Annotated in this window: 53 protein-coding genes (2 of these 53 running past the window's edge); 33 read left to right on the forward strand and 20 right to left on the reverse strand. The window is 62.9% G+C overall.

Annotated elements, in window-relative coordinates; genetic code table 11:
- The 3 genes in view from ACR0FC_RS08235 to ACR0FC_RS08245 are tightly spaced (at most 10 nt apart) and all read left to right on the forward strand, a layout consistent with a single transcriptional unit that may run on beyond the window.
- Nucleotides 1-510, forward strand: the 3' portion of a protein-coding gene (locus ACR0FC_RS08235; RefSeq protein ID WP_170339759.1) for a mandelate racemase/muconate lactonizing enzyme family protein. Its footprint begins 597 nt before the window's first position; only the last 510 of its 1,107 coding nucleotides appear in the window; the start codon falls outside the window, past its left edge; the stop codon is at nt 508-510.
- The gene (locus ACR0FC_RS08240) at nt 507-1,613 is read left to right on the forward strand and encodes a mandelate racemase/muconate lactonizing enzyme family protein (RefSeq protein ID WP_170339761.1); all 1,107 of its coding nucleotides are present in this window, start codon (nt 507-509) and stop codon (nt 1,611-1,613) included. Before ACR0FC_RS08235 ends, ACR0FC_RS08240 begins: the two co-directional genes overlap by 4 nt.
- Nucleotides 1,614-1,623: 10 nt before the next feature.
- Entirely contained in the window at nt 1,624-2,922 is a 1,299-nt protein-coding gene (locus ACR0FC_RS08245) for an aspartate aminotransferase family protein (protein ID WP_170339763.1), read from the forward strand.
- Here the strand turns inward: ACR0FC_RS08245 and ACR0FC_RS08250 are convergent.
- From ACR0FC_RS08250 to ACR0FC_RS08260, 3 genes are all read right to left on the reverse strand, one after another.
- Nucleotides 2,919-3,137, reverse strand: a complete 219-nt coding sequence (locus ACR0FC_RS08250) for a hypothetical protein (RefSeq protein WP_093964526.1) — start codon at nt 3,135-3,137, stop codon at nt 2,919-2,921. The two genes, ACR0FC_RS08245 and ACR0FC_RS08250, sit on opposite strands and share 4 nt — an antisense overlap.
- Nucleotides 3,138-3,254: 117 nt before the next feature.
- Entirely contained in the window at nt 3,255-3,656 is a 402-nt protein-coding gene (locus ACR0FC_RS08255; RefSeq protein ID WP_170339765.1) for a carboxymuconolactone decarboxylase family protein, read from the reverse strand.
- Nucleotides 3,657-3,658: 2 nt separating this feature from the next.
- Nucleotides 3,659-4,477, reverse strand: a complete 819-nt coding sequence (locus ACR0FC_RS08260) for a cyclase family protein (protein WP_149775580.1) — start codon at nt 4,475-4,477, stop codon at nt 3,659-3,661.
- A 251-nt stretch (nt 4,478-4,728) separates the two neighbouring features.
- Between ACR0FC_RS08260 and ACR0FC_RS08265 the strand changes: the two genes are divergently transcribed.
- From ACR0FC_RS08265 to ACR0FC_RS08290, 6 genes are all read left to right on the forward strand, one after another.
- Nucleotides 4,729-6,825, forward strand: coding sequence for a 3-hydroxyacyl-CoA dehydrogenase NAD-binding domain-containing protein (locus ACR0FC_RS08265; protein WP_170339768.1), 2,097 nt, complete (start codon nt 4,729-4,731; stop codon nt 6,823-6,825).
- Entirely contained in the window at nt 6,825-8,000 is a 1,176-nt protein-coding gene (locus tag ACR0FC_RS08270) for an acetyl-CoA C-acyltransferase (protein ID WP_170339770.1), read from the forward strand. The genes ACR0FC_RS08265 and ACR0FC_RS08270 overlap by 1 nt, the downstream gene beginning before the upstream one ends.
- A 102-nt stretch (nt 8,001-8,102) precedes the next feature.
- Complete coding sequence (locus tag ACR0FC_RS08275) at nt 8,103-9,293, forward strand: acyl-CoA dehydrogenase family protein (protein ID WP_170339772.1); 1,191 nt, start codon at nt 8,103-8,105, stop codon at nt 9,291-9,293.
- A 1-nt stretch (nt 9,294) separates the two neighbouring features.
- On the forward strand, nt 9,295-10,422 hold the full coding sequence (locus ACR0FC_RS08280) for an acyl-CoA dehydrogenase family protein (protein WP_170339774.1): 1,128 nt from the start codon (nt 9,295-9,297) through the stop codon (nt 10,420-10,422).
- Nucleotides 10,403-10,822: a PaaI family thioesterase gene (locus ACR0FC_RS08285; RefSeq protein ID WP_170339776.1), complete on the forward strand. Its 420-nt coding sequence runs from the start codon at nt 10,403-10,405 to the stop codon at nt 10,820-10,822. Before ACR0FC_RS08280 ends, ACR0FC_RS08285 begins: the two co-directional genes overlap by 20 nt.
- Nucleotides 10,823-10,861: 39 nt before the next feature.
- Nucleotides 10,862-12,352 carry a class I adenylate-forming enzyme family protein gene (locus ACR0FC_RS08290; protein WP_170339778.1) on the forward strand — a complete coding sequence of 497 codons (1,491 nt, stop codon included), beginning with the start codon at nt 10,862-10,864 and terminating at the stop codon, nt 12,350-12,352.
- Nucleotides 12,353-12,504: 152 nt separating this feature from the next.
- Here ACR0FC_RS08290 and rpe read toward each other — a convergent pair whose 3' ends face one another.
- The gene (rpe, locus tag ACR0FC_RS08295) at nt 12,505-13,194 is read right to left on the reverse strand and encodes a ribulose-phosphate 3-epimerase (RefSeq protein WP_170339779.1); all 690 of its coding nucleotides are present in this window, start codon (nt 13,192-13,194) and stop codon (nt 12,505-12,507) included.
- Between the two features lie 184 nt (nt 13,195-13,378).
- Here rpe and phnC point away from each other — a divergent pair, with 184 nt between their 5' ends.
- The 5 genes from phnC (at nt 13,379) to ACR0FC_RS08320 (ending at nt 18,125) form a co-directional block, all read left to right on the forward strand.
- On the forward strand, nt 13,379-14,200 hold the full coding sequence (gene phnC / locus ACR0FC_RS08300; protein ID WP_170339781.1) for a phosphonate ABC transporter ATP-binding protein: 822 nt from the start codon (nt 13,379-13,381) through the stop codon (nt 14,198-14,200).
- A gap of 68 nt (nt 14,201-14,268) precedes the next feature.
- Entirely contained in the window at nt 14,269-15,171 is a 903-nt protein-coding gene (gene phnD / locus ACR0FC_RS08305) for a phosphonate ABC transporter substrate-binding protein (protein WP_170339782.1), read from the forward strand.
- 66 nt (nt 15,172-15,237) lie between these two features.
- A complete protein-coding gene (gene phnE / locus ACR0FC_RS08310; RefSeq protein ID WP_170339784.1) occupies nt 15,238-16,119 on the forward strand; it encodes a phosphonate ABC transporter, permease protein PhnE in 882 nt (293 codons plus the stop codon).
- Nucleotides 16,116-17,483 carry a phosphonate ABC transporter, permease protein PhnE gene (gene phnE / locus ACR0FC_RS08315; RefSeq protein ID WP_170339785.1) on the forward strand — a complete coding sequence of 456 codons (1,368 nt, stop codon included), beginning with the start codon at nt 16,116-16,118 and terminating at the stop codon, nt 17,481-17,483. Before phnE (ACR0FC_RS08310) ends, phnE (ACR0FC_RS08315) begins: the two co-directional genes overlap by 4 nt.
- Nucleotides 17,484-17,507: 24 nt before the next feature.
- Nucleotides 17,508-18,125 (forward strand): LbetaH domain-containing protein, encoded by a 618-nt coding sequence (locus ACR0FC_RS08320; RefSeq protein ID WP_170339787.1) that lies wholly within the window; start codon nt 17,508-17,510, stop codon nt 18,123-18,125.
- 6 nt (nt 18,126-18,131) lie between these two features.
- Here the strand turns inward: ACR0FC_RS08320 and phnF are convergent, their stop codons facing one another.
- Nucleotides 18,132-18,848, reverse strand: a complete 717-nt coding sequence (phnF, locus tag ACR0FC_RS08325; protein WP_170339789.1) for a phosphonate metabolism transcriptional regulator PhnF — start codon at nt 18,846-18,848, stop codon at nt 18,132-18,134.
- A 102-nt stretch (nt 18,849-18,950) separates the two neighbouring features.
- Between phnF and phnG the strand changes: the two genes are divergently transcribed.
- The 8 genes from phnG to phnN are packed head-to-tail and all read left to right on the forward strand — an operon-like array spanning nt 18,951 to nt 24,204.
- Entirely contained in the window at nt 18,951-19,412 is a 462-nt protein-coding gene (gene phnG / locus ACR0FC_RS08330; protein WP_170339791.1) for a phosphonate C-P lyase system protein PhnG, read from the forward strand.
- Nucleotides 19,409-19,984, forward strand: coding sequence for a phosphonate C-P lyase system protein PhnH (phnH, locus tag ACR0FC_RS08335; RefSeq protein ID WP_170339794.1), 576 nt, complete (start codon nt 19,409-19,411; stop codon nt 19,982-19,984). Before phnG ends, phnH begins: the two co-directional genes overlap by 4 nt.
- Before the next feature lie 3 nt (nt 19,985-19,987).
- Nucleotides 19,988-21,079, forward strand: a complete 1,092-nt coding sequence (locus ACR0FC_RS08340; RefSeq protein WP_170339796.1) for a carbon-phosphorus lyase complex subunit — start codon at nt 19,988-19,990, stop codon at nt 21,077-21,079.
- Nucleotides 21,076-21,309 carry a hypothetical protein gene (locus tag ACR0FC_RS08345; RefSeq protein ID WP_170339798.1) on the forward strand — a complete coding sequence of 78 codons (234 nt, stop codon included), beginning with the start codon at nt 21,076-21,078 and terminating at the stop codon, nt 21,307-21,309. Before ACR0FC_RS08340 ends, ACR0FC_RS08345 begins: the two co-directional genes overlap by 4 nt.
- Nucleotides 21,310-21,317: 8 nt before the next feature.
- Nucleotides 21,318-22,178 (forward strand): alpha-D-ribose 1-methylphosphonate 5-phosphate C-P-lyase PhnJ, encoded by an 861-nt coding sequence (locus tag ACR0FC_RS08350; protein ID WP_217358608.1) that lies wholly within the window; start codon nt 21,318-21,320, stop codon nt 22,176-22,178.
- The gene (phnK, locus tag ACR0FC_RS08355) at nt 22,175-22,945 is read left to right on the forward strand and encodes a phosphonate C-P lyase system protein PhnK (protein WP_170339800.1); all 771 of its coding nucleotides are present in this window, start codon (nt 22,175-22,177) and stop codon (nt 22,943-22,945) included. Before ACR0FC_RS08350 ends, phnK begins: the two co-directional genes overlap by 4 nt.
- 24 nt (nt 22,946-22,969) lie before the next feature.
- On the forward strand, nt 22,970-23,653 hold the full coding sequence (gene phnL / locus ACR0FC_RS08360) for a phosphonate C-P lyase system protein PhnL (protein WP_170339802.1): 684 nt from the start codon (nt 22,970-22,972) through the stop codon (nt 23,651-23,653).
- On the forward strand, nt 23,650-24,204 hold the full coding sequence (gene phnN / locus ACR0FC_RS08365) for a phosphonate metabolism protein/1,5-bisphosphokinase (PRPP-forming) PhnN (RefSeq protein ID WP_170339804.1): 555 nt from the start codon (nt 23,650-23,652) through the stop codon (nt 24,202-24,204). Before phnL ends, phnN begins: the two co-directional genes overlap by 4 nt.
- Here the strand turns inward: phnN and ACR0FC_RS08370 are convergent.
- A complete protein-coding gene (locus ACR0FC_RS08370; RefSeq protein WP_170339807.1) occupies nt 24,180-24,863 on the reverse strand; it encodes a DUF1045 domain-containing protein in 684 nt (227 codons plus the stop codon). The two genes, phnN and ACR0FC_RS08370, sit on opposite strands and share 25 nt — an antisense overlap.
- Before the next feature lie 52 nt (nt 24,864-24,915).
- Here ACR0FC_RS08370 and ACR0FC_RS08375 point away from each other — a divergent pair, with 52 nt between their 5' ends.
- Nucleotides 24,916-26,058 (forward strand): alpha-D-ribose 1-methylphosphonate 5-triphosphate diphosphatase, encoded by a 1,143-nt coding sequence (locus ACR0FC_RS08375; protein WP_170339809.1) that lies wholly within the window; start codon nt 24,916-24,918, stop codon nt 26,056-26,058.
- Here ACR0FC_RS08375 and ACR0FC_RS08380 read toward each other — a convergent pair whose 3' ends face one another.
- From ACR0FC_RS08380 to ACR0FC_RS08410, 7 genes are read right to left on the reverse strand one after another with little or no spacing between them, the layout of a single operon-like run.
- Nucleotides 26,059-26,535, reverse strand: coding sequence for a class I SAM-dependent methyltransferase (locus ACR0FC_RS08380; RefSeq protein WP_093964551.1), 477 nt, complete (start codon nt 26,533-26,535; stop codon nt 26,059-26,061). It abuts the gene before it with no gap.
- 18 nt (nt 26,536-26,553) lie between these two features.
- On the reverse strand, nt 26,554-27,306 hold the full coding sequence (locus ACR0FC_RS08385; protein WP_170339811.1) for a polysaccharide deacetylase family protein: 753 nt from the start codon (nt 27,304-27,306) through the stop codon (nt 26,554-26,556).
- Nucleotides 27,303-28,445: a glycosyltransferase family protein gene (locus tag ACR0FC_RS08390; protein ID WP_170339813.1), complete on the reverse strand. Its 1,143-nt coding sequence runs from the start codon at nt 28,443-28,445 to the stop codon at nt 27,303-27,305. The genes ACR0FC_RS08385 and ACR0FC_RS08390 overlap by 4 nt, the downstream gene beginning before the upstream one ends.
- Complete coding sequence (locus ACR0FC_RS08395) at nt 28,442-29,026, reverse strand: histidine phosphatase family protein (protein WP_170339815.1); 585 nt, start codon at nt 29,024-29,026, stop codon at nt 28,442-28,444. The genes ACR0FC_RS08390 and ACR0FC_RS08395 overlap by 4 nt, the downstream gene beginning before the upstream one ends.
- Nucleotides 29,023-30,099 carry a glycosyltransferase family 4 protein gene (locus ACR0FC_RS08400; protein WP_170339817.1) on the reverse strand — a complete coding sequence of 359 codons (1,077 nt, stop codon included), beginning with the start codon at nt 30,097-30,099 and terminating at the stop codon, nt 29,023-29,025. Before ACR0FC_RS08400 ends, ACR0FC_RS08395 begins: the two co-directional genes overlap by 4 nt.
- Entirely contained in the window at nt 30,099-31,346 is a 1,248-nt protein-coding gene (locus ACR0FC_RS08405) for a glycosyltransferase family 4 protein (protein ID WP_170339819.1), read from the reverse strand. Before ACR0FC_RS08405 ends, ACR0FC_RS08400 begins: the two co-directional genes overlap by 1 nt.
- Nucleotides 31,343-32,557: a glycosyltransferase family protein gene (locus ACR0FC_RS08410; protein WP_170339821.1), complete on the reverse strand. Its 1,215-nt coding sequence runs from the start codon at nt 32,555-32,557 to the stop codon at nt 31,343-31,345. Before ACR0FC_RS08410 ends, ACR0FC_RS08405 begins: the two co-directional genes overlap by 4 nt.
- Nucleotides 32,558-32,930: 373 nt before the next feature.
- Between ACR0FC_RS08410 and ACR0FC_RS08415 the strand changes: the two genes are divergently transcribed.
- Nucleotides 32,931-35,303, forward strand: coding sequence for a mechanosensitive ion channel family protein (locus ACR0FC_RS08415; RefSeq protein WP_170340528.1), 2,373 nt, complete (start codon nt 32,931-32,933; stop codon nt 35,301-35,303).
- Nucleotides 35,304-35,387: 84 nt separating this feature from the next.
- On the opposite strand, the gene ACR0FC_RS08420 is transcribed toward ACR0FC_RS08415, so the two are convergent.
- From ACR0FC_RS08420 to ACR0FC_RS08440, 5 genes are read right to left on the reverse strand one after another with little or no spacing between them, the layout of a single operon-like run.
- On the reverse strand, nt 35,388-36,737 hold the full coding sequence (locus ACR0FC_RS08420) for a CoA transferase (RefSeq protein ID WP_170339822.1): 1,350 nt from the start codon (nt 36,735-36,737) through the stop codon (nt 35,388-35,390).
- The gene (locus ACR0FC_RS08425; RefSeq protein WP_170339824.1) at nt 36,734-37,888 is read right to left on the reverse strand and encodes an ABC transporter permease; all 1,155 of its coding nucleotides are present in this window, start codon (nt 37,886-37,888) and stop codon (nt 36,734-36,736) included. The genes ACR0FC_RS08420 and ACR0FC_RS08425 overlap by 4 nt, the downstream gene beginning before the upstream one ends.
- Nucleotides 37,885-38,913: an ABC transporter permease gene (locus tag ACR0FC_RS08430; protein WP_093964561.1), complete on the reverse strand. Its 1,029-nt coding sequence runs from the start codon at nt 38,911-38,913 to the stop codon at nt 37,885-37,887. The genes ACR0FC_RS08425 and ACR0FC_RS08430 overlap by 4 nt, the downstream gene beginning before the upstream one ends.
- Nucleotides 38,914-38,926: 13 nt before the next feature.
- Complete coding sequence (locus tag ACR0FC_RS08435) at nt 38,927-40,840, reverse strand: ABC transporter substrate-binding protein (protein ID WP_170339825.1); 1,914 nt, start codon at nt 40,838-40,840, stop codon at nt 38,927-38,929.
- Nucleotides 40,833-42,605, reverse strand: a complete 1,773-nt coding sequence (locus ACR0FC_RS08440) for an ABC transporter ATP-binding protein (protein WP_170339827.1) — start codon at nt 42,603-42,605, stop codon at nt 40,833-40,835. The genes ACR0FC_RS08435 and ACR0FC_RS08440 overlap by 8 nt, the downstream gene beginning before the upstream one ends.
- Nucleotides 42,606-42,835: 230 nt before the next feature.
- Here ACR0FC_RS08440 and ACR0FC_RS08445 point away from each other — a divergent pair, with 230 nt between their 5' ends.
- From ACR0FC_RS08445 to ACR0FC_RS08475, 7 genes are all read left to right on the forward strand, one after another.
- A complete protein-coding gene (locus ACR0FC_RS08445; RefSeq protein ID WP_170339829.1) occupies nt 42,836-43,333 on the forward strand; it encodes a class I SAM-dependent methyltransferase in 498 nt (165 codons plus the stop codon).
- A 92-nt stretch (nt 43,334-43,425) separates the two neighbouring features.
- Nucleotides 43,426-44,055: a glutathione S-transferase family protein gene (locus ACR0FC_RS08450; RefSeq protein ID WP_170339831.1), complete on the forward strand. Its 630-nt coding sequence runs from the start codon at nt 43,426-43,428 to the stop codon at nt 44,053-44,055.
- 78 nt (nt 44,056-44,133) lie between these two features.
- A complete protein-coding gene (locus tag ACR0FC_RS08455; protein WP_170339832.1) occupies nt 44,134-46,536 on the forward strand; it encodes a GcvT family protein in 2,403 nt (800 codons plus the stop codon).
- A 2-nt stretch (nt 46,537-46,538) separates the two neighbouring features.
- Nucleotides 46,539-48,080 carry a trimethylamine methyltransferase family protein gene (locus ACR0FC_RS08460; RefSeq protein WP_170339834.1) on the forward strand — a complete coding sequence of 514 codons (1,542 nt, stop codon included), beginning with the start codon at nt 46,539-46,541 and terminating at the stop codon, nt 48,078-48,080.
- Between the two features lies 1 nt (nt 48,081).
- Complete coding sequence (locus ACR0FC_RS08465) at nt 48,082-48,768, forward strand: TetR/AcrR family transcriptional regulator (RefSeq protein WP_170339836.1); 687 nt, start codon at nt 48,082-48,084, stop codon at nt 48,766-48,768.
- Complete coding sequence (locus tag ACR0FC_RS08470) at nt 48,755-50,059, forward strand: NAD(P)/FAD-dependent oxidoreductase (RefSeq protein ID WP_170339838.1); 1,305 nt, start codon at nt 48,755-48,757, stop codon at nt 50,057-50,059. Before ACR0FC_RS08465 ends, ACR0FC_RS08470 begins: the two co-directional genes overlap by 14 nt.
- Nucleotides 50,060-50,113: 54 nt before the next feature.
- Nucleotides 50,114-50,845, forward strand: coding sequence for a hypothetical protein (locus tag ACR0FC_RS08475; RefSeq protein WP_170339839.1), 732 nt, complete (start codon nt 50,114-50,116; stop codon nt 50,843-50,845).
- On the opposite strand, the gene ACR0FC_RS08480 is transcribed toward ACR0FC_RS08475, so the two are convergent.
- Nucleotides 50,833-54,261: an indolepyruvate ferredoxin oxidoreductase family protein gene (locus ACR0FC_RS08480; protein ID WP_170339840.1), complete on the reverse strand. Its 3,429-nt coding sequence runs from the start codon at nt 54,259-54,261 to the stop codon at nt 50,833-50,835. The genes ACR0FC_RS08475 and ACR0FC_RS08480 overlap by 13 nt on opposite strands.
- 139 nt (nt 54,262-54,400) lie before the next feature.
- On the opposite strand from ACR0FC_RS08480, the gene ACR0FC_RS08485 reads away from it, so the two are divergent.
- Nucleotides 54,401-54,862 carry an Lrp/AsnC family transcriptional regulator gene (locus ACR0FC_RS08485; protein WP_170339842.1) on the forward strand — a complete coding sequence of 154 codons (462 nt, stop codon included), beginning with the start codon at nt 54,401-54,403 and terminating at the stop codon, nt 54,860-54,862.
- Here the strand turns inward: ACR0FC_RS08485 and ACR0FC_RS08490 are convergent, their stop codons facing one another.
- Nucleotides 54,863-55,255: a DUF3307 domain-containing protein gene (locus ACR0FC_RS08490; protein WP_093964572.1), complete on the reverse strand. Its 393-nt coding sequence runs from the start codon at nt 55,253-55,255 to the stop codon at nt 54,863-54,865.
- 215 nt (nt 55,256-55,470) lie between these two features.
- On the opposite strand from ACR0FC_RS08490, the gene ACR0FC_RS08495 reads away from it, so the two are divergent.
- On the forward strand, nt 55,471-56,570 hold the beginning of the coding sequence (locus ACR0FC_RS08495; protein ID WP_170340530.1) for a cyclic nucleotide-binding domain-containing protein. The gene runs 1,897 nt beyond the window's last position; the window shows 1,100 of its 2,997 coding nt (coding positions 1-1,100); the start codon lies at nt 55,471-55,473; its stop codon lies off the right edge, out of view.

Below are 56,570 nucleotides of genomic sequence, written 5' to 3' on the forward strand. Positions count from 1 at the left end.
CGGCAGCAGGCGCTGCGGGTGATGAAGGCCACCGAGGATCTGGGTGTGATGTTCGAACAACCCGGCGAGACGCTCGACGACATCGCCGCCATCCGGGCCTTGCATTCCGCGCCTGTCAGCGTGGATGAAAGCCTGGTCACCCTGCAGGACGCCGCGCGCATTGCCCGCGACGGGCTGGCCGAGGTCTTCGGGATCAAGCTCAACCGTGTCGGCGGCCTGACCAAGGCCGCGCGGATGCGGGACATCGCGCTGGCGCATGGCATCGACATGTATGTGATGGCCACCGGCGGCTCGGTTCTGGCCGATACCGAGGCGGTGCATCTGGCCGCCACCATCCCGGATCACAACCGCTTGGGCGTCTGGGCCTGTCAGGACATGCTGACGCTGGACGTCGCGGGCGGGCGCGGCCCGCGCAACCGTCAGGGCCATCTTGAACTGCCCCAGGCCCCCGGCCTCGGCGTAGCCCCGGATGAAGATGCACTGGGGGAACCAAAGGCCGTGTACCAATGACCCGCATCACCCGCATCTCGCTCTGGCATGTGCCGCTGACCAGCCATCAGGCCTATTACATGGCTGACGGCAAGGCCTGCGACACGGTTGAAACGGTGGTTCTGGCGCTGGACACCGATGACGATCTGACCGGCTGGGGCGAGGTCTGCCCGATTCCGCATTACCTGCCCGCCTATGCGCGCGGTGTGGCCCCGGCGGTGCAGGACATGGCCGCGGTTCTGCTGGGCGCCGACCCGATCGGACCCGAGGCGTTGATGGCGCGGCTGGACCGGCACCTGCCGGGGCATGTCTATGCCAAATCGGCGATCGACATCGCGCTGTGGGATCTGACGGGGCAGGTGGCAGGGCTGCCCCTGCACGCGCTGCTGGGGGGGCGGCAGGCGCAGACGATGCCGCTCTATCACTCGATCACCTGTATCGCCCCGGCCGAGATGGCCCGCATCGCCCGCGAGGCGCAGGCGCAGGGCATCACCCAGTTCCAGGTCAAGCTGGGCGCGGATGCCGATTGGCAGGCCGATGTCGAACGCCTGCGTCTGGTGCGCGAGGCGGTGGGCGACGGGCCGCTGGTCTATGGTGACTGGAACTGCGGCGCCACGTCGTTGGACGCCAGCCGGGTGGGGCGGGCGGTCGCGGATTTGGATGTCATGCTGGAACAACCCTGTGCCACGATCGAGGATTGCGCCCGCGTGCGCGCCGCCACCGGCCTGCCGATGAAGCTGGACGAAGGCGCACACGACACCGCCAGCCTGATGGCCGCCCATGCGCTGGGCTGCATGGACGCAGTCGCGGTGAAGTTGTCGAAATTCGGCGGGCTGTCGGCGGCGCGCCGGGCGCGCGACCTGTGCCTGCATCTGGGTGCGAAGATGTGTGTCGAAGACACCTGGGGGTCTGACATCACGACCGCCGCCCTGCTGCATCTGGGCGCGGCCACCGAACCCGCGCGCCTGATGAACGTGTGCGACCTGTCGGGCTATGTCGCGCCGCGGCTGGCGCCGGATGGCCCGGCCCGCAAGGGCGGGCGGATCGCGCCGCCTGACGGTGTCGGCCTGGGCGTTGCGCCCGACCGCGAATACCTGGGCGCGCCGGACTTGATACTGGATTAGGGAGGCGACCATGCCGCGACATCTCAGCCAATCCGATTGGGGCCAACGCGCCCGCGCGGTGCTGCCTGGCGGCGGCTTTGGCAATTTCGACCCGTCGGTCTTCATCCGCGAGGGCCGGGGCAGCCGCGTCTGGGACGAAGACGGCAAAGAATATGTTGACCTGCTGATCGGCTCGGGGCCGATGCTGCTGGGCCATGGCCACCCCGAGGTGTTGGAGGCTGTCGCCGAACAGATGCCCAAGGGCATGACGTTCTTCGCCAACAACGCGCGCGCGGTCGAACTGGCCGAGGAAATCTGCGCCGCCGTGCCCTGCGCTGATCAGATCCGCTATGTCTCGTCCGGCGGTGAGGCTGACATGTACGCGATCCGGCTGGCCCGCGCCTTTACCGGCCGCGACAAGATCGTGAAGTTCGAAGGCGGTTATCACGGCATGAGCGCCGAGGCGCAGATGAGCCTGGCCCCGTCACGGATGGTGAATTTCCCGCAGGCGGTTCCCGACAGCGCGGGCATACCGGCCAGCGTTCAGGCCGAAATGCTGATCGCGCCGTTCAACGACCCGGACTACATCCGCTCGCTGCTGGCCGAGCACGGCAACCAGGTCGCGGGCATCATCGTCGAGCCCTTGCAACGCATCATCCCGCCCGAACCCGGCTTCTTGCAGCTTCTGCGGGACGAGGCCGACAAGTACGGCATCGTGCTGATCTTCGACGAGGTGGTGACCGGGTTTCGTTTCGCCTATGGCGGCGCGCAGGAGCTGTATGGCGTGACCCCGGACATCGCCACGCTGGGCAAGATCATCGGCGGCGGTTTTCCGCTCGCCGCAATCGCCGGGCGGGCCGAGATCATGGCCCATTTTGACAAATCCGCCGTTGGGGCGGAGAAATGGCTGATGCAGTTGGGGACTCTGTCGGGCAATCCGGTGGCCGCGGTGGCCGGGCTCAAGACGATGGAGGTGCTGCACCGTCCCGGTCAGTACGACCGGCTGCGCGCCAATGGTCAGCGTCTGATGGACATGGCCTCGGCCGCGCTGAACAAGCAGGGGGTCGCCCATCGCGTCGTCGGCGATCCGACCCTGTTCGAAATCGTGTTCACGGAAGGAAAGGTGCGGGATTATCGCGATGTGGTCTGCGCGGACACGGCCAGAGCAACCCTGTTCAATACGGTTCTGATGCAGAACGGGATGTTCAAGTCGCCGGGCAAGACCTATCCGTCCCTGGCGCTGACCGAGGCGGACTTTGACCTGTGCGAAGCCACCTATACCAAGGCCGCGCAGGCCGTGGCCGAAATGCAGGGCGCGGGCGTGTCTTAGTAGACGCCCGCCATCACCAGGCGAACGATGTCTTCGCGCTTGAGGCCGCGCGCAGCCAGTTCTTCGTCGGTCAACTCGCTGAGTTGCTTGATCTTTATGACCTTGGCATTTGCTTCGCCCATGCGGATCAAAGCATCATAGATGCCGCTGAACACATCGGCGACGGCCGAGAACAGGTTCAGGATTGCCGGGCGGTGCGTGCTTGTCTGTGCCATGAGCGGAGCCTCTCTGGTCTGTATGTGACCAAAGAGATTTAGACCTGATGCTGCAGTGCAGCTAGGCACTTGAGGGAATAGCCGCTGTGCATCTGGTGCAAGTCTGGCCCGACAGGCTCAGGCTCGGGCCTTGAACCGGTCGTCCACCGGCACCTGCAGAGCGGTGGCCAGTGCGTTGGTCTGGCTGGCCATCGCGATCACCGCCAGCAGTTCGGCCTGCATCTGGTCGGTCATGCCCTTGGCGCGGGCCGCGGCCGAATGGGAGTGCACGCAGTATTCGCAATTGTTGGCGACCGAAACTGCGATATACAGCATCTCCTTCATCAACGGGTCCAGCGCGCCGGGGGCCATGACGGTCTTGAGCCGCTCCCACGTTGCTTTCAGCAGCGTCGGGTCATGGGCCAGAGCGCGCCAGAAATTGTTGATGTAATCGGTGTTGCGGGTGGCGCGGATGTCATCGAAGACGGCCAGCGCCTCGGCGCTGACCTCTTCGTCCGTCAACAGGCGAACCGTTGCCATGCTCAGACCATCGCGAAGATGCGCGCCGGGCCGCCCGACCCGCCACGATGGGCCGGCGCGCCGACCACCAGCGTTGCTCCGCTGGCGGGCACCTTGTCGAGATTGGCCAGGTTCTCGATGCCGTAGCGGTTGGTGGGCAGCCACGCGTAATGCGTCACGAAATCGGCCGATGGCCCGTGGTCCAGCGACAGCGTGTCGACGGCCAGCGCAACCGCGCCGGTTCCTTCGATCAGCATCTGCGCTGCTTCGACGTGGAAGCCGGGGAAATGCATCTTGCCGTCGCCGTCGGCGTTGCGGAACTCGGGCGTGGCGGTTTTGGCGGCCCATCCGGAATGCATGGCGACGCAGGCGCCATCGGGGATGTCGCCATTTGCAGCGATCCACGCCTTCAGATCGTCGGGGGTCACCTGCGCATCCGGGTCCTCGGCCGCGCGGGCGGCAATGTCCACCACGCACAGAGGGCAAACGAGGTTCGACACAGGGATTTCGTCCACCGACTGCCCATCCGCCGAGAAATGCAGCGGGGCATCGACATGCGTGCCGGTGTGTTCGTTGACGGCCAGGTTGAACAGGTTGAAGCCATGTTCCTTGAAATTGAAGGCCTGTGTCGCCTCGATCCCCGGCTGGCCGAAATAGGTGGGGAAATCGGCATCGTAGACATGGGTCATGTCCAGCACCTCGCCATGGCCGGCCGCAAGCGCTGGTGGGGCAGCCACCGTCCCAAGCGCCGTGCCTGCCGCCATCGCTGCGCCAGCCTTGAAAAAGGATCGACGCGACAGCATCCGGTCTTTCACCGCGTTCATTACGCAAACGTCACACATTTCAAAACTCCCTGTTCTGCAATCTGTTTTCGTTCCGGGCCGAATTCATTGGCCGGGTGGGCAAAGCCTAGCACGGTTTTCCGCGATCCGGTTCACAAGTTGTTTGGGGCCTGCTCGCCGGCAACATATGCGGCCCGGCGGCGCAGTCGGGTATAAGGGGTTGAACCCGCGCGCGGACGGGTTCAATCTATTGCGGAATGTTGTTCCGCCATGCGGAACAAGCTGGGGTTGGCAAGAGGAGACCAAGTCTGATGTCCGAGGCGGTGGAATACGAACGGATTGGCGATATCGCGGTGCTGGCGGCGAACAACCCGCCGGTCAATGCGCTGGGCGTGGATGTGCGCCGGGGCCTGCTGGCCGGGATCGAACGGGCCGAGGCCGAGGGCGCAAAAGCGGTGCTGATTTACGGCAAGGGCCGGACCTATTTCGCGGGGGCCGACATCCGCGAGTTCGGCAAACCCCCGCAAGAGCCCTGGCTGCCCGGCCTGTGCGACCGGATCGAGGCCTCGCCCCTGCTGGTGGTATCGGCGTTGCATGGCACGGCGCTGGGCGGTGGGCTCGAAGTTGCGCTGTCCAGCCACTACCGCATCGCGGTTCCCTCGGCCAAGGTCGGCCTGCCCGAGGTCAATCTGGGCATCCTGCCGGGTGCCGGGGGCACCCAGCGTCTGCCGCGCGTGGCCGGGGTCGAGGCCGCGCTGGACATGATCACAACCGGTCGCCATGTCCGCGCCGACGAGGCGCTGAAGCTGGGCGTGATCGACAAGGTGCAGGATGGCGACCCGCGCGAGATCGGGCTGGCCTATGCGCAGGAGCTGCTTGACTCGGGTACGCCCCGCCGCGCGGTCGGAGAGATGCCCGCGCCGGACCCCGTCGATTTCGATGCGGTCTACGAGGCCGTTCTGAAGAAGGGCCGCGGCCAACTGTCCCCCGCCGTTGCCGTGCGTGCCGTGCAAGCCGCCTGCGAGGCGCCCAGCTTTGCCGAGGGCATGGCGCGCGAGCGGGAACTGTTCATGCAGTTGATGGAATCGGATCAGCGCAAGGGTCTGATTCACGCCTTCTTCGCCGAACGCGCCGTGGGCAAGCTGCCCGAACTGAAGGGTGTCGAGCCGCGTCCGGTGCATCAGATCGGGGTCATCGGCGGCGGCACGATGGGCGCGGGGATCGCCACCGCCGCCTTGTTGGCCGGTCTGCCCGTGACCTTGCTGGAGATGACGCAGGAGGCCGCCCATGCCGCCAAAGACCGGATCGCCGGAAACCTGGCAGGCGCCCTGAAGCGCGGCAAGATCAGCCAGCAGCAGTACGACTCGATTCTGTCGGACCAATTGCAGCTTGCCACCGGTTATGACGCGCTGAGCGCCGTCGATCTGGTGATCGAGGCCGTGTTCGAGGATATGGAGGTCAAGAAACAGGTCTTTGTCCAGCTGGATGCGGTCTGCAAGCCCGGGGCGGTTCTGGCGACGAACACCTCGTATCTGGACGTCGACGAGATCGCCGCCGCCACCACGCGGCCGCAGGACGTGATCGGGCTGCATTTCTTCTCGCCCGCCCATGTGATGAAGCTGCTCGAGATCGTGGTGGCCGACAAGACCGCGCCCGAGGTGGTCGCAACCGGCTTTGCGCTGGGGCATCGGCTGAAGAAGGTCTCGGTGCGCGCAGGGGTGTGCGACGGGTTCATCGGCAACCGGATCCTCAGTACCTATCGCACCTGCGCCGACCACATGGTTCTGGACGGGGCAAGCCCGTTCCAGATCGACAAGGCGCTGACCGATTTCGGCTTTGCCATGGGGCCGTTCGCGGTGTCCGATCTGGCCGGGCTGGATATCGGCTGGGCGGTACGCAAACGCAAACGCGCCGAGGGGCTGGACCCGCGCGCCCGCGACAGCAGCTATGCCGACAAACTCTGCGAGGCCGGGCATTTCGGGCAGAAGACCGGCAAGGGCTTCTATGTCTATGAAAGAGGCAAGCGCGGCGGCACGCCGAACCCCGAGGTTCTGGACTTGATCGCGGCCGACCGCGCGGCGCAGGGCATCACCCCGCGCACGTTCACGGATGACGAGATCGTGCGGCGATATATGGTCTCGATGGTCAACGAGGCCGCCAAGGTGGTGGGCGAGGGCATCGCCCGCCGCCCCTTGGACGTGGATGTGGTGCTGCTCTATGGCTATGGCTTCCCGCGTTATCGCGGGGGGCCGCTGAAATGGGCCGATCTGCAGGGCCTGCCGGGTATTCTGGAGGACATCCGCGCCTGGTCGGCCGAGGATGACTATTTCTGGCAGCCCGCGCCGCTGCTGGAAAAACTGGTGGCCGAGGGCCGCAGCTTTGACGATCTGAACAAGGACGCCCAGTGATGAAACAAGCCGTAATCGTATCCGCCGCGCGCACCGGGCTGGCCAAGTCGTTCCGGGGCTCGTTCAACATGACCCACGGTGCCACGATGGGCGGCCACGCGGTTCAGGCCGCGGTCGCGCGGTCGGGCTTGGATGGGGCCGAGATCGAGGATTGCATCATCGGCTGTGGTTTCCCCGAAGGCGAGACCGGTGGCAACATCGCCCGCCAGATCGCCATCCGGGCCGGTCTGCCGGTCAGTGTTTCGGGGATGACCGTGAACCGGTTCTGCTCGTCGGGGCTGCAGACCGTGGCGCTTGCGGCGCAGGCCATCACCGAGGGCGGCGCGGGCCCCATCGTGGCTGGCGGGATCGAAAGCATCTCGCTGGTCCAGCCGAAAACCCGCCCCGTGCCCGAGGCGTGGATTCAGGAGCACAAGCCGGCGATCTACATGCCGATGATCGAGACCGCCGACATCGTGGCCGAGCGCTATGGCATCAGCCGCGAAGAACAGGACGCCTACGGCCTGCGGTCGCAGCAGCGCATCGCGGCGGCGCAGGCGGCGGGCAAGTTCGACGAGGAGATCGTGCCGATGCAGACCACCATGGCGGTCAAGGACAAAGAGACGGGCGAGGTCTCGCACAGGCAGGTCACCGTGGACCGGGATGAATGCAACCGGCCGAACACGACTCTGGAAGGGCTGGCCTCGCTGGAGCCGGTGCGCGGCCCCGGAAACTACATCACTGCCGGCAATGCCAGCCAGCTGTCGGACGGCGCGGCCGCGGTGGTCGTGATGGACAGCGCCGAGGCCGAGCGTCGGGGTCTGGAGCCCATGGGCGCGTTCAAGGGGTTCTGCGTGGCGGGGTGCGAGCCCGACGAGATGGGCATCGGCCCGGTCTTTGCGGTGCCGCGCCTGCTGGAACGGCATGGTCTGAGCGTCGAGGACATCGACCTGTGGGAGCTGAACGAGGCCTTCGCCTCGCAAGCGCTTTACTGCCGCAACCGTCTGGGGATCGATGACGAGAAATGCAACGTGAACGGCGGCTCGATCGCCATCGGGCATCCATTCGGCATGACCGGCGCGCGTATGGTCGGCCATCTGCTGCGCGAAGGGCGGCGGCGCGGGGCCAAGCTGGGTGTCGTGACCATGTGCATCGGCGGCGGCATGGGCGCGGCTGGTCTGTTCGAGATCTATTGAAGCAAGGGGCGCCGGGCCAGCCCATCGAGGGCCGGCCCGGCGCTGCCCGGCCCGTAGGGCCGAGCAGGCAAGGTTCCGATCGCATCGAGGAGGAGGGCGGCTGTGGACTTGAATTATACGGACGAGGAGAAGGCCTTTCGCGACGAGGTTCGAGCCTTTCTGGCCGAAAAGCTGCCCAAGGAGATCTCGGACAAGATCCGGGCTGGCCGGAACATCGGCAAGGAAGGGTATGAGTGGTGGCACGCCACGCTGAACGAGCGCGGCTGGTTGAATTTCAACTGGCCGAAGGAGTTTGGCGGCGCCGAGTGGAATGCGGTTCAGCGCCATATCTTCGAGGAGGAATGCGCCGCCGCCTTTGCGCCGCGCATCGTGCCGTTTGGCCTGTCGATGCTGGGCCCGGTGCTGCAGAAATTCGGCTCGAAGGAACAGCAGGAGTATTTCCTGCCGCGCATCCTGAATGGTGAACACTGGTGGTGCCAGGGCTATTCCGAGCCGGGTGCCGGGTCGGACCTGGCCTCGCTGAAGACCCGCGCGGTGCGGGACGGCGACCACTATGTCGTCAATGGCCAGAAGACCTGGACCACGCTGGCGCAATACGCCAACTGGATCTTCTGCCTGGTGCGCACCGACCCCGAGGCCAAGGCGCAGGAGGGGATCTCGTTCCTGCTGATCGACATGAACACGGCGGGGATCGAGGTGCGCCCCATCGTCTTGCTGGACGGAACGCCCGAGGTCAACGAAGTGTTCTTTGACGATGTGCGCGTCCCGGTCGAAAACTTGGTGGGCGAAGAGAACAAGGGCTGGACCTATGCCAAGTATCTGCTGACGCATGAACGCACCAACATCGCCGGTGTCGGCTTCAGCCAGGCGGGGCTGGACATGGTCAAGCGGATTGCCCGGATCGAAACCGCGAATGGCCGCCCCCTGATCGAGAACCCGCATTTCGCCGCCCGGCTGGCACGGGTCGAGATCGACCTGATGGCCATGGCCACCACCAACATGCGCATCATCAGCAAGGCTGCGGCCGGACAGGCACCGGGGGTCGAAAGCTCGATGCTGAAGGTCAAGGGTACGATCATCCGGCAGGAGATCAACGACCTGGCCCGCCGCGCGGTGGGGCCTTATGCGATGCCTTTCGCCTCCGAGGCGGTGGCAGGCGACAACGACCCGATCGGGCCGGACTATGCCGCGCCGGTCGCCGCCCAGTATTTCAACAACCGGAAACTGTCGATCTTCGGCGGGTCGAACGAGATCCAGCGCGGGATCATCGCCAAGGTCAAGATGGGGGGCTGAGATGGATTTCAACCTGACCGAAGAACGGCAGATGCTGCAGGACACGCTGCGGCGCTATCTGGCCGACAGATATACGACTCTGGTGCGCAACGACATTCTGGACAGCCCGGCGGGGTTCAGCGCCGACATCTGGCGCGAACTGGCCGATCTGGGCGTTCTGGGCGCGCTGTTCGACGAAGCGGATGGCGGGTTCGGCGGGGCGGGCTTTGACATCGCCACCGTGTTCGAGGAACTGGGCCGGGCCGGGGTGGTCGAGCCGGTTCTGGACAGCTGCATTCTGGGCGGTCGGCTGATCGCGCAGGTGGGCAGCCCCGATCAGCGGGCCCTGCTGGATCAGGTGATCTCGGGCGCGTTGCATCTGGCGCTGGCGCATGGTGAGCCTGCCAGCCGGTATGACCTGAGCCGGGTCGAGACCACCGTGCGGACCGACGGCACGGACTTGATCCTGAACGGACGCAAGGCTGTGGTCGTGAATGCCGAGGTCGCCGGGCAGTTGATCGTTTCCGCGCGCGAAACGGGCGGGCCGTTCGAACTGGACGGCATTTCGCTGTTTCTGGTGCCTGCTGGCACACCGGGTCTGGGCTTGCGCGGGTATCCGATGCTGGCCGGAGGCCGCGCGGCCGAGGTCACTCTGGACGATGTGCGCCTGCCGGAAACCGCGCGTCTGGGCGCCGCGGGGCAGGGGTTCGATCCGCTGATGAACGTTGTGGCCGCAGCCAATGTCGCGCTGGTCGCCGAGGTTCTGGGCGCGATGGAAAGCGCGGTGGAACTGACACGGCAATACCTGATGACGCGCAAGCAATTCGGCCGCCCGATCGGGACCTTTCAGGCCCTGCAGCACCGGTTCGCGGACATGCTGATCGAGCTGGAGCAGGCGCGCTCGGCGGTGATCAACGCGGCAGGTCACCTTGAAGCACCCGATCGCGACCGGCAGATTGCCGCGGCCCGCAACCTGGTGTCGCGGGTGGGCCGGCTGGTGGCCGAGGAAACGATCCAGATGCATGGCGGCATCGCCATGACGCAGGAATATGAGCTGGCGCATATTGCCAAGCGGATCGTCATGTCGGATCACAGGTTCGGCGACGCGGATTATCATTTGGAGCGGTTCATTGCACTCGGCGCAGCCTGAAGACGACCCAAAGGTCCGGCGGTCGGGCTGTCAGAACGCGATCGGGTTCGAGGTGGATCTGTCCGACCCCGACGGCCGGGCCCGGTGCCATTTGACCATCCGGGCGGATCACCTGAACAGCCAGGGCATCTTGCATGGCGGCATCATCGCCATGCTGCTGGACGTGGCTTGCGGCAACACCGCCTCGGCCTGGTTCGACCGGGACGACCATCCGCTGGTTCTGACCCTGTCGCTGAACACAAGCTATGTAGCGGCAGTGCGTCAGGGGCGCGTGACGGCCACGGGGCGCGCAACGGGTGGCGGGCGCACGCTGGCCTATGTGACCGGAGAGTTGCACGGCGACGACGGAACCCTGATCGCGACGGCGGCGGGGGTGTTCAAGCGCACCACGAAACGCTGAGCGCAAAACCGGTTCCGGCGCAGGGGAGGGCGAAGGGACATGAACAAGTGGCACGACTATCCGGATGCCCAGATCCGGACCCGCCCGCAGGCACGCGCCTTTGCCGACGGGTTCGGCGCCGATTGGAGCTTTGCCGACCTCGACCGCGCGATTTCCGAGCTGTCAGACATCCTGCTGGCCTCGGGGGTGCGCCCGTGCGATCGGGTCATGCTGGTGCTCGAGAATTGCTGTGCGGCAGTGGCCGCGCTGTTTGCCTGTTCCCGGATCGGCGCCTGCGTGGTGCCGGTGAACGCCCGTCAGACCGAGGCTGAGTTGGCGCGCATCGTGGGTCACGTGACTCCGGCGGTGATCCTGTTCACATCGGCGGCGTCGCCGGAGGCGCGCGACCATGCGCAAACGGCCGGAGCCCAGCCCGTTTCCGGGGCCTTCGGGCAGATGCACCTGGCTGCGCCGAACCCGAGCGCACCCGACCCCGATCTGGCGGATGTCGCGGCGATGCTGTTCACCACCGGCACGACCGGAACGCCCAAGGGCGTGATGCTGACCCACGAAAACCTGCGGTTCGGCGGGCTGACCTCGGCGAATTTCCGGGGGTTGACGCAGGATGACGTGGTCTATGGCGTTCTGCCGATTTCGCACATCTTCGGGCTGGCTTCGATCGTCACTGGGTCGGAGTTGGCCGGGGCCTTCGTCCAGCTGGATGCCCGGTTCGCAGCGGACCGCGCCTTTGCCGCGTTGAATGCGGGCGTCACGGTGTTTTCGGGTGTGCCGCAGATGCATGCGCTGCTGATGCAATATGCCAAGGAACAGGGGTTGGAGCGGTTGCCCTCGGGCGCCCTGCGCTACACTTCGTCCGGGGCTGCCCCGCTGGATCCGGCGTGGAAACGCAAGGCCGAGGCGTTCTATGGCGTCGCGCTGCAGAACGGCTATGGCATGACCGAAAGCACGGCGGGGATCTGCGCCTCGCACAACCGGATCGGGGATCCGGATATCTCGGTCGGCCCGCCCTTGCCGGGGGTCGATCTGCGCATTGACGAAACCATACCCGGCGGCGGAGATGGCGTGGGCGAGATCCTGACGCGCGGCCCGCATGTGATGAAAGGGTACTATCGCAATGCGGAAGAAACGGGCCGGGTTCTGGCCCAGGGATGGTTGCGCACGGGCGACCTCGGCCGTCTGGACGCGCAGGGCAATCTGCACGTCGTCGGCCGCGCCAAGGAACTGATCATTCACGGCGGCTTCAACGTCTATCCGCCCGAGGTCGAGGCCGCGCTGAACGACCACCCGCAGGTGATCCAGTCTGCGGTGATCGGGCATCGGGTGGGCGGCGACGAACAGGTGCTGGCCTTTGTTCAGGTGCCTGAAATCGGCGCTGTGTCCGAGGCAGAGTTGGCGGTGTTCGTGGCGGAACGTCTTGCGGGCTACAAACGGCCCAGCCGGATCGTGCTGGCCAAGTCACTGCCCGCCGCGCCCACGGGGAAGATCCTCAAGCACAGGCTGCTTGCACATTTCGCGGATCAACTGGCCTAGGGGCAGGGCCGGCAAAACGCTCCCGCGTCCGCGCGACATCGGCTGCGCCGATCCCGCTTGCGGCCTTGGGCCCGGCATCGCGCCATGCGCGATGCCGGGCCCAACAGGAGGAGACGTTTTGCAAAAACGTAGACGACGGGCGGGAGCCGCCGTCAGACCGCGTGGCCTTCGGCTGCTGCGCGAATGGCACGGATGTTCTGGCCATAGATGTCCGGGTTCGCAACCGACCCGCCCTTGAAGACCGCTGAACCGGCAACAAGAACGTCGGCACCGGCCGCTGCGACCAACGGGGCGGTCGAGGGATCGACTCCCCCGTCGATTTGGATATGCACCGGGCGGTCGCCGATCATCTCGCGCAGGCGGCGGACCTTCGTGGTCATGTCGATGAATTTCTGCCCGCCAAAGCCGGGGTTCACCGTCATCACGCAGACCAGATCGGCCAGATCCAGCAGGTGCTCGACCGCGTCGGCCGGAGTACCCGGGTTCAGTGCCACGCCTGCCTTCATTCCGGCCGCGCGGATCGCCTGCAACGTGCGGTGCGTGTGCGGACCGGCCTCGACATGGGCCGTCAGATAGTCCGCGCCGGCATCGGCATAGGCCTGGATGTAAGGATCGACCGGCGTGATCATCAGGTGCACATCCATCACCGTCTTGACATGCGGGCGGAACGCTTTGACCGCCGGCGGGCCGAAGGTGAGATTTGGCACGAAATGACCGTCCATCACGTCAACATGGACCCAGTCGGCGCCCTGGGTCTCGATGGCTTGGATTTCCTGTCCGAAATTGGCGAAATCGGCGGACAGGATCGACGGTGCGATCTTGATCTTGCGGTCAAAGCTCATGGCGGCCTCATGTGACAGATCTGACGGTTCAGGTGTTGAGCTCGCGTATAGACGGGACGAGCGGCATTGCCCAGCCCTTGCATAGGCCATCCGCTTTCAGCCCGTTACAAAAGCTTCACCGGATCGACACATCACCGTTGAGCACCAGCTGTAGACGACCTCCATCACGAATTGGGGGTGGCACGTGCTGCGCATCGAAAAACTGACCAAGCGCTTCGGCGACAATACTGCCGTCGATACCGCAACGCTGGACGTCGACAAGCCATGCATGATCGGGATCATCGGGCGGTCGGGCGCGGGCAAGTCCACCCTGCTGCGTATGATCAACCGCCTGACCGATGCCAGCGCAGGGCAGATCCTGTTTCACGGGCGCGACGTGACCAAGTTGAAAGGGCGCGAAAAACGTGCGTGGCAGGCCGATTGCGCGATGATCTTCCAGCAATTCAACCTTGTGCCCCGCATGGACGTGGTCTCGAACGTGCTGCATGGAACGCTGAACCGGCACTCGACGCTGGCGACCATGTTCAACCTTTTCCCGATGGAAGACATCCATCGCGCCATCGACATTCTCGACCGTCTTGGCATCGCCGAACATGCCCCCAAACGGGCCGAGGCGCTTTCCGGCGGACAGCAGCAGCGTGTCGCCATCGCGCGGGCGCTGATGCAGGACCCCAAGATCATCCTGGCCGATGAACCCATCGCCTCGCTGGACCCGATGAACGCGCAAGTCGTGATGCAGGCCCTGCGCCGCATCCACGAAGAGGACGGCCGTACCGTGATCGCCAATCTGCACACTTTGGACACTGCGCGCCGCTATTGCGACCGCGTGGTCGGCATGCGCGACGGTCGCATCGTGTTCGACGGCCTGCCCGAGCAGCTGACCACCGGCGTCGCCCGCGAGATCTACGGCGCTGATGCCAGCTTCTCCGAGGCCGCGACCTCGACCGAGATCGAAACGCTGGATGCCAACCGGAAAGCTCTGATGGAAGCCGAGGCCACGATCTGAGCCCCAAACACCTCATTCATCGCCCGGCCCGATGAATGGGGTGGGCCAATCAACCTGGAGAGAGACAGATGAAGAAACTTGTTGCCGCCCTGGTCGCGACCACTGCCCTGAGCGCGCCTGCCATGGCAGAGGAGATCAGCGAATTCCGTATCGGCATTCTGGGCGGAGAAAACGCACAGGACCGTCTGAACAACAACGAATGTCTGCGTGAATACACCGAGGACGCGCTGGGTGTCGAAACCAAGCTGTTCGCCCCGGCGGACTACAACGGCGTGATCCAGGGCCTGCTGGGCGGCACGATCGACATGGCCTGGCTGGGCGCCTCCGCCTATGCCAAGACCTATCTCAGCGACCCCGAGGCGGTCGAACCGGTTCTGGTCAAGGTGAACGTAGATGGTGGGTATGGCTACTACTCGGTCGGGTTCGCCCGCAAGGATAGCGGCATCACCTCGCTTGATGACATGAAAGGCAAGGTATTTGGCTTTGGTGATCCGAACTCGACCTCGGGCTACCTGATCCCCTCGATCGAAATCCCTCAGGCAACGGGTGCGACGATGGAGTCGGGTGACTACTTCGGTGAAGTAAAGTTCACCGGTGGTCACGAGCAGACAATCGTCGCCGTGAACAACGGTGACGTGGATGGTGGCGTGACCTGGGCCGATGGTCTGGGCAACTGGGAAGACGGCTACAATTCGGGCGCGCTGCGCCGCGCCGTGGATGCCGGACTGGTCGACATGAACGACATGGTCGAAATCTGGAAATCGAAGCCGATCCCCGAAGGTCCGGTGGTTCTACGCAAGGCATTGCCGGCAGATGTCAAAGAGAAGATGACGGCTCTGATGGCCGGGCTGGCCGACAAAGACCGTGAGTGTTTCTATGGCGTGGCCGCAGGTGAAGCCAAAGCATTCGAGCCGATCACCCACGAGGCCTACGAAATCATCATTGAAGCCCGCAAGCTGAAGTCGAACTAAGCCTGCGCAACTTCTGTTCGGGGTCCGGCGGTGAACCGGACCCCACTATCCCCATCGGAGCCTTTCATGACCGACCTGACCGCGGGAACCGCCGGACTCGACCGGATTCGGGAGGATTACACCATCATGACCCGTCGCAAACGGGTTTACGGTGGGATACTCCTGATCCTGTTCGTGGCTCTTATGGCGGCCGGATTCCGGACCGCCGACATGCGAAACGCCGGTAGTTTTGCCGATGGGTGGAACCGCATTTTCGATTACCCTGCCGAGGTTCTGACTGAGGCCTGGGAGAAAATCGGGGAATTGCCCGCAATTTTGGTCGAGTTCTTTCCCGCGCTGATCGAAACACTGAATATCGCCGCCGCGGCCACGCTGTTGGGCACTCTGGGCGGCACCTTTATGGCGCTGATGTCCACCCGCGGCATGGCGCTGTGGCCGTCATTGATCCCCGTTTTTCGCCGTATTTCTGATATTTGCCGGGCCGTTCCGGAAATCGTCATCGCGTTGGTACTGATCTTTGTTCTGGGCGGCGGGCCTGTGCCTGCAATGATTGCCATCGCCATTCACACTGCCGGTGCTCTGGGCAAATTGTTTTCCGAAGTGAATGAAAACGCCTCTCTGAAACCGGTAGAGGGGCTGCAGTCGGTTGGCGCCAACTGGTCGCAGCGGATGTATTTGGGCGTGATCCCGCAGGTCGGGCCAAACTACGTCAGCTACGCCCTGCTGCGGTTCGAGATCAACATCCGCGCTTCGGCCATTCTTGGTTTCGTGGGGGCAGGTGGCTTGGGGTACGAACTGCGCAACGCCATGTCCTGGGGGCAGGGGCGTTACGACGAGGCGGCGGCCATCTTTCTGCTTCTGTTCGTCACCATCGTGGCCGTGGATCAGCTGTCCGGCATTTTGCGTGACCGTCTGACACACGGTTCCGCCAAAGGAGCCGCAGCATGAGCACCTTTGCCACTGATCTGCCGATCAACGACTTGAAAGCCAGAACCGACCACATCTTTCGGCGCAAACGGGCGCTGAGTTTCGGGTTGCCGGGGCTGGTCATTCTATACCTGATCTATGTTTTCTTTGCCTTTGACGTGCCCGGCTTGGCCGAGCGGGCCAACTGGGAAAACGGCAAGACGCTTGTATCCGACAGCTACAGCTACAAGACTCATGTGACCCGGGACAATCGAAACGGACAGGTGTCCGTTGCGATCGAGGGAGAGCGCAAGGGTGCTTACCCGGATGGCACTGCGCCGGAATGGGTCGCTTTGGGCGAAACCACGGTGATTGACCTGGAAGATGGCCATATCGTTCGTTTTGGACCTGAAACCGTGGAATATGACATCCCCGGTTACGGAACAGTGCGCGCAACGCCCAGCCGGTCTGCCGGAGTGCAGGCCGAGCTGCCGACTGCCGAGGTGCCGGACTGGATCAACATTTCAAAGAACCGCCTGGCGATCACCACGCCGGCGGGCCGGCTGACCGTGACACGCAACCGGGCCGAGGTGTTCCGGTATTTCAACGGGTGGGAACTGTTCTGGTTCACACTGGACAGCCCCTATCACGGTCAGTCTTTCAGCCAGTTGATGGGGCGTGCCGCATCGGGCGAGGCCGCGGAAATATTTGACGATTTCTGGACCAACAAAATGTGGCGCCATCAGGATGTTGCGTGGGCGATCTTTGAAACGCTTCTGATGGCTTTTCTAGGTACTCTGGGGGCGGGGATGATCGCTTTGCCCCTCGCATTTCTGGCGACACGAAATTTCAATCCGTTTAGAACGGTCCGATTTGCCACCCGTCGTATCTTTGATTTCGTGCGCGGTGTTGATGCGTTGATCTGGACGGTGGTTCTGGCACGCGCCTTCGGGCCGGGGCCGCTGACAGGGGCGCTGGCCATCCTGGTCACCGATACCGGCACCTTCGGCAAGATATTTTCCGAGGCGCTGGAAAATGTTGATCAGAAGCAAATCGAAGGCGTGCAGTCCACCGGGGCCAATGCACCGCAGAAGTATCGTTTCGGTGTGATCCCGCAGATCACGCCGGTTCTGCTCAGTCAGCTCCTGTACTTCCTGGAATCCAACACCCGCAGCGCAACGGTGATCGGGGCGATTACCGGGGGCGGGATCGGTCTGTTGCTGACACAGGCGATCATCACGCAGAAAGACTGGGAGGAGGTCGCCTATTACATCGTGCTCATCATCCTGATGGTCATGCTGATGGACTGGTTCTCGGGCTGGCTGCGCAGGCGGCTGATCCAGGGCGGGCAGCCCAAGGCGCGCAAACAGCGCGACCCGCAGGCCAAGCCCCTAATGTTGCCTTGAACCGCATACGAGGATTTGCAGACCATGGCGCGCTTGCGACCGGACCAGCCCTTCATCCATCCGGATTGCCAGATAACCGGCAGCAGCTTTGGCGCCTTTGTCGAAATCGGCGCCGGAACGCGGGTGACCAATTCGGTGTTTGGGGACTATTCCTATTGCGACCGGACCTGCGACATCGCCAATGCCCGGATCGGGAAATTCGCCAATATCGCCAGTTTCACCCGGATCGGCGCCACTGACCATCCGATCGGGAAAGCGTCGCTGCATCACTTCCACTACCGCTCGGCCGACTATTGGGACGATGCCGAGGACGATGCGGATTGGTTCGCGCTGCGCGCCGGGCGGCTGGCGCATATCGGGCATGACACATGGATCGGCCACGCGGCCGTCATCAAGCCCGAGGTGACGATCGGGCACGGGGCAATCGTCGCCTCCGGGGCGATCGTGACCAAGGATGTGCCGCCCTATACAATCGTCGGGGGTGTCACCGCCCAACCCATCCGCCGCCGGTTCCCCGAGCAGGTCGCCGAGCGGATGATGGCTCTGGCCTGGTGGGAATGGGACAATGCCCGCCTGCGCGCGGCGCTGCCGGATTTTCGCGCGTTGCCCGCCGAGGTCTTTCTGGAGAAATACGAGGATTGACCGGCATCACCCGTGATCGTCATCCAGCGTCAGAGTGACCCGCTCACCGGCAAAGACGGTCTTGCCGTATTCAACCGGATGCCCCTGCGGATCGGCATTGATGCCGACCGAATGCAGAACCGGAGCGCCCTCGATCAGTTGCAGGTGCCGGGCCTGAATCGCATCGGCCGCGCGGGCTGTCAGGCGGGTCGAGATGCGGGTATAATCCGCCACGCCGCAGTGCCGCAGCGCCCGCGTGACCGAGCCGTTCTGGGCCAGCACCTCGGGCAGGTCGGGCAGGCGGGCGGCGGGAAAGACGCTTTGGAACACCGCGATCGGTTGGCCATCGGCCAGCGACAACCCGTCATAGACATGCACCGGGTCGCCGGGGGTCAGGGCCAGCGCCTCGGCCTCGGTCTTGTCGGCGGCGCGGGTGATCAGCGACAGCACCCGCTTGCCCGGAATCTTGCCGCTGGCCGAGATGTTCTGGTGGTACCGGACCCGCTTGCCGATCGGGTAATCGGTCGCTGCTGCCGAAACGAACACGCCGGCCCCGCGGCGCGGATGCACCAGCCCCTGCCGGGCCAGTTCGGCCAGGGCCCGGCGCACCGTGTGGCGGTTCACGCCGTGGGTTGCGGCCAACTGCGCCTCGGTCGGCAGGCGTTCGCCGGTGGCAAAGCGCCCCTCGGCAATGTCGGCGGTCAGCGCCAATGCGATGGTCTTCCAGATCGGTGTTTGGCTCATGTCATCAAAACTTCACAGCATATTCGTTGCGAGTCACCCTTTGCCCCGCTATGATTTGTCTAGTTGTATAGTAGTTGTAGACAACTTGGCCAAGAGGCTTTGATGGCGGATCAGACAAAAATTGCGACAGGTGATCGACAGGCCTGGTTGGGCCTTCTGGCACGTGCGCCGGCCGAGGCGCTGGCGGCCTTGTGGTCCGGCTATGGCGCGCGCCCCGAATTCCAGTGGTTGCGCACGCCCGAGATCGGCGGCGTCATGGTGCGGGGGCGGGCAGGCGGCATCGGCGCACCGTTCAACCTGGGCGAGATGACGGTCACGCGCTGCGCTCTGGTCTTGGCCGACGGAACCGAGGGCCACGGATATGTGCAGGGGCGCGACAAGACCCATGCCGAAACCGCCGCTCTGATCGACGCGCTGATGCAGACCGGTGATGCGGACACGGTGCGTGCCAAAATCCTGGAGCCGCTGACCCGTCAGGTTCAGGCGGCCAGATCGGCCCGTGCCGCCAAGGCCGCGGCCACCAAGGTCGAGTTTTTCACGATGGTTCGCGGAGAGGATCAATGACCCCACAGACCCGTTTTTCAGGCGGTTTCACCGATGCTCCGGTTCAGGCGGCGCACGCCTTTCGTGCGGCCATGACTGTGATGGCGCGGCCGGGCGAGTTGCGGCAGCTGGTCGGCGCGACCCCGCCCGAAGGCCTGTCGGTCGCCGCCGGAACGCTGCTGCTGACGCTGTGCGACGCGGATACGGGCGTTTATCTGGCGGGCACGGCCGACAACCCGGCCATTCGCCAGTGGCTGACTTTCCACACCGGTGCGCCCCTCGTGCCCGCCGCGCAGGCGGACTTCGCCGTCGGTTTCTGGCAGGATCTGGTGCCGCTGGACCAATACCGGATCGGAACGCCGGAATGTCCCGACCGATCCGCCACCCTGATCGTGGAGTGCGACGTGTTGCGCAAATCCGGCGCCACCCTGCGAGGCCCAGGCATCCGCGACACTGCACGCCTGGCCGTGCCCGACATTGCGGCGCTTCAGGCCAATTCGGACCTGTACCCGTTGGGGTGCGATTTCTTCTTCACCTGCGGGGATACGGTCGCGGCCCTGCCGCGCAGCAATCGCATCCAGCCTGAGGGTTAGGCCATGTACGTAGCCGTCAAAGGGGGCGAAAAGGCGATCGAAAACGCCCATGCCTGGCTGGCCGAGGAACGCCGGGGCGATCTTGGCGTGGCTGAATTGTCCTTGGCCCAAATCCGCGAACAACTCAGCCTTGCGGTGAACCGCGTGATGGCCGAGGGCTCTCTGTACGATCCCGATCTGGCCGCACTTGCGATCAAACAGGCGCGCGGTGATCTGATCGAGGCGATCTTCCTGATCCGCGCCTACCGCACCACCCTGCCGCGGTTTGGTTGTTCGTCCCCAGTCGATACCGGCGGCATGACCTGCGACCGCCGGATCTCGGCCACGTTCAAGGATGCACCGGGCGGGCAGGTTCTGGGCCCGACCTTCGACTACACGCACCGCCTGCTGGATTTCAAACTGGCGGCCGATGGCGCGGTGCCCGCGGCCCCCACTGCCGCGCCGCGTCACGAGCCGACCCCACACATCACCGAATTCCTCAAGGACGAAGGCCTAATCCAGGATGAACCCGCCAGCGATGAGCCGCCCGGTGACCTGACGCGCGAACCGATGGAGTTCCCGGCCGACCGCCCCCTGCGCCTGCAAGCGCTGACGCGCGGGGACGAGGGGTTCGTGCTGGGCATGGCCTATTCGACCCAGCGCGGCTATGCCCGCAACCACGCTTTCGTGGGTGAGCTGCGCATCGGCACCGTCGGGGTCGAGATGGAAATCCCCGAACTGGGTTTCGCGATTGAGATCGGCGAGATCGCCCTGACCGAATGCGAAACGGTGAACCAGTTCAAGGGATCAAAAACCGAGCCGCCGCAGTTCACACGCGGCTATGGGCTGGTCTTCGGCCAGTCCGAGCGCAAAGCCATCGCGATGGCGCTGGTGGACCGCGCCTTGCGCTGGGAGGAATTGGGCGAAGACGATCTGGGCGCTCCGGCGCAGGATCAGGAATTCGTCCTCAGCCATGCCGACAACATTCAGGCGACCGGCTTTCTGGAGCATATCAAGCTGCCGCATTACGTCGATTTCCAGTCCGAACTGGAACTGGTGCGCAAATTGCGCCGCGAGGCCGAAGGACGCTTGGCGTCACCGGAGGCGGCTGAATGACTCCAGTGACCTTCCTGCATCCTGTCCGCTTGATGGGTTGTTTTATCGGCGGCCAATGGCTGAGTGGCGGTTTCCGAGCCGATCGCGGACCGTTCGCCATGTTGGTCGCGTCGCATGGCCCGGCGCCGTCGCCGGGAGTGTATCCTGCGCCAGAGAAAGTACACCATGACGACCGCGAAGGCCGAGGCAACCAGATAACCGTCCACAACAACACCAAAAACCGAAAGTGATACATCAAATGAATGAGTATAACTTCGCATATTTGGACGAACAAACCAAGCGGATGATCCGTCGGGCCATTCTCAAGGCTTTGGCGGTGCCCGGCTATCAGGTGCCTTTTGCAAGCCGCGAGATGCCCATGCCCTATGGCTGGGGCACGGGCGGGGTTCAGGTCTCGGCCGCGACGCTGACCCCCGACGATACGTTCAAGGTCATCGATCAGGGTGCCGATGACACGACCAATGCCGTGTCGATCCGAAAGTTCTTTGAAAAGACGGCGGGCGTGGTCACGACCGAAGAGACCGGGAAGGCGACCATCATCCAGACCCGCCACCGTATCCCCGAGGCCCGGCTGCGCGCCGATCAGATCCTGGTCTATCAGGTCCCGATCCCCGAACCACTGCGGTTTCTGGAACCGCGCGAAACCGAGACACGCAAGATGCACAGCCTGCAGGAATACGGGTTGATGCATGTGAAGCTCTACGAAGACATCAGCCAGCACGGCGCGATTTCCACGGCCTATGCCTATCCGGTCCGGGTGGCCGACCGCTATGTGATGGACCCGTCTCCGATCCCGAAATTCGACAATCCGAAACTGGAAATGGACGCGATCCAGCTGTTCGGGGCCGGGCGCGAGCAGCGCATTTATGCGGTGCCGCCGCATACGCGGGTGGTCAGCCTCGATTTCGAGGACTATCCGTTCGAGGCCAGCAAGGCCGATCACGCCTGCGATCTGTGCGGGGCCGAAGACAGTTACCTGGACGAGGTGATCACGGACGATGCAGGCAACCGGATGTTCGTGTGTTCGGACACCGATTTCTGCCGGTCCCGCCGCGAGGCCGGACACCAAGGCCGTTTGGCGCAGGAGGATGCGGCATGACCCCGCTCTTGCAGGTCAAAGGCATCGAGAAGCGCTATGGCGCGCGGATCGGCTGCCGGGATGTCAGTTTCGAACTTTACCCCGGTGAGGTGATGGGGATCGTCGGCGAAAGCGGGTCGGGCAAGTCGACCCTGCTGAATTGTCTGGCCGGGCATTTGAAACCGGATGGCGGGCAGGTGATCTTTGATACCCGCGCCGACGGGCCGGTGGACACGGTCACGATGTCGGAACCGGCCCGCCGGATGCTGGGGCGTACCGACTGGGCCTTTGTGCATCAGCATGCCCGCGACGGGCTGCGCATGTCGGTCAGCGCCGGCGGCAATATCGGCGAGCGGCTGATGGCCGTGGGGGGGCGGCACTATGGCCAGATCCGCGGGCAGGCTCTGGATTGGCTGGGCCGGGTCGAGATAGCAGAAAGCCGCGTGGACGACCGACCCAGCGCGTTTTCGGGCGGCATGCAGCAACGGTTGCAGATCGCGCGCAACCTGGTGACCGGTCCGCGGCTGGTCTTCATGGATGAACCGACCGGTGGGCTGGACGTCTCGGTGCAGGCGCGGCTGCTGGACCTGCTGCGCGGTCTGGTGCGCGAGATGGGGCTGAGCGCCATCATCGTCACCCATGATCTTGCCGTGGTGCGGCTGCTGGCGGATCGCTTGATGGTGATGAAGGATGGCGAGGTGGTCGAGGCGGGGCTGACCGATCAGGTGCTGGACGACCCGCAGCATGCCTATACGCAACTGCTTGTGTCCAGCGTCCTGCAGGTTTGAATGCTACAGAAAAGATGAAATCCGATGATTGAACTGATCGACGTGAGCAAGAGCTTTACCCTGCACAATCAGGGCGGCGCCGTGATCCCGGTGATGGCGGGCGCGTCGCTGCAGGTCGGGGCCGGAGAATGCGTGGCCCTGACCGGGGCCAGCGGGGCCGGGAAGTCCACACTGATGCGGGTGATCTACGGCAATTACCTGGCGGCCTCGGGGCAGGTGCGGGTGGGTGGCCTGGACGTCGCCCGGGCCCAACCGCGCGAGATCCTGCAACTGCGCCGGGAGACCCTGGGCTATGTCAGTCAGTTTCTGCGTGTTGTGCCGCGTGTGCCGACGCTGGAGGTCGTGGCCGAACCGCTTCTGGTTCAGGGGTGCGAGCGGCAGACCGCACTGGACAAGGCAGCGGGCCTCCTTCAGCGCCTGAATATTCCGGAACCGCTTTGGCGCCTCAGTCCCACGACATTTTCGGGCGGTGAACAGCAACGGGTGAATATCGCGCGTGGTTTTGCGCATGACTATCCGGCTCTGTTGCTGGATGAACCCACGGCCAGCCTTGACGCACGAAACCGCGAAACCGTGCTGTCCCTGATCCAAGAGGCAAAGGCCCGCGGCGCGGCGATCATTGGGATATTCCACGACCAAGAGGCCCGTGACCGGGTCTGCAGCCGCGTGGTCGACGTCACGCAGTTTGCGCCGGGGGCGGCGGCATGAAGATGGCCCCGGTCATTGCAGTTGTCGGGCCTTCGGGTGTTGGAAAAGACAGCGTGATCCAAGCACTGCTGGCGCGCGCGTCGAACTTCGAAAGGGTGCGTAGAGTCATCACCCGTCCCCATGGCGAAGGCGGTGAGGATTTTGACCGCGTGTCCGACCGGGCGTTTCAAACAATGGTCCAAAAGGGCAGCTTTGTTCTGTGCTGGGCCGCGCACGGGCTGCACTACGGCATACCCGTTGCGATCACGGACCAACGCCGAAGGGCCGATGCAGTTCTGGTCAACCTCTCAAGGGCTGTGTTGCCCGAGGCGCAGAAGGAATTTCGAGAGCTGATCGTGATATCCCTGACGGCCGAACCAAAGGTTCTGGCACAACGTCTGGCAGTGCGCGGCCGGGAAAGCGCGGCTGATCAAGCCCGGCGTTTGGGGCGCGCCACTGCAGCCCTGCCCGAAGGCCTGAACCACGTGATCGAGGTCGACAATTCCGGGTCACTGGATGCAACCGTTGAAACCATCTTGTCCGGCCTTCAACCCGAAAGGGCGTACCGTTGAAGCATATGGAACCGCCCGTCTTCAGCCTCGCCCACAAGGGCCAGGTCCCCTATGTCAAAAGGGGCTGGCAGCAATGGGACAAGCCGTTGGTTCAGCACGGTTTGCACGTTTGCCAGCATCGGCTTGCTCAGGCGACCGGACAGGGTGATGTGAAAGCGGAAAGCCTCCAGAACGTATGGGTAGCCCCAGTTCGTCAGATTGGCGTCCTGCTCCATGGTCAGCCCGGCCGCTCGGCGCCGGTTCATCTCGGTTTCCGAGGCCGGGGCACGAAAAGGGTCCAGGTCGCGGACGCAAGCCGCCGCAAGCGCGTTCAGGTCTCGTGTGTCGCCCACGGGCCGCAAAGCAAGAAACCGACCAAGGCGTGCAACTTCGAGCCCGTCCAGCGAAACGGGGGCGAATTTACCGGCCAAACGGGCGCAGGTGTCCTCCAAAGCGGACAGCGACTGATCTTCACGCAAGCGAAATGGCGGCTTCATCGTGGCATGAAGCCCGTATTTGCGCGGCACTTGTGTTACCGAGGCGACGTCCAACCCGTCAATGGCCGGATGGTCGACGGTCCGTCCCGCATCGATGTCCCACCCCAGCCACGCGGTTGCAAACCTGCTCCAGTCGGATTGGGCTGGGGGAACGAAATAGATCGCGTATCGCGCAAAATTCACAATGGCCTCCTGTTGCGTGGCCTCTCCTTACCTCAAACCACGTGAAATTCCGATGACAGATGAACTGACCCTTGCCAATGCGTTGCTTGTTCTGCCGGATGAGACTGTCCGGGGGTGTGTCCGTATCGTTGGCCAGACGATCGCTGATATAGAAACCGGCGCGGCTGTTCCGAATGGCGCGATTGACTGTGACGGGGACTATGTGTCGCCCGGCCTGGTCGAGTTGCACACCGACAACCTGGAACGCCACATCCAGCCGCGGCCCAGGGTGGACTGGCCCCATGCCGCAGCCATTCTTGCGCATGACGCGGAACTGGCCAGCACCGGGATCACGACCGTCTTTGACGCTATGCGCGTGGGGTCGATCCCGTCCGGTGCTGGACGGTATCTGAAATACGCGCGCGGACTGTCGCGCGAGCTGTGGGAGTTGCGAGAACAGGACGCACTCAAGATCAGCCACTTTCTGCATCTGCGCGCCGAAGTCTGTTCTGAGACGCTGGTCGAAGAGCTGCAGGAATTCGGTCCAGAAGACCGGGTGGGTATCGTTTCGTTGATGGATCACACGCCGGGCCAGCGCCAGTTTCGGGACCTGTCCAAGTTCGAAGCCTATCTCAAAGGCAAGTACGCAATGGATGACGACATGTTCGCACGGCACGTCGACCAGTTGCGGGGGCTGAGGGACCGCAATGGAGACCGCCACGAGCAGGAGGCCGTGGACGCCGCGCGTCGCTTCGGAGCGGTTCTGGCCAGCCACGACGACACGACCGAGGCGCAAGTAGCAATATCCGCCCGTCATGGCATTCGGCTGGCCGAGTTTCCAACGACGGTCGAGGCGGCACAGGCCTGTCACGTTCATGACATTCAGGTCATGATGGGCGCGCCAAACCTGATCCGGGGCGGGTCACATTCTGGGAATGTGGCAGCAGGGGAACTGGCCGACTTGGGGTGTTTGGACATTCTGTCGTCGGACTATGTGCCGTCAGCCTTGCTGTTGTCAGCCGTTACCCTTGGGCGCATCTGGGATGACATGGCGCGTGGCATCGCCACTGTCACACGGGCTCCGGCACAGGCGGCGGGCCTTGCGGATCGCGGCGCTCTGAAACCGGGGCTGCGGGCAGACCTGATCCGTTTTCGAATGCGGGGTGACGTCCCGGCCCTGACTGCCGTCTGGTCGCGCGGACAGCGCGTGGCCTGATCAGGCGAGGTAGAACAGATAGCGGTCGGGCGCGATGGAGTCCGGGCCGTTGATCTGCTCGAACCCTTCCAGCGGTTGGCCGGAAATCAGCAATCCGCCTGGGACCATGACCGAGCCAATCAGCTTGCTGAGCCTCGCCGCTTCGGCCACGTCTTCATGTTTGATCCCGCGACCAAAATCATAATGCGCTAATGCGATCCGCGGGCCGTCTTCGGCCAGCTTTTTCAGCATCGGTTCGGCCTCGCCCTGCAGAAAATCCTCGGCCGGCGGGGTGCTGTCCGGGTGACATTGCAGAACCCGGTCCATGACCCAGATACGCCGGTCGGGCAGGATCTCGCGTAGGTGGTCATAGGTGCGGCCGTTGCCCAAACCCATGTCCAGCACATCGCCTTTCAGCCCTTTGATCCGCGCCGCAGCCCAGTTCAGCCCGTCGCGCTGGGCGGTCAGGCGTCGCAGCATGGAATCCAGTCGGCTCATCAAGGTCTCCTCGGGTAATCAGTGTGGTCCTGCGGACCAGACGCGTGTGGGGCCAGCCATGAGGCAATCCAACAGCGCCTCGGTAAAGTCCCAGATCTGTTGATCATGGACAAGATGATGGGTCAACACGCCAAAAGGTTCGGTTGGGTCGGCACGTCCCTCGCGACGGCCCTGCAGCATCGAAACGGTTTTGGCGATCAACGCATTCGGATCGGCCAACCCACGCGTACCGCGCCAGTCGATCGGATCCAGATGGGTATTGACCTGAGTCAGGCCCGGTGCGGCGTCTCTGCGCGTTCTGGGCGTGGCCGTGGACAGGAACTGATAGCCGATTTCCGCAAGCTCTGCCGTCACCTCGGGCGCGATGCGGTTCCAAGGGGGGACGAACATCGGGCACAGACGATCACCGAAGGACTCCTGCAGACGCATGAAGCCAAGGCGTGCATCAGACACAATTGAGGCGAGCGGACGATGCAGGCGGAACTCGGATTTCTTTTCGCCCTTTGGTGCGTGGTTCTGGTGCGCCCAGCCGTGAACCACCGGAACCAAGCTGGGCTGTTCGGCGACCTGGTTGACCAGACCCTGACTGGCATCGCGTGGAATGACGGCCAGATGAACCGGCAGCCCGGTTCGGGATGACAGGTCCACCAAACGGTCCAATTGCCGGCTGGGCGCGATCGCGTCATCGTCCCGCCACCACAGTGGAAGCGTAAGCCCAGCCTCTCGCCACACCTGCAATTCGGACCGCAGCGGTGTCCAATCGGTTGTCATTGCCGAGCCTCCCAAAGCGAAGTGGCAATCTCTACCGACTTGCGGGCTCCGTCAAACCCGCCATCCAATGGTTTGCGCGGGCCTTGATGTAGGACGCGGTCGACTGCTTGGGCCAATGTCTCTCCGGTCAGCTTCGCGCTGGGCAGCACGTCGACGGCAGGCAGGCGCGCCAGGCTGTTTGCCCTCAGGGTCTGTTCCACTTCCTTGCCATCGTCAAATGGGATCAGAACGGCCGGGGTCGCGCATTGCAGCAAGTCCATGGCGGTGTTGTACCCGCACATGCTGACCGAGGCCGCGGCCAGCGGTAGCATTTGTCTGAAATCCGGACGTACGGGCTCCAGAATGACTTTTTCGCCATGTGTCATGTGCCTCAGTTCGGCAATCCGGTCTTCGGAATCCCGACCGCCGACCAGCAGGCGCCAGCGCCTGTTGGGCATCTTTTGGGCGGCCTCGATGGCCGCGCGAAAGATCGGTTGCCCGACCGATCCGCCGCCAGCGCTAACCAAGATTTCATTCGCTCCTTCCCCTTGTTCATGAGGGCCCGTCGCAGGCGGGGCAACAAAGCCGGTATAGAACAGGCGTCCGGCCAAATTGTCTGTAACCGGCCAGCTGGAATGCAGCGGCGTGATTTCGGGGTCGGAATGGACCAGTACGCCGTCATAGAAACGCGTAATGATTTCTTCGGTCCGCACAGCCTTGGCGGGTTTCGACGGTGGCGCGAGGATGTCCCGGATCGAACTCAGAACAACCGGACTTGACGGCAATGACCGCGCAGTGGACAGCAGGGCCAGAAATTCGTCGGCCAGGCTTCGGCGCCCGAAGGGAAAGAGTTCCGTTATCAGGACATCAGGGTTTACCCGTCGAACAGCCTCGGTCAGGGCAATAGCGCGGGAGTTCAGATAGGTCGCGTCTGCAATATTTCCGTCGGCCGTCAGCAATCGCGTGAAATCGGTACCATCCGAACGCAGCGGTGGCAGCGCCAGCAGGGAAACTCCATCCGTGTTCAGTTGAGGTGCAGGCATCCCGCCGGATGCGACGGTCACGTCGTGTCCGGCATCCGCAAAAGCCCGACCCAAGGTCAGGGCGCGGCTGAGATGTCCGGTCCCCAGCAGATGGGTGACGACGATCATGGTCCTCATGACCCGGCCTCGCGCGGGATAAGCCGGACGGGCTCAGCCTCCGGTCGCATTTGCTCCAAATCGACCACGTAGAGACGATTGCGTTTGATGCGGAACGGCGCGGGGCCTGTGAACTCCCACCCCCAGGCAAGCGCCAGGATGACCCGCATGATTCCGATATGGCAGACGGCTACGTTGTCACCGGTCAGGCTGCACAGCCATGGCACAAGGCGGCGGCGAATGTCGGCCGGGCTTTCGCCGTTGGGGGGACGAAATTCCCAGCTCCAATCCTCGATATGCTGGTATCCAGTGTTGGCATCTGCAATCAGGTCTTCCCCGCGTCGGCCTTCCCAGTCGCCCCAATTCATCTCGACCAAAGCGGCCGAGGTTGCGGGTTCGCGCCCGGTGACCAGCCGCGCAGTTTCGCTGGCGCGGGTCAGGGGGCTAGACCATAGTTCGGCCCGGTCCCAAGGAGTTGGCAAGCGATATCGGGCCAGTTCGGCCTTGGCCTGATCATCGAGGCTGATGTCGCTGCGCCCCTGAATGCGCCCTGCGCGGTTCCAGGCGGTATGACCGTGGCGCAGAAGGGCCAGACGTGTCATGACATTTCCCCTACCAGCGAAGAAACACCCGACCAGAACGTCCGTGTTGCGTTTGGCATCAAATGACGGCCGGCCACGTAGTCGCGCGCTTTTTGACCTTCGCTCCGACGCAGTTCGGGATCGGACAACAGCCGGTCAACTCGCTCGGCCAGCGCGGCGGCGCCGTATTCAGGGGCAGGATGATCGGCAGGCGCCAGTACGTCGCGCACACCGGGGCGATCCTGGGCGACAACAGGGACGCCCGCGGACTGCGCCTCGAGATAGGTCATCCCGTAGGCTTCGTTGACGCCCGGCCAAACCAACAGAGCAGCATCGGAGTAGATCGTTTCAAGGTCATCGCGGCTCAGCAGGCCCAGAAAACGGACACGTGTGCCGAAGGAGGACATCAGAGCCTCGACTTCCGGGCGGGCTGGCCCGTCGCCGGCGATGTTCAGCGTCCAATCCCCCTTCAGCAAAGCCAGTGTATCGGCCAGAATGCGGAAGGACTCCAGCTTGTCCCCGTAACGCATCATTCCCACTGTCAGCATCGGCCCGGCGCATCGAGAGGACCGAGGCAGGTCCGATCGGGGCAGGAAGGGTGGGAGTTCAATCAATGACTGATCACCGAACCGCTCGCGTTCCAGTGTGATCAAGTCATTTGCTGTGTGGTAGAAGATCACCTGTGCGGCGTCGCAGGCATCGTGCGCAGCTTGGGCAAAGCCGGCCCAGGGCCCGGAAAGGCGCGACATGGCGCGGGTGCTCTCTAGCTGAACATAGGGAATTCCGCGCGCCCGGCAGACTGCCGTCCCCAAAAGGTCCGGAGCTTTGTAGTAGTTGTGATAGGTCACCCAGAGGCCTGTATCCGCAGGTAGTTCTTCGCTCAGTCGGGTGGCCTCGGTCGCGGCTTCGCGGTAGAGACGGTTCTGGAGGTCCAAGTCTCCGGTCTTGTCATAGATGCGCAGCCGCGAGACCAGATCAACGCGATGCCCATCGGCCCCGATTGCAGCCATCAGGTTACGAGCCATTTCGCGGTCGCCGGACGGAACCAGGCTGTCTGGGGCTTTCATCGGCGCATAGAAGGCGACCCGAACCATCAGGCACCCTCCGCGCACAAGGCTTTCAGGCGGCGGGACAGGCGTGCAATGCCGGGGTCCATGCGAAAATTGGCAAGCAAGCGGTCATAAGCCGCATCGGCCATGATTGCCGCTTTCTGCGGGTCGGCGGCCAAGGTGGAAATAGCGTCTGCAAGCGCCTTGGGTTCGTCATCGGACAAGATGCCGTGCACGTTGTTGCGGATGAATTCGGGAATGGCCGAGACCGGAGTGGACAGGATCGGCAGTTTTTGCGACGCGGCTTCCATCAAGACATTGGGCAGGCCGTCCCGGTCCCCGTTCGCGGCGATGCGGCTGGGCAGCACGAACAGATCCGCCTCGCGCATGGCCGCAATGACCTCGGGTTGATCGCAGGCGCCTTTCCAGGTGATGCGATCCTGCAGGCGCAGGTTTTCCGCCAGGCCGCGCAGGTTGTCCGACAAGGTGCCGCCGCCAATGTGGGTCCAGTGCCAGTCGATCTTTGGGGGGAGCATGGCCAAGGCGTGGATCAAGCGATCAAAGCCTTTCTTTTCCACCAGTCGTCCGACGGACACCATATGGAACCGGTCATCGAAGGATCGCAGCTTTCGTGCGGGCGGCTCAGGAAATCGCGTCAGGTCCAGCCCGTGATAGATCAGATCGACACGGGCGGGGTCATCGGCCAGATCGCGCAAGTGCCGCGCGCCGATCTCGGTGCAGGTTGCGCCGAACGCCGCTCCGAAGGTGTCGGCATGAAGTTTTTCACGCTTTTCCCACTCGGGCGACGTCCAGATATCCTTGGCGTGAGCCGAAAAGCTCCACGGCAGGCCGCGCATGATTGCAGCATAGCGGGCAACCGAGGACGGGGTATGCAGGAAGTGGGCATACAGCGCGCGCGTGTCGCCGGGCAATTCCGCGGCCAGAACGCAAGCCTGTCCAAAGCGGCGGATCCGGTTGTGCGTGGGATCACGACGCAGATCCTGTCGCCACACCCGGTAGGCCTGTGCGTAACCCGGAAGCGCCTGTGCGGTTCGTCTCGCCGCCCATACGCGTTGGGGTTCCTGGTACAGGTATTCGGGAAGATAATGCACCCGCCCCTGAAACCGGTCGTGCAGCGGGTGGCGTTTGGTGTCGGTTGGGTGGCGCAATGACCAGATGTCGAAGTCGTGGCCGGCATCCTGCAAAGCAACCAGTTCCTGAGCGATGAACGTCTCGGACAGGCGCGGCCAACCTTTGACCATCACCGCCAGTCGCGGCTCTGCTTTGGTCATCCGGTCGCTCGTTCCTGTTCCACGCTCAGCAGGGCCTCGACCCGATCAGACACATAGTCCAAGCCATCCAGCAAACCGGCCCGGATCGCCTGCGAGGGAAGGGGCTGCTGCGGCAGGTTGCGAATGGCGGTGATCATCGCATCGGCCGTCAACCCATCACGGGTTTCGTCCAGCATCCGCACAAGGCCCAGTTCCTCGGCGCGCGAGGCGCGGATCCACTGTTCCAGCCGCGGGGTCGTTCGCGGGACGATCACCGCGCGTTTGTCAAAGGACAGCACCTCGCAGAACGTGTTGTATCCGCCCATGCAGACCACACCCGCCGCGCCGGCGAACAGGGTTTCGATCTGGGATTCGAACCCGACCGCCGTCACACGACCGTTCAGGGCCGCCACGCGGGTCTCGAACTCTTCGCGCAACTCACCGGACAGGAAAGGGCCATAGACAAGCACAGCTCGGGGGGACAGGTCAGGGTCTTTTTCATATGCAGACAGGACAAGGTTGACCATCGCCTTCCCGTCACCACCGCCTCCGGGCGTGATAAGGATATAAGGCTGCTCGGGAGGTTCGCCGACAGGGCCGAGATCGCGGCGCAGATAACCGGTCCAGTGAATGCGGGCCTGCGCCGACGGGCTGAGCGGCAATCCTTCTGTCGGGTCATAAACAGACCGCAGGCCGTAGACCCAGATTTCGTGATAGTATTTCTCGGTCGCGGCGGCGGCATCCTTTCGGGCCCATTCCGCCGCCAGAACCTCGGGTTCGTCCAGAACGTCGCGAAGGCCCAGCACCAGTTTGGCGCGCCCGGATTGATGCAGCTGTTCCAAGGTAGGCAGCAGTTCGCCCCGGAACCCGGTTGGCTCCTTGTCGACGACGACGACGTCCGGGTCGAATTGGCGCATGGTGGTCTGGATCAGTCCCGAACGCAGTTCGGTGACCTCGTCAATCCCCATTCCGATCGTGCGCGCGGCATACGAGCCGTCAGCCCGCTTGGTCACACCCGGCAGGCGTACATGGTCCACGCGCCGCGGAAAAGTGAAGCGCCCGGCAACGGGCGAGCCCGTCAGGATCAGGGCCGAGGCCCGCGGGTTCGCCCGCGTCATTGCCGCAGCCAGCGCTCGGGAGCGTCTGAGATGACCCAGTCCGAACGTATCGTGACTGTAGAACATTATGCGCGGAGCGCGACCGGTCTGTTTGTCGTCGATGCCTAGGCTCATGCCCTCGCTCGTATCTTTGTTACGGTGCAGTTTCCGCGCGTTTCGCACCAGTTATCTTATATTTTTTGACGCCGCCTGCCAAAGGGTCTGTGTCAAAGCCGCAAATGCGTCAATCATTGCGATTTGGCAACAGCCATTGCGCAAGTCACCAACAATGCGAAGCCTGCAACATTCCCCGAAGTTGGCAAAGCCCGGATTTGCCGGATGCTGCCTGCTCTTATAGGAATTCCAGAGGGTTGGAAACATCCTGCCTTTGGGCTTGCGCCAAAAACACGGTCCTACACGATGTCGGGAAGCGACGAGTGGATCGTTTGATCAAGGCCGGTGCCTTCTATAGGCTGTCGTGCAGCAAGAGATCAGGATGCAAGACCTTATGAAACCGAACTTTCTTGTCCGTGTGCTGTTCTTGACGTGGACAATCGCTCTGGCCTGCGCGACCGGTGCGGCGGCGCAGACCTCGCTGATCCCGGGGTATCCCGGGGCGTCCAGTGAAACAGAGGCCCCGCAGGACAACGATGTTGCAGCCGCGATCCGCGCCGCGACCGAGGCGGGCGCCAGCGTGATCGTCATCGACAGCGCCGGGCAGGTCGTATCCTCGGTTGGGCAGGCTGGTGGCCAGCCCGAGGACGTCGTCCACGATCCGATGGCGGAAAGTTCGCAGTTGATGAAGGCGCAGGAGCGCTTTGCCAAGTTCAGCGAAGCCGTGCGATCCCGCCTTGAGGCGTTGCCCTATTCGATCTTCGAGGTGCGCTACATCCTCGAGCAAACCAGTCCTGATGGCCGGATATTCACCTATGTCGAGGTGCTGGGATGGAACATCCTGTTCCTGATGGTTGGTCGATGGCTGTCGATCGAGCTGTACGGCAAGCGCTTTGCCCGACGGTGGGTCGTCGCCCGGATCAAGGAAAACCCGCAGGGGTATCGGGAAAAGATGCCGTTCCTTGTGTTCCGGTTCCTGATGGGTATCGGAGCCACGGTGTTCGCAATGCTGATGGCTCTGATCGTCGGGTATCTGTTCTTCGGCGAGGCCGAAGATATCTCGATCCAGTTCACCGTCACGGCGATTTTCACTGCGTTTTTCCTGTCACGTACGGTTTCCGACCTGTGGCGGATGGTGCTGTCGCCGTATCTCAGCCAGTACAGGCTGCCGCCATTCTCGGACCGTGACGCCAAGCGGCTGTACATCTGGGCATCGGCGCTGGCGACCTATGACATCACCGCTGTTCTGTTTTCCACCTGGGTGGCGGATTTCGGGCTGAACTACAACGTCTACGCGATGGTTTATGGCGGGCTGACCCTGATCGGGATGGTCGGAAACATCCTGATGATCCTGTTCAACGCCCGGGCCATTTCGAACGCGATCCGAGGCGGCCGTCAGCCGGACCAGGTGTCCTGGCTGCTGCGGTTCGTGTCATTTGGCTGGGCCCCGGCCCTGATCGTCTATCTGGTCTTCAGCTGGTTCAAGCTGGCGGTGGATCTGGTGCTCGAGACCGAGGACTCGCTGCCGATCGTCGCAAGCAGCTACATGATCTTCATGTCGGTCGTCATCGCCTATGGCGCCATGAACTATCTGCTCGAGCGGTACTTCGATCGCAATCGGCAGATCGAGGCTCTGAATGCCGAACTCGATTCCGATGAGGACGCCGTTCGCACCTCGGAGACGCCTGAGGCGGAGCAGCGCAAGCACACATTGGTGACCTACGAAGATCTTGCGCGGCGTGTCGCGGGTATCCTGGCCTTTGTCGTCGGCATCTATGCACTGGTCGTCATCTGGAATCCCGAAGCCAGCTGGAGCGAGGATTTTCCCATTGGCCGGGCTTTGGATGTGATGGTGATCCTGTTCATCGGCTACATCCTGTTCCACTTCTTCCGGATCTGGATCGACACCAAGATCGCTGAAGAAACCGATGATGGAGCCGCCGAAGCCGAGTTGGGTGACGAGGGCGGAGAGGGCGGTCAAAGCCGCCTTGCTACGCTGCTGCCGCTGTTTCGGGGCGCCATACTGGCTGTGGTGGTCGTGACCATCGTGCTGATCGTTCTGATGGAGCTGGGCATAAATGTCAGCCCGCTGTTTGCAGGCGCCGGCGTTGTCGGTCTGGCCGTGGGCTTTGGCTCGCAAACACTGGTGCGGGACATTTTCTCAGGCGCGTTCTTCCTGATGGATGACGCGTTCCGCAAAGGGGAATACATCGACATCGGAGATGTCAAAGGCACTGTCGAAAAAATCTCGGTCCGGTCTTTCCAGCTGCGCCACCATTTGGGGGCACTGAACACGATCCCGTTTGGTGAAATCAAGGTTCTGACCAACTACTCGCGCGACTGGGTGATCATGAAACTGCCTCTGCGCGTGACCTATGACACGGACGTCGAGAAGGTCCGTAAACTGATCAAGAAGCTGGGACAGGAGTTGCTGGAGGACCCGGTGATCGGGGACAACTTCATCCAGCCGCTCAAGTCGCAGGGCGTTATCGAGATGCAGGATTCCGCGATGATCATCCGGGTGAAGTTTATGACCAAGCCGGGCGACCAGTGGCTGGTGCGCAAAAAGGTGTACCAAGAAATCCGCGAGTTGTTCGCGCGCGAAGGCATCAAGTTTGCCCACCGCGAAGTCACGGTACGACTGGCCGATGGCAAGGAGCCCGAAGACCTGTCTCCGAAACAACGCGAGGCGGTCACCGGCGCGGTGCAAGCCGCGATTGACGAGGATTATCTGGACGATATCGGCCCCGGTGGAGACGACCGCTAGGGCGCTCCCGCCCCTTTGACCTGCGGCGCAGGTGTGCCGCCGTTCCAAGCGTTGGGCAGGGCCGCGCGGCGGTCGGGCCTTTGTTCAGGTGGTTTGCCACGTTGGATCGGACGTGCCGAGCCGGGATGCCGGGATCGGCCAGTGCATCCGTGCCTTACCGACGCTCAGCGCGGGTTTCAGCCGTTTGCCGGGGCCCCAGCCGGACTCTTCCGATCGGGATGCGTAGTCCCCTGGTTCGGCAGCGGTGATCGGGTCGCCTGTCTCGGATTTCGCGAGGCTGGCCAGCAACTCGGCGGTGCGCGCCAGCGACAGGCGCCCATCCATGATCGAATGCCCCGACGCCGCTTCTGTCAGGGCCGAGAGGACAGCGGCGGCCATCAAATAGCCGGTGGCATGGTCAAGTGCCTGAACAGGCAACGGTGTGGGCTTGTCCGCTCCGGCCCAAACGCGGCCGGCGTCAGCGATTCCTGCGCTCATCTGGACGAGGCTGTCAAATCCGCGACGGGTGGCCCAGGGTCCCTGCCAACCATAGGCATCCAGCGTAACTTCGACCCGGTTTGGAGCGACCGTATCGCGCACCTCTTTGGTCAGGCCCAGGGCCTCCAGCGCACCGGGACGGTAGCCGTGGACAAAGACATCCGCTTGCGCCAGCAGCTCTTGCAGCTTTTCCAGGCCGGCGGGTGTCTTGAGGTCCAGATACGCGCAGCGCTTGCCGAGCGAGATATCGGGGATCACGCCCGGCTCATCCCAACCTGGTGGGTCGATGCGCAGCACTTCGGCTCCGAACCCGGCCAGCGTTCGGGTGGAAACCGGGCCGGCCAGCACGCGTGTCATGTCGAGAACCCGAAGCCCGGCTAAAGGCCGATCCGCGCGTGCCTGTCGCCTGTCGCGTAGGGTGATCCGGCGTGGACCGTGCCAGCCGATCAACGGATCCCGCGTCACGGCCCGGCCTTGCGGGTGGTCCAGCCACTCGGCCCGGCTGCGCATGGCGGCGGCAACACCACCCTGCGCCACGATATCCGTTTCAAGGTTCGAGACCGACCAGCTCTTGATGGCCTGCGTCACCGCGGCACGATCCCCCTCGGTCGCCAAAACCTTGAGGGCCGCTTCCCTATGGTGGGGGAGGTTGGTGTGCAACCTGATCCAGCCATCGGCTCCCCGATAGTCGCCCGCGATCGGATCCCAGAGGCTTTGCATATCCCAGCCTTCGGGCTTGAACGAATACCCGAACCACAGCGACGCGAGGCGGTGATCGACCAATGACTTTGGTGGGAGCGAGACAAGATTGGTGGCCTGCATGAACCGTGCAAGCTCGTGGCCCACGGCTGCAAAGCTGGCTGTTGCCAGCTCGGACACGGCAAAGGCGCTGGGAAGCGCACCGGAGCCGGCGACCTGATAGGCCTCGGACGGTGGAAGCGAAGCCAGCAGGCTCATTGCTGATAAGGGTCCAGACTGTCGCGCAGCCCGTCACCCAGGAAATTGAAGGCCAGCACCACCACGATGATCGGTAGCATCGGGATGGCCGTCCACGGATAGATCTCGATCGAGGCGAGGTTTTGCGCGTCGTTCAGCATCACGCCCCAGCTGACCGCCGGTGCCCGTAGGCCCAAGCCAAGGAAGCTGAGCGCCGTTTCCCCTAGGATCATGGCTGGGATCGACAGCGTGGCCGAGGCAATCAGGTGAGACATGAAGTTGGGCAGCAGATGCTTGCGGATTACCCGGCCGGAACTGGCACCCATCATCTCGGCGGCGCGCACATATTCTTCTTCGCGCAGCGACAGGAATTTGGCGCGCACGGATCGGGCCAGCCCGGGCCAGTCGAGGATGCCGAGGATGATCGAGATGATGAAGAACACCGCAACAGGCGACCAGTTCGACGGAACCGCGGCCGATAGTGCCAGCCACAGGGGGAGTTCGGGCAAAGACCGCAGGATTTCGATCACGCGGTTGATGACCCAGTCGATCCGTCCGCCGAAATAGCCGGCCAGCGACCCGAAGAGGATGCCAAGGAAGAACGAGACCGAAATGCCGATCAGGCCAACGGTCAACGAAAGCTGTGCGCCGTATAGGATGCGGCTGAAGATATCGCGGCCCAGCCGGTCCGAGCCCCAGAGGAACAGAGTCGTGCCTTCCGGGGCGCAGAACAGATGCGTGTTTGACCGGATGAGCCCGGCCAGCTTGTACTCGGATGCCTCGCAGAAGAACCGCACGGGTCGCGGATCCTCGGTGTCAGGGACGAATTTCCATTGAAACGTCTCGAGGTCGGCCTCGGCCACGATCGGGTAGACGTACGGCCCGATGAACTCGCCTTGGTGGAACCAGTTCACCGATTGGGGCGGTGCGTAGAGATGTTCGCCATTTCGTTCGTTCGGGCCATAAGGCGCGATGAACCCTGCAAACGGGAGCATCAGGTAGCACAGCAGCAGGAAAATGCCCGATATCAGACCCAGCCGGTGTGTCTTGAACTTGCGCCAGACCAGAACCCAATTCGGGGCGTCCAGATCCCTGCGCTCCAATTGCTGCAAAGATGCTTCGGGATCGAAGGGAGCGTCGTCGACAAAGCGACCGTCGGGAAGTTTGCTCATGCTTCGCGCCCCTCGTACCGGATACGCGGGTCAAGCATGACCAGCAGAATGTCGGAGATCATGGTGCCGATCAGCGTCAGCAGTGCCACGAACATCAGAATGAAGGCTGACAGGAACTGGTCCTGTGTCTTGAGCGCCGTCAGCAGCGTGGGGCCGATGGTCTGCAAACCCAGCACCACCGAAACCAGAACCGATCCCGACACCATAGAGGGCAGCAGGTTGCCAATATCGGCCACAAAGGGGTTGAAGGCCACACGCAACGGGTACTTGGTCAGCATCCGCGACGGCGACATACCCTTGGCGATAGCGGTTTCAACATAAGGCTTGCCCAATTCGTCCAGCATGTTGGCGCGCAGGCGCTGCATCATGGCCGAGGCGCCCGAGGTGCCGATCACGAATGTGGGCACGATCAGATGAACCAAGATGGACTTCATCTTGTCCCAGCTCATGGGTTGCCCCTCGTACACCGGGTCCATCAACCCGCCGATGGGCAAATCGAGGTAACGGTGACCGTAGTAGAACAGGATGAGCGCCAGCAGAAAGTTGGGCGTCGCCAATCCCAGATACCCCACGAAGGCGGTCGAATAGTCCACCCAGGTCCGCGATTTGGCCGCCGCCATTACGCCCAGAGGCAAGGCCACGGCATAGACGAACAGGATCGCGGCAAGGTTCACGACCACGGTCAGCCACAGCGTGTCCCCGACGATGTCGGCCACCGGACGATCGAATTCAAAGGACCAGCCGTAGTTGCCCTGCAGCAACCCCTCAAACCCATGAGGGCCGGGAAAGAAGCCGACCCAGATCAGGTATTGTTCCCACATCGGGCGGTCCAGAGCGTATTCCTTTCGCAGGAATTCCGCCTTGGCCACACCGGCCGACTGCCCCGAAGCTTGCAGTTCGGCAATCTGGTTGCTGAGATAATCTCCCGGCGGCAGGTTGATGATCACGAAGATCAGCATCGATACCACCAACAGGGTCAGCAGCATCGTGAAAAAGCGATACACCGCGTAGCGGAGCATGATCATCTATCCGCTCCTGTCAGTCGGCGAGAAAGAATTCGTCTGGGCGGTGCACTCCGAAATGCGCGCCGGGTTCCCACGCCCACATGGCCTGTTCGGGAACATTGCGCAGACGGTTTGAAACCACGATCGGCTGGGGCGCCCCGTTCAGAATTCCGATGCCATAGATCTGGTCGGCGTGTATCTTCAACATCTCCTCCCAGACCGCCCGGCGTTCATCCTCGGTTTTTGCAAGTTCCCAGACGTGGTTCAACTCCAGCAAGCGCTGGGCTTCGGGCAGGTCGGGCGGCTCGCCGGCTTCGCCGCCGGTTTGATAGTGCTGCCCCCATTTTGGCCAGGCCAGAAACACCTGGTCGGTCGGGGCCAGGTAAACCGGTGACGTATGCAGTTGCGGGATGCCATCATCCCAGCCATACCAGACCGAAGCCATCGTATTGCCGGCGAATACGCGGTTGCGCAGGATGTCGCGGTCAAGCGGTCGCATGACCAGTTTCACCCCGATTTCCCGCCAGGTATCAGTCACGATCTGCAGCGCGTTCTCGACCTCTTGGCGTTCCCCGGCCGTCTCGATCACCAGCTCCATGGGGCGGCCGTCCGGCAACAGGCGTGTGCCGTTCTTGTCGCGCTGCGTCAGCCCGACCTCGTCCAGCAGGGCGTTGGCCTGTGCGACGTCGTATTGCGCCCAGGCCTGCGCGTTCTCTTCACTGTAGAAGGGCGAGGCAGGCAGAACGGACATGGCGGCCGGATGCGCCAGTTTGAAGTACAGCGCCTGGTTGATGGTCTGCCGGTCGATGGCCAGCGAAAGAGCGCGACGGACACGGACATCGCGCAGCACATTGCGCCAGACCTCGTCTTCGAAATTCAGGTTGGGGTAGATCGCGATCTGTGACGCGACACCGGTTTTCCAGAGTAGCGTCTTATAATTTCCGTTGGTTTCGCCCTTTTTCAGGATCGACGCATCCCGAAAATCAAGCCCACGACCCTGCAGGTCGGTCTCACCGGCATTGGCCTTGGCCGCCACCAGGCCGGGAGCCACGATCTCCATCTCGATTACGTCGATGTATGGCAGTTGCAAACCCTTCGAGTCGATGCGGTGGTAATATGGGTTGCGGACGAAATTGTGCCGGATCTTCTTGCCCGAGCTGGCGTTCAGCCAAGGCTGCAGAGTGGGCAGTTCGTGATTGTCGTACTTGTAGAGGTTGTCCAACTTGTTGTGCAGGGCAGCCCAGCTTTTGACACGTGCGTCACTGACCTCGAAGTCCAGTTTTTCCTTGTCGGCATATTTCTCGTGATAACGCTTCAGGAACGCAGCAGGGCGGTAGATGAATGGCGGTCGCGCCTGCGCCAGTGAGGCCAGAAAGTTTGGGTTCGGGTCGTCCCATTCGTAGATCACCGTCGTTTCGTCCGGGAACGTGACCGTGGGGAGCTTGCCCTCAACCCGCAGGAAATCAGGGGGGCCGGACGGGCTGAGAAGCTCGTTGTTGGCCACGTCTTCCCACCAGTATCGGAAGTCTTCCGAGGTGAACGGTGTGCCGTCCGACCATTTGTGCCCCTTGCGCAGGTGCAGTGTGTACTTGCGGTTTTCGTCGTTGTCGTAAGACGCCAGCAGATCGGGGACCAGGTTGTACTGGGCATCGAAGCCCACCAGTCGGGCGTAGCCATAGACCACCATCTGCCGGATATCCTTGGACCGGGTGACCATCGTGCGCAAGGTTCCGCCCTGTTTGCCGAATTCGCGCCCTTTCGAAGACAGGTCGACGATCAGCGGTTCCTGCGGGATGCGATCTTGCACCGGGGGCAGGTTTCCGATGTCCACCTCGGCTTTCCAGAAGGTGCTTTCCTGCAGGTCGGGAAGGGTGTCGGCCCAGGCGGGCAGGGCCGCGCCCAGCGTCAGCGCGGCGGCCAGAAACTTGAATCGAGTGGTCTTAAACATGGCAACGTACCTTATGGCCGGGCTCCATTTCCACGAGTGAAGGTATCATGGTGTCAGAGAATCTAAAGGCGTCATCCCAACTGTCCGGGGAGCCGGCGCCAAGGGCGACCAGTTTCAGATCGATGGGACGATTGATATCGGGTTCGGGTTGTGCGGCAATCAGGGCCTTGGTGTAGGGGTGGCGCGGGTTGTAGAACAAGGTCTCGGGCGGAGCCTGTTCGACGACCAGCCCTTGGCGCATGACCGCGACCTCGTCCGCGATGCGGGCGACCACGGCCAGATCGTGAGAAATGAAAAGATAGGAAAGGTTCAGACTGTCCTGCAGTCTCTCCAGAAGGGTCAGGATCTGTTCCTGGACCGAAACATCCAAAGCTGATGTCGGCTCGTCGCAGACGATCAGGGACGGATCCAGCATCATCGCACGGGCGATTGACAGGCGTTGGCGTTGACCGCCGGAAAAAGCGTGCGGGTAGCGTTTGAGCATCCCGGCGTTCAGTCCCACACGTTCAAGCATCTCAGCGGCTTTGTCGCGGCGTTCGGCCGTCGTGCCGATATTGTGGATCTCCAGCGGTTCGGTCATCGCATCCTGAATGCGCATGCGCGGGCTCAGAGAACTGTAGGGATCCTGAAACACCATCTGAGCCTTGCGCTGAAACGCCTTGCGCTCCTCGCGGGTCATCTGGTGGACGCGGATCGGGTTTTCGCCCGGCGCGGCTCGAAAAAGCACCTCGCCGCCCGGGTCTGGCAGCTCGGCCCCCAGCGCAATCCGGGCCGCGGTGGTTTTGCCCGATCCGCTTTCACCGACTACGGCCAGCGTCTTGCCGCGGGCCAGTTTCAGGTCGACGCCCCGGCAGGCATAAATCAGCTTGTCCGCTTTCCAACCGCGCGACGACCGCATCGTGTAGGTCTTGCACACATCCTTCATGTCGAGGATCAGATCCTCGTTCGGCATCGGGATTCCCACGGCTTCCTTGTCCGGGATCTCGGGTGCCGCATCAAACAGCTGGCGGGTATAGGGATGGGCCGGAGCATTCAGGATCAGCTCGGCCGAACCCGCCTCCATCACCCGGCCTTTGTGCATGACGACGACCTGTTCGGCCATATTGGCGACCACGCCCAGGTCATGCGTCACCAGAACCAGCGCCATACCAGTTTCTTTCTGTAGATCCTTGATAAGGCCCAGCACCTGAGCCTGGGTCGTCACATCCAGTGCAGTTGTTGGTTCGTCGGCAATCAGCAGTTCCGGTTTGGACACCATCGCCATCGCGATCATCGCGCGTTGACGCATCCCACCCGAAAGTTCGAAGGGATACGAGTCATAGGCACGAGCCGGATCGGGAAAGCCCACGCGTTCGAACTGCGACAGCACTTCCTTGCGAGCCTCAGACTCGGAGGCGCCCCGATGGAGCCACAGAACCTCGCTGACTTGGTTGCCGATCTTGTGCAACGGAGAAAGCGACCGCATAGGCTCTTGAAAGATCATCGAAATTCGATTGCCGCGGATGCCACGCATCTCACGTTCGGAAATTTCGGACAGCGCGACGCTGCCCTTGGAAGTGTTCAGCTGCATTACGCCGCTGCGGATCTGGGCTGTCCTGGGCAGAATGCGCAGCACCGCCCGGCAAGAGATCGTCTTGCCCGACCCGGATTCCCCGACCAATGCCAGCGTTTGCCCGGCCTCGACATCGAAATTCACATCTCTGACGACGAGCTCCCCGGCGCCGAAACCGATGGTCAGATCTCGGACAGACAACAAGGCCGTCATTCGGGCTTTCCACCCGTGTGGCCACCGCGTGACATTGGTTTTGAACTCCCTGGTTTTTTGTCGCAGTTTCGCGCGCTTGGGGGCGACTAGTCAAATACCTTCTTGGGCTGAAATGTCGCGGAAACGTGACGAACAGTGCATTGTGCCTACACAAAGTCTTGAGTTTTTGTCATCAAAGCCGCGATTGACCATGATTGGTGGTCGTTAAGGTATCAGGGAGATATTTCGCAATGTCCGACGCGCAAAGCCGACTGGATCTGTTCATTGATCGCATGGTCTCGCAGCGGGCATGTCTGGATTTCGCGATCGCCGACACGGCAGACTTGGCCGGTCCGGTGTTCGAACTGGGTCTGGGCAACGGGCGTACCTATCATCACATGATGAACCGGGTCCGGAACCGACCCGTCTATGTGTTCGAGCGCGCTGTGGCCTCGCACCCCGATTCCACTCCGCCCGAAGATCGCCTGATCCTGGGCGACGTGCGCGAGACTCTGCCCGCCGCGCTTGATCGGTTCGGCGCAACTGCCAGCGTGATTCATGCCGATCTGGGCGGTCACAACCGCGAAAAGAACGACGCTTTCGCCCGCTTTGTGTCACCCCTGATCGAACCGCTGCTGGCCAAGGGCGGGCTGATGGTCTCGAGCGACCGGATGTATTTCGAAATGCTGACGGAACAACCCCTTCCCGAAGACGCGGTTCCGGGTCGCTGCTTCATCTATCGGCGCTGAGCGGCGTTCCGCAGGGTCACTTTGCGCGGGGACTCGATCCCGGCACGGCGGGCGGTCTAACCTTCGCGTGACGCTCACGCAAAGGACCGCCCATGCTGTTTTACGATTGCTCGACCGCCCCGAACCCGCGCCGCGCCCGCATGTTTATCGCCGAAAAGGGGCTGCAGATCGAAACCCGCGACATCTCGATAGCCAAGGGCGAGCAAATGAGCGAGGCGTTTCGCAAGGTGAACCCCCGCGCCACCATCCCGGTTCTGGTCACCGACGAGGGGACCGTTCTGACCGAGAACCTCGGCATCGCCGCCTATCTCGAGGCGCGCTTCCCCGAGCCCCCGTTGATGGGGCGGACACCGGACGAGAAAGGGCTGGTGCTGATGTGGAACGCGATCGTCGAACAGCAGGGCGGGGCGCCCATCGCCGACGCGCTGCGCAACACGCATCCGGCCTTCAAGGACCGCGCCATCCCAGGCCCGCAGAACCACGCGCAGATCCCGGAACTGGCCGAACGTGGCATCGCGCGCGTCGGAGCGTTTTTCGACCTGCTCGAAGAGCGCCTGCAAGACAGCCCCTTCATCGCGGGCGAGGCGTTCTCGCTGGCCGATATTTCGACCTTCGTGTTCGTGGATTTCGCCCGCGTCATCAAGATGCGCATCCCCGAGGGCAACACGGCAACCCGAGCCTGGTTCGACAGCGTGCAGGCGCGGCCCAGCGCCAGCGCCTGACAGCACTGTACAGAAATGTCTAGACAGAAGTGAACAGTGCCCCTAGCGTCCTTTGGGAATCGTCCAGGGGAGGTCGGGATGAAGTCGCAGTATCGCGTTGTGGTCATCGGGGGCGGCGTCGTCGGCGCCTCGGTTCTGTATCATCTGGCCAAGTTCGGCTGGTCGGATGTGGTCATGCTGGAACGCCGGCGTCTGGCGTCGGGGTCGTCATGGCATGCGGCGGGGGGCATCCACGCGCTGAACGCCGATCCGAACATGGCGGCGCTGCAGGCCTATACGATCGACCTTCTGAGCGAGATCGAGAAGGAATCGGGTCAGAATATCGGCCTGCACATGACCGGTGGTCTGACATTGGCCGGAACCCCCGAACGGTGGGAGTGGTTGCAGGCGAATTACCGCATCTTCCAGTCCATCGGCATAGACGATTGCGAATTGCTGAGCCCGGAAGAGGCGCAGAAACGTTGCCCGATCATGTCCACCGACGGCATTCTGGGCGCGATGTGGGCCGACCGCGAAGGCTATATTGATACCACGGGCACCGTGCAGGCTTATGCCACCGCAGCCAAAAAGCGCGGGGCGGAATACTACGAGGAAACCAAGGTTGAGGAACTGATCCAGACCGCCGATGGCTGGCAGGTGTTGACCGACCGGGGCACGATCACCTGCGAACATGTGGTCAACGCTGCCGGCCTGTGGGCCAAGCAGGTGGGGCGCATGGCAGGGGTCGAACTGCCGGTCTCTCCGCTGAAGCACCATTACCTGATCACCGACACGGTGCCCGAGGTCGCGGCGGCCGATTTCGAGATGCCGATGACCGTGGATCTCGAGGGCTTCACCTATATGCGGCAGGACCAGAAAGGTGTTCTGGTCGGCATCTACGAGGTCGATCACGAGCACTGGGCCATGGACGGTGCGCCGTGGAACTATGGCGAGGAGCTGTTTCAGGAACAGCTGGACCGCATCGAGAACGAACTGATGCTGGGGTTCGAACGCTATCCGGCGATCCAGAACGTGGGCATCAAGACATGGGTGAACGGCGCCTTCACCTTCTCGCCGGACGGCAACCCTCTGGTCGGTCCGGTCCCGGGCAAGCTCGGCTATTGGACCGCCTGCGCGGTGATGGCCGGGTTTCTGCAAGGCGGCGGCGTTGGCAAGACGCTGGCCGAATGGATGATCCATGGCGAGCCCGAGGCCGACGCCTGGCCGATGGACGTGGCGCGCTATGGCGACTTTGCCCGGAACAAGCGCTACATCCGCGAAACCACCGGCCAGTTCTATTCCCGCCGCTTCGTGATGACCTATCCGAACGAGCAACTGCCCGCCGGACGCCCGTTGAAAATGTCGCCGGCCCATGACGCGATGACCGAAGCGGGTTGCAAATGGGGCGTCAGTTGGGATCTCGAGGTACCGCTCTATTTCGCGCCCAAGGGGTTCGAGGAAACGCCGACCCTGAAACGCTCGAACGCCTTCGACATGGTGGCCGAGGAATGCCGCACCATCCGCGAAGGCGTGGGCCTGATGGACATCACCGGGTTCTCGCGGTTCGAAGTTTCGGGGCCGAATGCGGAAATCTGGCTTAACAAGGTGATGGCCTCGAAATTGCCGGGACCGGGCCGCGCGAAACTGGCGCCGATGCTGGGCGAGAACGGGCGGCTCAAGGGCGACCTGACGGTTCTGAACTGGGGAGACGGCACCTGGTGGATCATGGGCAGCTATTACCTGCGGGCCTGGCACATGCGCTGGTTCGACGATCACAGGATCGACGGGGTCACCGTACGCGACCTGGGCGAGGAGGTCTGCGGCTTTGCCGTGGTCGGCCCGAAATCGCAGGCGGTGGTCGAGAAGCTGGCCGAGCAGGACATTTCAACCCTGAAATTCATGGGTTGCGGTGACTATGACATCGGCCTCGTGCGCGCCCGCGTGGCCCGCATGTCGGTCACCGGCGAGAAAGGTTATGAGATCAACTGTCGCTATGGCGACCACATCGCCCTGCGCCGCGCGCTGCTCGAGGCCGGGGCCAGCGAAGGTATCCGCGAATGCGGCTTCAACGCGATGCTGTCCACGCGGCTTGAAAAAAGCTTTGGCATCTGGTCGGCCGAGTTCACCCAGGCCTACACCCCCGGCATGACCGGCATGGACCGCTGGATCGACTGGAGCAAGGATTTCATCGGCAAGGAAGCGGCACTGGCCGAGCGTGAGGGCAACGGCCCGGCACAGGTTCAGGTGACTCTCGAGGTGGACGCGCTGGATGCGGATTCCAGCGGGTACGAACCGGTCTGGGCGGGCGACCAGCGCGTGGGTTTCGTGACCTCGGGCGGGTATGGCCATTACATCGGCAAGTCGCTGGCCATGGCGCTGGTGGACCGCGACAAGGCGCAGCCGGGCACCGAACTGTCGGTGCACGTGGTTGGGGTGGAGCGGCCCGCGCGGGTGATCGCGCCGTCGCCCTATGACCCTGAGGGCAAGGCGATGCGGGGCTGATCATGGCGGCGCGGGGCAGGGATCGCCGTCGGCGGGGCCGGGGCGCGGAGGCCGCGCCCGCGAGCCGTGATGTGAACTATCGCCAGTTGCGCAACCCGTTTCCGGTGATGGAGGTCTTTCCCGCCGATCAAATCGCCGACATGCACGAAACTGCTATGCGCACGCTGGAGGAACTGGGCGTCAACGTTCTGCTGCCCGAGGCGCGGCGCCTGTTTGCCGCCGCGGGCGCGCGGGTGGATGAAAACAGCGAGATGGTGTTCATCGGTCGTGATCTGGTCGAGGCCGCGGTATCCTCGGCCCCGAAATCCATCGACTGCCGGGCCGGGGCGCGGCATCGCGACTTCACGCTGGAGCTGGGCAGTCTTGTGTTCCAGCCCGGCGCAGGGGCGCCCAATGCCACCGATCTGGAGCGCGGCCGCCGCCCGGCCAGCGGGCAGGATTACCTCGAGTTCCTGAAGCTCACCCATCATTTCGACGTGTTCCAGATGATCTCGCCGCAGGTCGAGCCGCAGGACGTGCCCACACACCTGCGCCACTATTTCACCACGCAGGCGCAGGTGGAGTTGACCGACAAGTTCCCGTTCTTCTTCTCGCGCGGGACGCCGCAGGTGATGGACTGTTTCCAGATGCTGGCCGTCGCGCGAGGCCTGTCCGACAACGAGTTCCGCGCCCGGCCGCATTGCTACACGATCATCAACACCAACAGCCCGCGCACGCTGGACATTCCGATGGCGCAGGGGCTGATCGACTTTGCCCGTCACGGGCAGATGTCGATCATCACGCCGTTCACGCTGATGGGGGCGATGGCGCCGATCACGGTCGCGGGCGCGATCACCCTCTCCCATGCCGAGGCGCTGGCGGCCCTGACGCTGACCCAACTGGCAAAACCCGGCGCGCCGGTCTGCTATGGCACCTTCACCAGCAACGTGGACATGAAATCCGGCGCCCCGGCCTTTGGCACGCCCTCGCATTTCCAGGCCTCGCTGGCGGCGGGGCAACTGGCGCGGCATCTGGGCCTGCCGTGGCGGTCGGCGGCCGGGTCGGCCTCGAACGCCAATGACGTGCAGGCCGCCAATGAAAATCAGTTCGGGCTGTGGGGTTGCCTGATGGCGGGGGCCACGGTGATCATCCATTCGGCCGGGTGGCTGGAAGGGGGGCTGACCGTGTCCTTCGAAAAGCTGGTCTGCGATGCCGAGGTGCTGAACATGGTAGCCGAGCTGTGCGCAGGGGCTCAGGCGGGTTCGGCCGAGATCGGGTTTGACACTGCGTTGCGCGAGGTCGAGCCCGGCAGCCATTTCTTCGCCGCCAGCCAGACGATGGAGCGCTACACTACCGAGTTCTACGAACCGCACCTGCATGACTATGCCAATTTCGGCACTTGGACCGAACGCGGATCGCTCGATGCGAACCATCGGGCCACCGCGGTCTGGCGGGACATTCTGAACAATTTCGAACCACCCGCGCAGGGCCAGCCCGGGCTGGACGCCATGCGTGATTTCATCGCCCTTCGAACCGCTGAGGGCGGCGCGCCGCCGGAGAGTTGAGATGAACAGCAAACCCATCCTGCATCGTGACGACCCCAAGGCCGAGCCTCTGGTCGGCAACGTCAAGGTCACGCGCGACGACTGGCTGAACGTGGCGATGGACGTGCTGATCTCGGACGGGGTCGAGCAGGTCAAGGTGCTGAACCTGGCCGAGCGCATGGCGGTGTCGCGGTCCTCGTTTTACTGGTACTTCAAGTCCCGGCAGCACCTGCTGGATGCGCTGCTGGATCGCTGGCAGGCCACCAACACCGCCGCCCTGATCGCGCAGGCCGAAGCGCCGGCCGAGACCATCACCGCCGCCGTCTGCAACGTGCATCGCTGCGTGGTCAACACCGCCTTGTTCGACACGGCGCTGGACTTTGCCGTGCGCGACTGGGCTCGGCGGTCGGGCAAGGTGCGGCGGATGCTGGACCAGTCCGATGCGCGCCGCCTGGCCGCGCTGCGAGCCATGTTCACCCGTCATGGCTATGAGGCGGTCGAGGCCGAGACCCGCGCGCGCGTGCTGTACTACATGCAGATCGGCTATGATCTGGCGCAGTTGAACGAGCCGTTGGCCACGCGCCTGTCTCTGGTGCCGCATTACCTGTACGTCTTTACCGGGGTCGAACCGCGTCCCGAGGAAATCGAGGAATTCAGCGCCTATGCCAAGCGCTGTTGGGAGGGAGGAGCGGACCATGAGCCAGCCTGACGCAATCATCATCGGAACCGGCGTGATCGGCGCGGCCATCGCGTTCGAGATGGTCAAGGCCGGCTGGAAGACTCTGTCGCTGGACCGCAACGCGCAGGTGGGGCATGGCTCGACCGCCGGGTCCTGCGCGATCATCCGGATGCATTACTCCACCTTCGACGGCACCGCCTTTGCTTGGGAGGGCTATCATTACTGGCGCGACTGGGCCGACTATCTGGGTCTGCCCAACGGGGCCGATCTGGCGCAGTTCCGCGAGACTGGGTGCCTTGTCATGAAGACCGAGGCCAACGGCCACCTGTCAAAGCACATGAAATACAGCGCCGAGTTGGATTGCCCGTTCGAGGAATGGGCAACCGAGCAGATACTCAACCGCCTGCCGATCTATTCGCTGGACAGTTTTGCCCCGGCCAAACGGATGGACGACCCAGCCTTCGGTCAGCCCAATGGCAGCAGGATGCAGGGGGCGGTGTTCTGGCCCAAGGCCGGCTATGTCACAGACCCGGCCCTGTCGGCGCAGAACCTGATGCAAGCGGCCACGCAGCGCGGCGCGCAGGTGCGGACCGGGGCCGAGGTCGTCGAAATCTTGCAGGAAGGTGGCAGAGTCAAAGGCGTCAGGCTGGCCTCGGGCGAAGAGATTTACGCGCCGGTGGTGATCAACGTGGCCGGGCCGGGATCGTCGATCATCAACCGCATGGCGGGTGTGCTGGACGACATGACCATCGAAACCCGCCCGCTGCGGCAGGAGGTGGTCCACGTTCCCGCGCCGGAAGGGTTCGATTTCGAGCGTCAGGAAACCATCGTATCGGACGGCGATATCGCCTGCTACTGCCGGCCGGAACATGGCAACCATATCCTGATCGGCTCGGAAGACCCGGACTGCGACCCGCATCAGTGGTGCGAGGACGATGTCCGCTACAACCACGACTTCACCGACCAGTGGACGACGCAGGCCATGCGATACGCGCAGCGCGTTCCCAGCCTGGGCATCCCGTCCAGAACGCGAGGTGTGGTCGATCTGTACGACGCTTCGACCGACTGGATCCCGATCTATGACAAGTCCAGCCTGCCAGGGTTTTACATGGCCTGCGGCACCAGCGGGAACCAGTACAAGAACGCGCCGATCGCGGGCAAGATGATGGCCGCGTTGGTCGAGTATTGCGAGGGCGGGGCGGATCACGACGCCCAGCCCCTGCAATTCGAGCTGCCCCATATCAAACGCACCATCGACGCGGGCTTTTACTCCCGCAGGCGCCCGATCAACGCCGAGAGCAGTTTTTCGGTCCTTGGCTAGCCATGCCGGACAAATGCGCTAGCTCTCGGGAAACACTGAGAAAGGGCGGGCGCGATGGCGGAGAATGACACCAGAGTTCTGATCTTGGGAAGTGCGCCTGCGGCGCTGGCGGCGCGGGATTGGGCGCGTGGGTCGTTCACTCATATCGTGGCCATCAACAACGCCTGGCGCATCCGCGAAGATTGGGATTTCCTGATCCATCCCGAGGATTTTCCGGCTGAGAACCGCCCCGACTGTCCGACAGCGACGCAGCGCATCGTGACGGCGCAGGATTATGTTCCGATCCAGAACGCGTATGGCGGCTTCGTCTATGCCGGTGGCACCATGGCCTTTACCGCCGGGTACTGGGCGCTGGGTGCTCTCAAACCATCGGTGATGGCCTTCTTTGGCTGCGACATGGTCTATCCGCGCTCGGGCAACACACATTTCTACGGCCAGGGAACAGCCGATCCCTTGCGCGCCGACGTCACCCTGCGCTCGCTCGAGGCGAAATCGGCACGGCTGGCGCTGCTGGCGGCGCGTCAGGATTGCAATATGGTGCGGTTGTCCTCTGGCCCCAGCCGGCTGGTCTATCCGTCCGTCTCGCATACCGGAATGACCTCCGAGGCCCTGCCGAGCACCGAACACGTCGATGCCCTGCTTCAAGCCGAGTGTGAGGTAGGTTACGTGGTGCCATCCGGCCGGTATTGGGAGGTCGAAGAGCGGTTCGATCCAGCCGTTGTCGACCGGCTGGATGCGGCTTGGCTTGCGGCCTACAAGGCCTCGGCGCTGGATCAGGCGGCCTGAGCGCGCGGCACGCGCAACAAGTCATCGACCTTTCGTCTGGCGGTCTCGGCCGCTTGTATCCGAACCGGGCCGTAACCGCGGATCTCGTCAGCGCAGGCCAGGATGCTTTGCCACGTTTCGGCATCCCGATCGCCGTACTCGGCCGCAACAAGGTCCAATAGCCCTTGGTACCAATTCAGCAGATCGCGGTGCAGGCGCGCTTCGGCGTGATAGCCGAACGGATTGAGAGCTGTTCCGCGCAGCGCCCGCATCTTTGACAGGCCCCGCAGAACCGGCTGCATCCAAGGTCCGAACGCCTTTTTCAGCGGTCGGCCCCGGACGTCCGTTCTGCGGCTCAGCAGGGGCGGGGCCATATGGAAGCGGACCGCAAAATCGCCCTCGAACTGGTTGGCCAGATCCTGCGCGAAATGGTCCGAAGTCATCAGCCGCGCGACTTCGAACTCATCCTTGTAGGCCATGAAGCGGAACAGGTTGCGAGCGACGCTGCGCAGCAGGGTCTCGTCAGCCTGCGGCAGAGCCGAGCGGAAGGTGGCGATACGATCGGCATAGGCCTGCGCGTATTTCGCGCTTTGATACTCGGTCAGGTAGGCGGTACGGCGCGCAATCATCTGATCCAGTGTTTCTTCTGAACCAACGTCGTCGGAAGGCAGCGCCAGAACGTCCGGACGAACTGCCATGTTGCGCCCGATTGCAAAAGCCAGACGGTTCTTCTCGACAGCGACGCCATTCAGCAGAATCGCCTGACCCAGCGCGACATGCGATACCGGCACAAGACCGTGCTGCCACGCAAAACCCAGCATTATCACATTGGCAAACACCGCATCACCCAGCAGGGTTTCCGCCACCGCGTTGGCGTCGAAACCGAACAGGTTTTCAGCCCCGACCACGTTCTGAATGGCCTGTTCACGGGCATTTGCCTGCAACTGAGCGTCGCGGCGCAGAACGATATCACCGGTCGGCATTTCAGCCCGGTTCAGGACCACGCGCGTACCCTTGCGGTAATGCGCCGAGGCTTTGGGGGCCGAACTGACGACGACGTCGCAACCAATCACCGCATCGGCCGCGCCCTGATCAATGCGGACCTGGTTCAGCGCGTTTGGAGTGTCTCCCAAACGGATATAGCTGAGAACGGTTCCGAATTTCTGAGCAAAGCCTGTGAAATCCAGGACCGAGGCGCCTTTCCCTTCGAGATGGGCCGCCATCGTGATCAGCGCACCAACCGTCACCACGCCTGTGCCGCCCACGCCGGTTACCAGCAACTCGAACGGTTTGTCCAGGCGGGGCAGGGTAGTGTCGGGGAGCCCGTCCTCGAGTGTTCCCAGATCCAGCTTTGTAATGCGTTTGCGGCGTTCGCCGCCTTCGATGGTCACGAAGCTGGGGCAGAATCCGTTGAGGCACGAGAAATCCTTGTTGCACGAGCTCAAATTGATCTTGCGCTTGCGGCCCAGCGGGGTTTCGCGCGGCTCGACGCTCAGGCAGTTGGATTCGACCGAGCAGTCGCCACAGCCTTCGCAGACCAGATCGTTGATCCAGACGAACCGCTTGGGGTCCTCCATCGTGCCGCGCTTGCGGCGGCGGCGTTTTTCGGTGGCGCAGGTCTGTTCGTAGATCAGAACGGTCACGCCCGGGATCTCGCGCAGTTCGCGCTGCAGGGTGTCCAGCTCCGCCCGGTTGTGGAACGTGGTTTCCGACGGGAAATCCGCGTGGTGGAACTTCGAGATGTCGTCAGACACGATGGCGATCCGCTCCACGCCCTCGGCGCGGCAGGTCTGGGCGATGCCGGCGACGCTGACCGGGCCGTCCACCGGCTGGCCGCCGGTCATGGCCACGGCGTCGTTGTAGAGGATCTTGTAGGTGATGTTGGTCCCGGCCGCGACCGCCTGCCGGATCGCCAGCGAGCCCGAGTGATACCAGGTGCCCTCGCCGAGATTCTGGAAGATGTGCTTGCCGCCGTTGAACTTGGACGCCACCACATGCGGCACGCCTTCGCCGCCCATCTGGGCATAGCCGACGGTGTGGCGATCCATCCACGAGGCCATGACGTGGCAGCCGATGCCGCTGGCCGCGATCGAGCCGTCAGGCACCTTGGTCGAGGTGTTGTGCGGACAGCCCGAGCAGAAATAGGGCGTGCGGGTTGCACCAGGCACGTTGATCAGTTGCGGCGGCTGGTCCGTCAGCGCCTTGGCTTTGGCGGGCAGGTCCTCTTCGGGGAAAAACCGGTGCAGGCGGTCGGCCACGATCGGCACCAGCATCAGCGGGCTAAGTTCACCCGTCCAGGGGATCAGCGGCTCGCCGTGGCTGTCGTATTTGCCCACCATCTTGTGCGGCTTGTCGCCGGGCCAGTCATAGAAATATTCCTTGAACTGGCTTTCGATGATGCCGCGCTTTTCCTCGACCACGAGAACCTCGGCTTTGCCCTTCACGAAGCGCAGCGCGTTGCGTCGGGCCAGCGGCCAGACCATGCCGACCTTGTAGATGTCGATGCCCAGACGGCGGCAGGCGGCCTCGTCCAGTCCCAGCAGGCGCAGCGCCTCCATCAGGTCCAGATGCGCCTTTCCGGTGGTGACAAAGCCGAACTTGGCGTGGTCGATGTCATAGATGCGCTGGTCGATCGGATTGGCTTCGGCAAAGGCGCGCACGGCGCGCAGCTTGTGCTGGATGCGGGTCTCGATCTCGGGCGAGGGCAGGTCGGCGGCGCGCACATGCAACCCGCCGGGGGGCAGGTCGATCTCGGGCAGGATGAACTGTCGGTCGGGGCGCAGCTCGACCGAGCGGGCGCTTTCGACGGTTTCCGAGATCGCCTTGAACCCGACCCAGGTGCCGGAAAACCGCGACAGCGCAAAGCCGTATTCGCCGAATTCCAGGAATTCCTCGACCGAGGCCGGGTTCAGCGTGGGCATGAACCACGCCATGAAGGCCACGTCGGACTGGTGCGGCATCGAGGAACTGACGCAGCCATGGTCGTCGCCGGCCACGACCAGCACGCCGCCCTTGGGTGCCGAGCCATAGGCATTGCCGTGCTTCAGCGCATCGCCCGAGCGGTCGACGCCCGGCCCCTTGCCGTACCACATCGAAAAGATGCCTTCGAATTCGCAGTGCGGGTCCAGCGTCGCCTGCTGCGCGCCCAGAACGGCGGTTGCGCCCAGATCTTCGTTCACGGCGGGCATGAACGTGATGCGGTCGGATTTCAGCCGTTCACGCGCGCGCCACAGCTCCAGGTCGAGCCCGCCCAAGGGCGATCCACGATAGCCCGAGACGAACCCGCCCGTGTTCAGCCCGGCATCGCGATCGCGCCGCGCCTGATCCATCAGGATACGCGCCAGCGCCTGTGTGCCGGTCAGGAACACGCGACCCTCGGTCTGTTCGTACCGGTCTGTGAGTTGATAAGTGCGAAGACTGCTGTCGTGGCGGCTCATGGCTTGGACCCGGATTGGCTTTGAGATTGAACAACTGTAGTTCGGTATTTGCGAAATGTTGTGCCAATGGATCCGCAAATTTGGTACAACTTCGATAAAATTAACCAAAGAACCCGAACAACACGGAAGAACATACCAAATGATACAGCTTGACGACAGGGATCGCCGGATTCTGACCCTGCTACAAAGGGACAGCCGCGTGTCGAATGCGGACCTTGCCGATGCGGTCGGTATGTCGACCTCGGCCCTTTGGAGACGGGTGCGCGCATTGGAAGAGGCCGGGATCATTGAACGCTACGGCGCAGTTGTGAACCCGGTCGCGCTGGGGTTGGGGTTCGAGGCGATCGTACATGTGCATCTGACGCGGCATGATCCCGACAAGATCGTGGAGTTCATCCGGGCAATCGAAACCTGCAAGGAAGTTCAGGAATGTTTCGCAACGACCGGTCAGGCAGACTATCACCTGCGAGTGCAGTCTCCCGATCTTGCCGCCTACAACGTCTTTTTGGAGAGGTTTCTGTTTCGTTTGCCGGCCGTGGCAAGTGCGCAAACGAATGTGGTACTGCGCGCGGTCAAACGCAATCGTTCGGTCGAGTTCTGACTAGCGCGCGACGAATTCAACCCAGGCCCAGGCCATCGCGATGTAAGTGAGGTTGTGCAGGCATTGATCCAAACCGGCGGCCCGCCAAAAGGCGGCCTGATCAGGTTGCAATTGTTTCTTGTCGGAATAGCTGGCTTTGGCGAAATCGATATTGAAATGCACGATCCACTCAAGCGCACCGATGATCAAAATGAATGAAAGCGGCGCGCCGAATATCAGGAAAACCACGACTGAACCCACAACATGCACCGCAGCATGCTGTGCGCGCCCGACATGCAGGTACTCTCCCCGCCCAGACAGCATCTTGGGCGTTTGAAGGTAGAAATCGGCAAACATGTGTTTGATCTGCAGTGCACACAGCAGAAGCAACACAGTGCCAAGTGTAGCAGGCAAAAACTACCCTCCCGATATCGTCCTGACCTTCAGACTAAGGGCTATGAGACAGGATCGCAAATGAACTAGTTCACACAAGTCGAAATAGTTTTCGCCTTGGAAACCATTTGCCTATCCAAGCGCGATTGCAGTACCGTCGTGCTGCTTTGACCGCGGCAGGATCGCTGCAAAACAGTTTCGGGTCACCAGTAGGGGCAGGGGCCATAGAACGTTCAATTTTTGGATTTATTTGGAAGTATTCCAAGCGTGATCAGCTTGTTCTGCTGGCCGTGACGGCAACTTTGTTCCCACTGCTGTACCTGACGCTTGAATTGCCCAAACGCATCATCAACGACGCAATCGGCGCCTCCAGCGAGATCGTGGATGCCTGGGGATACAGTCTGTCGCAGACGACGTTTCTGGTAATTTTGTGCTTCGCCTTTTTGGCGGCGGTGTTGGCGCATGGTTTGATGAAGATGCGCATCAACACGATGAAAGGCGTTCTCAGCGAACGAATGCTGCGCCGGTTCCGATACCAGTTGATCAACCGCGCACTTTTGTTTCCTCAACCCTATTTCGAGCGCGTCAGTCAGGGCGAACTGGTCTCGATGATCACCGCCGAAAGCGAGCCGATGGGCGGGCTGATGGGCGATGCAATCAGCCAGCCTGTCCTTCAGGCGGGGCAGATGCTGACAATCCTGTCCTTTCTATTCCTGCAAAGCGTCTGGTTCGGGTTGGCTGCTGTCGCGCTGATCCCATTGCAGGCCTGGCTGATCCCGCGATTGCAGCGCCAGATCAACCTGTTGAACAAGCGCCGGATCCAGGAGGTGCGCGTACTGGCCGCGCAGATCGGCGAGAATGCAGCGGGCGCGGCAACTCTGCGGCAGAACGGCGGCTGGCGCCATCGCCGAGCGCTGATTTCAGATCAACTGTCCCGGCTGTTCAGCATCCGGTTCGAGATCTACCAGAAAAAATTCTTCATGAAGTTCATCAATAACTTCATCTCTCAATTGACTCCGTTCCTGTTCTACCTGGTCGGTGGTTTGCTGGTTCTGCAGGGGTCAGTTTCGCTTGGTGCTCTCGTGGCAGCGCTCGCTGCCTACAAGGACCTCAGCTCGCCTTGGAAGGAGCTGCTGACCTATTACAACCAGACACAGGACATGTCGCTGCGCTGGGAGGTGGTCATCGAACGGTTCGCCCCGAGCGGCATGCTGGATGAAACCCTGTTCGAAGGCGAGCCCGACAGCCGACCGCACCTGAATGGCCCGATCGAGTTGGAGCAAGTCTCGGTGCGTGATCTGGATGGCAATCAGGTTCTGGATGATCTGAACCTGAC

The sequence above is a fragment of the Ruegeria sp. BB9 genome (assembly GCF_056539345.1).

Coding starts and splice junctions, on each gene's coding strand:
- ACR0FC_RS08240 (WP_170339761.1), top strand. CDS start 507: ATGACCCGCATCACCCGCATCTCGCTCTGGCATGTGCCGCTGACCAGC.
- ACR0FC_RS08245 (WP_170339763.1), top strand. CDS start 1,624: ATGCCGCGACATCTCAGCCAATCCGATTGGGGCCAACGCGCCCGCGCG.
- ACR0FC_RS08250 (WP_093964526.1), bottom strand. CDS start 3,137: ATGGCACAGACAAGCACGCACCGCCCGGCAATCCTGAACCTGTTCTCG.
- ACR0FC_RS08255 (WP_170339765.1), bottom strand. CDS start 3,656: ATGGCAACGGTTCGCCTGTTGACGGACGAAGAGGTCAGCGCCGAGGCG.
- ACR0FC_RS08260 (WP_149775580.1), bottom strand. CDS start 4,477: ATGTGTGACGTTTGCGTAATGAACGCGGTGAAAGACCGGATGCTGTCG.
- ACR0FC_RS08265 (WP_170339768.1), top strand. CDS start 4,729: ATGTCCGAGGCGGTGGAATACGAACGGATTGGCGATATCGCGGTGCTG.
- ACR0FC_RS08270 (WP_170339770.1), top strand. CDS start 6,825: ATGAAACAAGCCGTAATCGTATCCGCCGCGCGCACCGGGCTGGCCAAG.
- ACR0FC_RS08280 (WP_170339774.1), top strand. CDS start 9,295: ATGGATTTCAACCTGACCGAAGAACGGCAGATGCTGCAGGACACGCTG.
- ACR0FC_RS08290 (WP_170339778.1), top strand. CDS start 10,862: ATGAACAAGTGGCACGACTATCCGGATGCCCAGATCCGGACCCGCCCG.
- rpe (WP_170339779.1), bottom strand. CDS start 13,194: ATGAGCTTTGACCGCAAGATCAAGATCGCACCGTCGATCCTGTCCGCC.
- phnD (WP_170339782.1), top strand. CDS start 14,269: ATGAAGAAACTTGTTGCCGCCCTGGTCGCGACCACTGCCCTGAGCGCG.
- phnE (WP_170339784.1), top strand. CDS start 15,238: ATGACCGACCTGACCGCGGGAACCGCCGGACTCGACCGGATTCGGGAG.
- phnE (WP_170339785.1), top strand. CDS start 16,116: ATGAGCACCTTTGCCACTGATCTGCCGATCAACGACTTGAAAGCCAGA.
- ACR0FC_RS08320 (WP_170339787.1), top strand. CDS start 17,508: ATGGCGCGCTTGCGACCGGACCAGCCCTTCATCCATCCGGATTGCCAG.
- phnF (WP_170339789.1), bottom strand. CDS start 18,848: ATGAGCCAAACACCGATCTGGAAGACCATCGCATTGGCGCTGACCGCC.
- phnG (WP_170339791.1), top strand. CDS start 18,951: ATGGCGGATCAGACAAAAATTGCGACAGGTGATCGACAGGCCTGGTTG.
- phnH (WP_170339794.1), top strand. CDS start 19,409: ATGACCCCACAGACCCGTTTTTCAGGCGGTTTCACCGATGCTCCGGTT.
- ACR0FC_RS08340 (WP_170339796.1), top strand. CDS start 19,988: ATGTACGTAGCCGTCAAAGGGGGCGAAAAGGCGATCGAAAACGCCCAT.
- ACR0FC_RS08345 (WP_170339798.1), top strand. CDS start 21,076: ATGACTCCAGTGACCTTCCTGCATCCTGTCCGCTTGATGGGTTGTTTT.
- ACR0FC_RS08350 (WP_217358608.1), top strand. CDS start 21,318: ATGAATGAGTATAACTTCGCATATTTGGACGAACAAACCAAGCGGATG.
- phnK (WP_170339800.1), top strand. CDS start 22,175: ATGACCCCGCTCTTGCAGGTCAAAGGCATCGAGAAGCGCTATGGCGCG.
- phnL (WP_170339802.1), top strand. CDS start 22,970: ATGATTGAACTGATCGACGTGAGCAAGAGCTTTACCCTGCACAATCAG.
- phnN (WP_170339804.1), top strand. CDS start 23,650: ATGAAGATGGCCCCGGTCATTGCAGTTGTCGGGCCTTCGGGTGTTGGA.
- ACR0FC_RS08375 (WP_170339809.1), top strand. CDS start 24,916: ATGACAGATGAACTGACCCTTGCCAATGCGTTGCTTGTTCTGCCGGAT.
- ACR0FC_RS08380 (WP_093964551.1), bottom strand. CDS start 26,535: ATGAGCCGACTGGATTCCATGCTGCGACGCCTGACCGCCCAGCGCGAC.
- ACR0FC_RS08385 (WP_170339811.1), bottom strand. CDS start 27,306: ATGACAACCGATTGGACACCGCTGCGGTCCGAATTGCAGGTGTGGCGA.
- ACR0FC_RS08390 (WP_170339813.1), bottom strand. CDS start 28,445: ATGAGGACCATGATCGTCGTCACCCATCTGCTGGGGACCGGACATCTC.
- ACR0FC_RS08395 (WP_170339815.1), bottom strand. CDS start 29,026: ATGACACGTCTGGCCCTTCTGCGCCACGGTCATACCGCCTGGAACCGC.
- ACR0FC_RS08400 (WP_170339817.1), bottom strand. CDS start 30,099: ATGGTTCGGGTCGCCTTCTATGCGCCGATGAAAGCCCCAGACAGCCTG.
- ACR0FC_RS08405 (WP_170339819.1), bottom strand. CDS start 31,346: ATGACCAAAGCAGAGCCGCGACTGGCGGTGATGGTCAAAGGTTGGCCG.
- ACR0FC_RS08410 (WP_170339821.1), bottom strand. CDS start 32,557: ATGAGCCTAGGCATCGACGACAAACAGACCGGTCGCGCTCCGCGCATA.
- ACR0FC_RS08415 (WP_170340528.1), top strand. CDS start 32,931: ATGAAACCGAACTTTCTTGTCCGTGTGCTGTTCTTGACGTGGACAATC.
- ACR0FC_RS08420 (WP_170339822.1), bottom strand. CDS start 36,737: ATGAGCCTGCTGGCTTCGCTTCCACCGTCCGAGGCCTATCAGGTCGCC.
- ACR0FC_RS08425 (WP_170339824.1), bottom strand. CDS start 37,888: ATGAGCAAACTTCCCGACGGTCGCTTTGTCGACGACGCTCCCTTCGAT.
- ACR0FC_RS08430 (WP_093964561.1), bottom strand. CDS start 38,913: ATGATCATGCTCCGCTACGCGGTGTATCGCTTTTTCACGATGCTGCTG.
- ACR0FC_RS08435 (WP_170339825.1), bottom strand. CDS start 40,840: ATGTTTAAGACCACTCGATTCAAGTTTCTGGCCGCCGCGCTGACGCTG.
- ACR0FC_RS08440 (WP_170339827.1), bottom strand. CDS start 42,605: ATGACGGCCTTGTTGTCTGTCCGAGATCTGACCATCGGTTTCGGCGCC.
- ACR0FC_RS08445 (WP_170339829.1), top strand. CDS start 42,836: ATGTCCGACGCGCAAAGCCGACTGGATCTGTTCATTGATCGCATGGTC.
- ACR0FC_RS08450 (WP_170339831.1), top strand. CDS start 43,426: ATGCTGTTTTACGATTGCTCGACCGCCCCGAACCCGCGCCGCGCCCGC.
- ACR0FC_RS08455 (WP_170339832.1), top strand. CDS start 44,134: ATGAAGTCGCAGTATCGCGTTGTGGTCATCGGGGGCGGCGTCGTCGGC.
- ACR0FC_RS08460 (WP_170339834.1), top strand. CDS start 46,539: ATGGCGGCGCGGGGCAGGGATCGCCGTCGGCGGGGCCGGGGCGCGGAG.
- ACR0FC_RS08465 (WP_170339836.1), top strand. CDS start 48,082: ATGAACAGCAAACCCATCCTGCATCGTGACGACCCCAAGGCCGAGCCT.
- ACR0FC_RS08470 (WP_170339838.1), top strand. CDS start 48,755: ATGAGCCAGCCTGACGCAATCATCATCGGAACCGGCGTGATCGGCGCG.
- ACR0FC_RS08475 (WP_170339839.1), top strand. CDS start 50,114: ATGGCGGAGAATGACACCAGAGTTCTGATCTTGGGAAGTGCGCCTGCG.
- ACR0FC_RS08480 (WP_170339840.1), bottom strand. CDS start 54,261: ATGAGCCGCCACGACAGCAGTCTTCGCACTTATCAACTCACAGACCGG.
- ACR0FC_RS08485 (WP_170339842.1), top strand. CDS start 54,401: ATGATACAGCTTGACGACAGGGATCGCCGGATTCTGACCCTGCTACAA.